Source organism: Dyella sp. NPDC103356 (genome assembly GCF_055584465.1).
In genome coordinates, this window is record NZ_JBVJLZ010000008.1 from 57,672 (window position 1) to 113,016 (window position 55,345).

The window sequence follows — 55,345 nt, forward strand, 5'->3', positions numbered from 1 at the left end:
GAGAAGCTGGTCAACAAGTCCAGTACGACCTGGCGCAATCTGCTGCCGCAACGCAAGAACCCGGGCAGCGATCCGGAGTGGACCTTGCTGTTGAAGGAGTATCCGGCACTGATCCGCCGCCCGGTAGTGGTGCAGGCCGATGGTGCGGTGAGCGTCGGTTTCAGCGATAACGGCTTCAAGAAGTTGTTTGGCCGCGGATGATTTTCCGGCTGACCAGGATCCTGGTGATCGCGGCGTTGGCGTTGCAGATCAGCCTTGTCGCCTTCGGCAACATCACCGATTACGGCACCAACCTGGCGTTTGTGCAGCATGTGTTGGCGATGGATACGATCTTTCCCGATGTGACCATTCACTACCGCGCCATTACCTCGGTGCCGCTGCAGCATGCGGCGTATATTTTGATTATCGCGTTCGAGACATTTGCCGCGATCCTGTGCTGGTCGGGTGTATGGCGCATGTGGCGTAGTCGTCGCGCATCGGTCGCTCAGTTCCAGCGCGCCAAGGGATTGGCCGCGGCAGGTTTGAGTGTGGGTCTGTTGATCTGGCTCGTGGGCTTTATGGGGATCGGCGGTGAATGGTTCGGCATGTGGATGTCCGATCATTGGAACGGCATCCAATCCGCGTTTCGCCTGGCGATCCTGTTGCTTGCCGCGCTGATTTACCTGGAACAGCGCGACGCCGAATTGGAATAAAACTGCTATGTCCGACGTTTTTGACCTGACTTGCGATTTGATACGCCGCCGCTCCGTCACGCCGGAGGATGCGGGTTGTCTGTCGCTGATTGCCGCTCGCCTGGAGAAACAGGGTTTCCGAATCGAAAACCTGCGTTATGGCGACGTCGACAATCTATGGGCCGTGCACGGACAGAGCGGTCCGCTGCTGATGTTTCTGGGGCATACCGATGTCGTGCCCACGGGGCCGGAAGCCGACTGGGAGAGTCCGCCGTTCGAGCCGACCGTGCGGGATGGCTATCTCTACGGCCGTGGCGCGGCAGACATGAAAGGCTCGGTAGCGGCGATGGTCGTCGCGCTCGAAGCCTTTGTTACTGCCCGGCCAGAGCATGCGGGTCGTGTCGGGTTGCTGTTGACCAGCGACGAAGAAGGTGTGGCGTTGCATGGCGTGCGTGAGGTGGTGGAGCATTTCCGCGCGACCGGTGAAACCATCGACTGGTGTGTCGTAGGTGAGCCCTCGGCGAAAGCGAAACTGGGCGATCTCATTCGCGTCGGTCGTCGCGGCTCGTTGTCGGGCACGCTGACCGTGCGCGGCGTGCAAGGGCATGTGGCGTATCCCGAAAAGGCACTCAATCCGATTCATGCAGCTGCGCCCGCCCTGGCCGAATTGGCGGCGCAGGTATGGGATCAGGGCAATGCGGATTTCCCGCCGACGTCCTTCCAGATATCCAATCTCAATGCCGGTACCGGTGCCAACAACGTTATCCCCGGTGCGCTGACGGCGCTGTTCAATTTTCGCTTCAGTACCGCCAGTCGTGCCGAAGACCTGCGTGAGCGCGTCGAAACATTACTCGGCAAGCACGGCCTGGACTGGCATATCGATTGGCATCTATCGGGCGAGCCGTTCCTGACCCCGCCGGGCGGCAGGGTGCGTGATGTCGTGGTGTTGGTGTGTCGGGATCTGTGCGGTGTCGAGCCTGAGCAGAGCACGGGCGGCGGGACATCGGATGGTCGCTTTATTGCGCCGCTTGGCGCCGAGGTCGTGGAACTGGGGCCGGTGAACGCGACGATTCACAAGGTCGACGAGTGCGTGGCCATTGCCGACTTGGAGCGTTTGCCTTCGCTGTACAAGGCCATCTGCGAGCGCATGCTCGCCTAAGGGCGCACCGCGGCAGCCTGCGCTATCGGTGGTGCCTGCTCGTGAACGGGGCGTACGGTGTATCCCACCGGTGTCCATTGGTTGCCGTTGCGCATCAGCGAAACGGTTTCCAGCAGCGGTGCATTGGCATAGGTCGCGCTGTAGATCACATTGAGATATTCGCCGGGCGGCAAGCCGCTGGGATCGCTGATATGCGCGACCTGTAGCCATTCGCGGCCTTTCAATGCGCCCCATTGCCGATGCAGGCCGGTGAGATATTTTTTCCACGCACTCTTGCTGACGCTCTTTTGCAGGACGCCATCGCTGTTTTGCCACATGACGTCGGCTTGATCGGCATCAGCTTGCGCGAGCCAGCTGTTGGCGGTGGCCATGGCGTTATCGAGTGTCTGCGTATCCTGGGCATGCGCGCCAATGGCGACCACCGAGAGCGTCATGCTCAATGTGACCACCAAGTAGTGGGCACGCCTTGGCGCGCGCCGAAGAACGACACGATGAATCTGGCTCATGCTCGCTTGCCTCCTTGTAAGACGTGCTTTCCCCAAAGCGCATCGTCGGTAAAGCAAAAGCAGTTACGTCGCCGTGCCGCCGACCTCCCCGATCAGCGCACCGTAAGCATGAATCTCCTCCTGCCAACGATGGCAGTCAAGCGCGATTAATGTGCCGGGCGGAGCGTCAAGGTGTAGTGATCCGGCCCCGGCAGCAAGGGCGTCGGGCGGCCGTTCACCCAGTCCTCGTGGCCAGCACCATAGAACGGCGACAGTGGGTTGTCGCTCTGGCCCCCGGGCATATGCAGGATGCTTTGAGCTTCGTGCCCAGGACTGACATCGAGACGTTCCGATGCCCCAAACGCGGGCCCGGCGATGCGCGGCATATTGGTATCGCCCGCGAGCGCGTCCTGAGGCATGTTCAGCAGTCGTGCAAGCGGGCTCGGCAGGACACGCGCCAGCGGTTGATCGATGGCGGCGCGATTGGCCTCGCCCCAGGTACGTGCCGACAGGCCGCCCGGCTGTTTACCAAGATCGTTGGCGACTTCGCGCGCCGCATCCACCAGCAGGCTATCCCAGTCGTTGTACTTGGGGTCGAGCAGGTTCATTGGTTTGTCGCGAACCATCGCCCACACGGCACCCTCGGAGCTGCTCAGGTTTGGCCAGGTGAAATCGCTGTAGCGGGCCTTGAGGCGCTCGACGAAAGGTGCGAGCGCATCTTTGAAAACCTGCTCGCGGAATGCGCGCACCAGGCGATAGTCGACGCTGTCGACTGCGGCACGGTTCGTCCATTGCGCAGTGAGCTGGCGCAACTGGACCAAGGCGGGTTCCTGTGTGCTGGCCAGCGTGTCCTGCAACAAGCGCTGCCAACGCCCGAGGAACACGGCGCGGTTATCCAGCTGCACATCCAGCAGATTGCCAGGCGAGAAACTGTTGCGTGCACGCAAGTCGTCGCGGATCTGCTGGGCGCGGGCGCCAAGATCGTGGCCGCCGTTGCCGAGGAGGGCAAGCTCGGGACCGTCGACCGTGCGGTTGTTGGCGGTCCACAAGCGGCCATCGGCCGGATCTTCGATGCGCGGATATTGTGCGGCCGGCAGCCAGCCCACCCAGCCGTGCTCGGCTTGGGAGCCATCAACCGCATGCTGCGGATCGATATTCGAGCGAAGCGGAATGCTGTTGGCGGCGAGGGTCCAGCCGATATGTCCGGCGTTATCGGCGACCAGCAGATTCTGCGGGGGCATCCCCAAGGTGGGGGCCAGATCGAGTGCGGCGTGCGTGCTGTTCATGCGTTCCAGCGACGCGAAGCCCAGGTTGTAACCGTGGGCCATGCCACCGATCCAGGCCAACGCAAGCGGCGCACCGTCGGCATCGGCGGCCATGATCGGCCCCCAGCGTGTGTTTTCCACCGCGAGGGTGCGTGAGGCCGCTCCCCTGATGTGAATGACTTCGTCATGCGCCTCGATCGTGGCCCAACCTTCAGGCACCTTGTAGCGCGACTTGTCGCTGGGATCGCGTTGTACGCGGAACCAGTCCTGCCAGTCGCCGTAGCTGTTGGTGAAGCCCCATGCAATCTGGCCATTGCTTCCCACCACCATGGCGGGCGTACCGGGCAGGGTGACGCCGTTGACCTCACGCGTGCCGTTGGGTGCGGTGCTGTCGGTATATCGGAAGCGTGCACGGAACCAGATATTGGGCACGCGCAAGCCCAGGTGCATATCGTTGGCGAGGATGGCCGCGCCTGTTTCGGAGAGGTTGCCGGCGATGGCGAAGCTGTTGCTGCCGGGTCGCGCATCGTCGAGCGCGGGCGCGATCGCCGAGGCAAGCACGCTTGCATCGCTGCTCGAAGCGGCAGGCGTAGTTTTGCGCAGGTCGAAAACATCCGGGCCAGGAATCACTGGCGGTCGCGAGAGATCGCCCCTCAGCGGCGCTTCCCAATCCGGATTGGGTGCGAGCAGGAAGTCCACCAGCGCATCGGGCAGTTCGGAGCGCATTCGGATGATGCGTAATTCGCGTTGGTTACGGCCGTCTTCGTTGAGGTCCAGGTACATCGCCGCGACGATCAGGAAAGTGTCTTCCGGGCGCCACGCCTTGGGGTGTGTCTGCAACAACAGATATTCCCACGGGCGTGTTTGCAGGTCGGCCAGGCCGGCGTTGACCCCTGCTGCGTAGCGGACCAGTTGCTGCTGCTGTTCCGGTGGGAGCTGTGCGTATGCGGCTTCGGCGACGGCGCGCAGGCGATGGCGGCGGTGGTTGAGGTCGGTGTCGAGCGCGGCCGGCCCGACGAGTTCGGCCAGTTCGCCGGCAGCCAGGCGGCGCATCAGGTCCATCGAAAAATAGCGCTCCTGGGCGTGCACATAACCAAGTGCGTAGTCGATGTCGGCGCGATTTTTTGCTTGCAACGTGACGGTGCCCTGTGCGTCGCGGGTTACGGCCACCGCGTCGGCGAGACCGGTGAGGGTTCGTTCGCCGCTCAGTTGCGGACGGCTGCCGTATATCAGCGCCCAGCCGGTAAGCAGTGCGGCGAGGACGACGATGACGATGAGCGAAACAAGGAAGCGCAGCCAGCGGATACGGCCACGCTGTGTCCTGCGCGGCTTAGTCGTCATTGGCGAAAACAGCGAAGATGCCGGCATAGGGTTTGACCATGAACGTGGGTGCGCCGGCATAACCGGCACCATCGAGGTAGAACTGCGAGATGGTGCCATCCAGGTACAGCGCGTTGCGGCAGCCGATCTGGTCGCGGAACAGGCGGGCGAAGGTATGGAAATTCACCGGCGCCGTGCTGACGGCAAACACCACCTCGTGCGGTGTACGTGCGCAAACGCCGCTTCGCCATTTCATGCTGGACGAGTCGTCGACGAATTGATTGTTGAGCTGCCCGTCGATCACCAGCATCGGCCCGGACTGGGTTGCCCATTGCGCGGGCTTGCCGTCGGCTTTGAAGTCGGCGCTGCTGCGTACTGCCGCGCGACCATCGGGGTAGATCGCAAACACGCCGTTCGGCTGCAATGAAAAATTACCGGATGCCGGATTGCCGCGCGTGAGGTTCAACGGCACCTGCGCCTTGCCATTTTCGACGTAAAGACCCAACGGTGAGAACTGGCGGTCGTAGATGCCGGCATTGGCCGCGAACAACAATTTCCGGTTCTTGGCCATGCCCCATTGCCGCAGCGTTTCGATCGTACCGAACGGCTCGCCGCTGTCGGGGTTTTTCCAGAACAGGGCTAACGGTTCGCGTGCGATATCGACGGTGACGACTTTGAAACTCTGGCTATCGAACACGATGTCATTGCTGTCGACGGCCTGTGCCTGGCGCGTGCAGCCGGCCAGGAAGCCGAGGATGGCCAGTGGCAACAAATAAAACGGGATACGTCGGGTGGGCGCGTACATAGCGCTGATGGTCGCCGGGGTGATACGACGGATGCAAGTCCATTACGCTTGGGGCGATTCGGCTGCAGCTCGGGTGTTGGCGCGCTAAACTGTTGTTTTTACGCGCAGCCGACGTTATGCCCTACACCCCTATTGTCGCTACCCTCGGCTACGTGCTGTCCGCGGACCGTCGTCGGGTGCTCATGATTCACCGCAATTCCCGTCCCGACGACATTCATCTGGGCAAGTACAACGGCCTGGGTGGCAAGATGGAGCCGGGCGAAGACATCGCCGCCTGCATGCGTCGCGAGATCCTCGAAGAAGCCGGCATCGAGTGCCAGTCGATGCGTCTACGCGGCACCTTGAACTGGCCGGGGTTCGGCAAGCATGGCGAGGACTGGCTGGGTTTTATTTTTCTGATCGACGCCTTCAGTGGCGAGCCGTTCGAGCGTAATCCTGAGGGGGCGCTGGAATGGGTAGAGCGGGATCGCCTGATGGAGCTGCCGATGTGGGAGGGCGATCGCCACTTCCTGCCGTTGGTGTTTGACGAGGATGCGCGGCCGTTTCATGGGGTGATGCCGTATCGGGATGGGAAGATGCAGTCGTGGGGGTTTACACGGTTGTGATGGGGTTTGCCTTGGCACCACATTCTCGTCGTTCTGCAGGGTTCGCCTCATTCTCCAACCTCGTCATCCCCGCGTAGGCGGGGATCCAGTGGCTTCGGTGTTGGGTTGTCGCGAGAGCGTGCATCGCTCTGGTTTGGCGTTCGTGCGAGGAAGTCGCCTACGGCGTGTTTCGCCGACCTACCGGTCGCCGAGTTACTTTCTTTGCTTGTCCACGCACGCAGTGCGAACGGCGCTAGCCGGCCCGAAGGGCGGAGGGCCATAGGCCCGGAGTAAAGAAAGATAACCAAAGAAACGACACCCCTAGTCCGCCGTCCTTCGGACCGTGAGGTCTGGCCGGGCTTTTCGACAGAGCCTGTCCCGGACTTGATCCGGGAACGTCCCTGTCCTGTCGAAAAGGACTCGGCGTCCCTGCCGAGTCCCCCTTCGGGGCCTGATCGTCCAAGCCTCACTCGGCTCCCGAGGGGGCCCGAAGAGCTGACTGCTCGCTGCGCATCGCTTGCCAAGAGCACAGATCGACCTCCAACCTCGCTCTAATCTCCCCTATTCGTCATTCCGGCGCAGGCCGGAATCCATGCCTCAGCGTTTCCGCTTGCGACACGTTGCCTAACGAGCGAGAGCCTGAGGTGTAGATTCCGGCCTGCGCCGGAATGACGAGAGGGGTAGGCGAGAGTGAAGGAACACCTTAAGTCCTCATCTCCAGGACGCCTCGCACACAGATTCGGCGCACCTCAGAAGCGCTTGAGGTGTCCCCACTCGGTTCGAGTAGACGGTCCGAACGGTCTTATCCCTCAATGCTGCTCAGAGCCCTTGATCCTCAGGCCATTTCTCTTGGGTTACTTTCTCTTTACTCCGGACCTAAAGGTCCTCCGCCCTCCGGGCCGGCTTCGCCGTTCGCATGCGCTACGCGCAAGCGTGGGCCAGCAAAGAGAAAGTGACTCGCTCGCCGGCAGGCGAGTGAAACGCCCGCTGCGTAAGCGGCCAGGTCGCCAAAGCACACAGGCAAGAACCAGGCACTGACGCCACTGGATTCCGGCCTACGCCGGAATGACGAAATAGGAAAGGCGCCGCAAGGCGTCAAAAAACCTAAGTCCACTTCCTCAACGCCACCACCGCATTCAACCCCCCAAACGCAAACGAATTGCTTACAGCAGCAGAAACAGCCATCTCGCGCGCAACATTAGGCACATAGTCCAGGTCGCAAGCCGGATCCGCCTCCAGATAATTCAGCGTAGGCGGCACAATCCCCTCGCGCAGCGCCCCTATCACGGCAATCAGCTCCAACGCCCCGGCAGCCCCCAGCGCATGCCCATGCATCGGCTTGGTCGAGGACACGGCAAGCTTGCGAGCATGCTCGCCAAAGACCTGATGAATGGCACGCGTCTCGGTGCTGTCGTTCGCCTGGGTCCCGGTGCCATGCGCACTGATGTAATCAACCTCATCGGGCGACATCTCTCCGTCACGCAATGCGGCCCTCATAGCTGCCGCAGCACCCACATCCGAGGGCGCCGCGATATCGCCGGCATCGGAACTCATGCCCGCACCGGCCAGTTCGGCAAGGATGGTGGCGCCGCGCTGTTGTGCATGTTCCAGGGTTTCCAGCACGAACATGCCCGCGCCTTCGCCCAGCACGATGCCGCGGCGGCCGGCGCTGAAGGGGCGGCATTCGGGAGCGAGTACGCGCATCGCTTCCCATGCGCGCAGCGTGCCCAAGGTGATGCAGGCTTCGGTGCCACCGGCTACGGCGGCGTCGACCAGACCGGAGCGGATCATCATTGCCGCTTGTGCAAACGCATGGTTGGACGAGGCGCAGGCACTGGCCACCACGAAGGTCGGGCCGGTGATGCCATGGGCCATGCTGATGTGGCTGGCCGAGGCGTTGATCATCATCTTGACGATGCCCAACGGGTGCAGCCGTGGTGCATTGTCGGCGTACAAGCGCCGGTACTGATCGTCGCGGGTGGCTTCGCCGGACGCGCCCGTGCCGACGACGACCGCGGTACGTGAGGCATTCTCGCCTTCGAAACGGATGCCCGACTGCGCAATCGCCTCATCGGCCGCGACCAGTGCGTATTGGCCGGCCAGGTCCATCATCGCTGCCCGCTGCTCGGCGATGCGTGAGGTGGGATCGAAGCCTTTGATTTCCGCGACCACGCCGCCGGCGCGCAACTGAGCGGCCGGGACGCGTTCGATGACACCGATGCCGCTGCGTGCCTGGGTCATGGCTTTCCAGGTGGAAGCGGCGTCATTCCCGAGAGCGCAGATCGCCCCCATGCCTGTAATCACTATTCGGCGCATGGGTTATCCGGCGTTCTTGGCCGCGAGCTGCCGATCGATCGCTTCGACCAACTGGCCGACGGTGCCATTGTCGAAGTCGGTATCTTCGTTAGGCAAGGTGACGTCGAAATGTTCTTCCAGGTCGAAGATCACTTCGATGGCGTCGAGGGAGGCGATGCCCAGGTCTTTCAGGGTCGACTCGACCTTGATGGTGTCGATATCGATCTTGGCCTGTTTGGCGATGATCTCGAACGTTTCCTGCTGTGTACTCATTTTCGCTGTCCTCTTATCCAAAAAGGAGGTTTTGGACGCGATGCGCCCGCCGCTTTCGCAAGCCTGACGAACTCGTTGGGCATTGTCCAGCTAGGGTCGATGGGGACGTTGATCCTCGAACCTTTCGCCGGGCTTTTCGAACCTGGAGGCTTGCGGTCGTATGCTATGCATCGGTTTGCGGTGGAATCCTGACGCGTGCGGTACCTGAATCAGCTCGAGCCCGACGCCCTGGTGGCGAAGTTCGCCGAGCATCCTCCTGTCGATTTTCGTGTGCTGGATGCGGCGGGTACGCCGGCCTTCGCCGCGGCCTTCGATCTGTTGACGACTGCCGACGCCCCGGTGCGCAAGCGTATGCTGGCTGCGCCGGGATACCGTTGGTGGGGACGCCTGTTGCGCTGGCGCACGACCTTTGTCGGCACCACGGTTTCCGAATATGCCCTGTTCCCCCGCGATGCGAACGCCGATACGTTGCCCGGTGCCCTGCGCCGGGCCATCGGCAGGCAGCAGCGGCTCTCGGTCGTCAAGGACATCCCTTCGGTGTCGCCTTTGCTCGACGATGCCAGCAATCACTGGAACCAGGCATTTGCAGACGCTTGCGCGAACGAGGGCTTCATTTTGCTCGAAGGCCAGGCATTGGCCTATGTGCCCATCGACTTTGCGAACGAGGACGAATACCTCGCCCGTCTTTCCTCGGGACGCCGAAAGGATATACGCCGCAAGTTGCGCAAGCGCGAACAGGTCGCGGTGGAGGTCGTGCACTGTGGGGATGCGTGCTTCGCCGCTGATGCGCTGGTGGACCAGTTCTATGCTTTATATGAAAACGTCTATGCACAGAGCGAAATCCATTTCGATCGGCTGAGCCGCGACTTCTTCGCTGCCGTGTTGCGCGATGCAGCGGTGAACGGTGTGATTTTCGTCTACCGCCATGAAGAGGCGATGATCGGTTGGAACATCTGCTTTGTCGTCGACGGCAAACTGATCGATAAATACGTTGGCTTTGTCTATCCCGCCGCACGCGAGCACAACCTGTACTTCACCAGCTGGTTTCACAACCTGGCCTGGGCGCGCGAACGTGGCCTGACCCACTATGTCGCCGGCTGGACCGACCCTGAGATCAAATCCTATCTCGGTGCAAAATTTACCCTGACCCGGCACGCGATCTATTTACGCAATCCGTTATTGCGCGCACTCGCGCGGCGGCTTGGCCGATTCTTTGAAAGCGACAGCCAATGGGCGACGCATGAGCAAGCGTGATCCGCTGATTCTTGATTTCGACAGTTCCATTGGTGAGCTGCCCGGTGCGACGGTCATTGCCTTGAACGACTGGCAGGAAGCGATTCGCTTCGGCTGCACGCTGCGTACGTTCAGTACCCTGCGCAAGCATCTCGATGCACACATGCCGACTGATTACGGCACCGTGCTGATGGGTTCGGGCGATTATCACCACCTGACCTGGCCGCTGGTGGAGCGTCAACGCGGCAAGGGTCCGTTTCAATTGGTGGTGTTCGACAACCACCCGGACAATATGCGTTTTCCCTGGGGCATCCACTGCGGTTCATGGGTGCGCAAGGTAGCGATGCTTCCTTATGTGAGTCACGTGCATGTGGTCGGCATCACGTCAGGCGACATCGGCGCCAAGCATGCGTGGGAGAACTACTTGCAGCCGTTGCGTGCTGGCAAGTTGAGCTATTGGTGTATGGACGTAGACGTTGCCTGGGCGACGAAGCTTGGTATTGGCGATGCCTTCCGGCGTTACGACGATCCCGATGCCTTGACGGCCGCCTTCGTGGCGCAGCTGCGCAGCGCGCCGCAGGCGACCTATCTCTCGATCGACAAGGATGCCTTCAGTATCGATACCGCACGCACCAATTGGGACCAGGGGCGTATTGAAGAACATCACGCCATGGAGATCATCGAGGCGTTGCGCGGGCGCATCATTGCTAGCGACATCAATGGCGAGGTATCCGCGTATAGCTATCGCACCTGGTGGAAGCGCTGGCTGAGCGGCATGGACGGCCAGACGCCGGTACCGCAAAGTGAACTCGATGCCTGGCAGGCGCAGCAGCGTGCGTTGAACTCACGTCTGTTGACAGCGATCGCGGCCAGCAGCCTCTAGCCCGAAGCAGTGCGTTCCAGCACGTCGCAGATGCGCGCGAATTCGCTATCGCGCAGCCACAGGCTGTTGCTGATGGTCAGTGAACGTGCGGCGAAGTCGCGCGCTCGCGGCAATGCGGTCGGTGCGACGATGTCGCGCAGATACCCATAGTCGGGCAGGGCGTGGATAAACAGCCGGCTGACGCCGAGGCCTGCGGTCCAGAGTTCTTTCAGTGCCGCGTCGCGTGCTGCTTCGCTGGGCATCAACAGCAAGAGGAATGGCCACACACCTTCATCGCCGGCGGCATCGTCGAATGCGACGATGCCGGGGACGCGGCGCAACCGTTCAAGTCGCCGTTGTGCCTGCTTGCGTGTCTCCTGCAAAAAACCATGCAGTCGCGGCAGCGCGCGTGCGCCGACGGCCTGTCGCCAGCGGCTGACGGTATGCAAGGGAATATCGGGGCCGAAATCGTCGCCGACAGCGGCCACAGGATCGTTCGCGGCCAGCGCCTTGCGCAACGGATTGCCATAGACCAGCGACAGCAGCGAGGGACGGTACATCAAAGCGTAGCCTGTCAGTTCCAGCGCGCGTTGCCGGTCCATGCGCGGGTCGGCGTGAATGATGTCGTTGTGGCTGGCCATAAGCGCATCGCGCATGGCCGAATCGCGTGCCGTCAGCAGGCCTCCCTCGAACAGGGTCAGCCCTTTGCCGACCGCCAGACTGAAGAAGCCTGCATCGCCTAGCAGGCCGACGCTGCGACCATCCTGGCGCGCACCGGTAGCTTGTGCGGCGTCCTCGATGACGAAGGCACCGGCGCGTCGCGCGATCGTGTTGGCGGTATGCACGTCGGCGATGCGACCGGCGATATGCGTGGGTACGATCGCCAGCGTGTCGGGACCTGTGACAGCCGCCAGTTGTTCGGCATCCATGTCGTAGTGATCCGGTGCAAGATCGCAAAGGCGCGGTATCAAGCCGGCGCGATGAATGGCCAGTGCGACGAGCGGGCAGGTCCAGGCCGGTACGACCACTTCATGTCGGTCCGGCTTGAGCTTGCGCATGGCATGCAGCGTGACGACCAGCGCCGCTGTTCCCGAGCACTCCAATTGCAACGGCGGCGTGCCGAGCCATGCGGTGGCTTGCGCGGCGAAATCCGCGCTGCCCGGGCGCAGGTCGGCGACGTTGAGCGGAAGTCCGGCAGTCGGCGGAAGTTCGCGCATGGCCGCGTCTCAGTCGCCGGCAGCTACGCCCAGCGCCCCTTTGGCTTCGGTCGGCGCGTCGTTTTCCGGATGCGCGCCGGTTTCGGCAAACGCCAGGCAGACGATACCGGCCACAATAACCGCCGCACCCAGTACGCGCGGCCAGGTCAGCGGCTCGTGGAAAAGGTAGGCCGAGAACAGCATCACGCTGACCACTTCCAGATGGGTGACGGCAAAGGCCGGCCCGATCGGCGCATGCTTGAGCAGGGTCATCCAGGTAAAAAAGTTGCCGACGTAGCCGACTACCGCAAAGTAGATCCACGGATGGCCAAAAACACGCACGATCCACGCCCAGTTCGCTTCGGGCGGAAACGCATGGTTGCCGGCATATTTGAAACTCAGCTGCACGATGGTGTCGAACAGCACCAGCACGGTGAAGCCGATCAGGTAGAAACGCTTCATCGGCTCAGCCCCCCGCCACGCCGACGATGGCCACGCCGAGCGTCACCAGCAGGATGCCGGTCACGCGCAGCGGCGTGAGCTTTTCGCGGAAAAGAATGCGTCCGGCAATCATGATCACCACAATGTTGATCGAACCCAGCAATACGCCTTCGGACAGATCGACCAGCGAAAGGAACGCGATCCACACCAGAAATTCGGCCACATAGGACACGATGCCGATCCAGATCCATGGCCGCGATGCCATATAGCGCCAGCGCGCCAGGCCATCGCCGGCATTGGGATCGCCGGCCGCCGCCTTGAACGCGAGTTGGCCGACCGTGTCGAGGGTGACGTTAAGCAGCCAGAGCACTACAACCAGAGGCGTCACGCGCGCGCCCTCAGGCCGCTGCGCGCGCGGCGGGCTTATATGTATCGGCAACGCGACCGAAGAACTCCGCGGAACGTTCGGTAAGCAGGCGACGCTCGCGATCGATCGTGATCATGTGGTAGCTGTCTTTGAGCATCAGCATTTCCACCGGACCGGAGACGCCTTCCTCGACCAGACGCGCATTGGCGACGCTGGCGATGTCGTCTTCGAGCGCATGCGCCACCAGACACGGCGCCTGTACGCGCGGCAGATCGCGGCGCACCACCTTGGCCATGTTGTACATCTCCGCCAGCGAGGGCCAGGGATTGCCGGGCAGCCCGGCGGCGGCGCTGTTGCCGCCGAGCATCAGGCCGGCTACCTGCGCGCGCAGGCGTTCGTCGCGAATACCGTAAGGCTCGTTTTCATGCACCATCCGGTGCTTGCCGATGCCGAACTTGCCGATCAGCGGCAGCATGAACGACAGTCGGTTGTACCAGGGCGTGGCCCAGCCGTCGTAACGGAACGTTGCACCGTAGACACCGACGCCCTTGATCCACTCGGGACGTTCGGCGGCGAGCTTGAGCGACAGCACGGCGCCCATCGACAAGCCGGCGACAAACAGGTGGTCGACTTCATGGCGAAACTTCTCCGCCGCGGCCTCGACACTGGCATACCAGTCCTGCCAACCGGTTTTCAGCAGATCTTCGACGCTGCCGCAATGCCCGGCCAGCTGCATGCCGTACACGGAAAAGCCAGCGCGGCTCAGGCCCTTGCCGACCAGGCGCATTTCCGCCGGCGTGCCGGTCAGGCCATGAATCAGCAGCACGCCGGCGCGTCCGCCTTCGAAGCGGAATTCGACGTTTTCGATCATGAACGGACCGCCTTAGGCGCGACGACGTGGGACAAGACGGCAGGGAGCATGGGTACCGGGAAGGGCTGAGATTGAGCTTCCAGTGTGGGGCTGGACTCTTTCTGAGAACTTTCCGGGGGGATCAGGCCGGGTTCAATGCCCGTGGAACTGCCCTACGCCGATCGACACGCTGACCCCGCCGGTCGGGTGGTCGCAGCTGCCGGTGCGTTTGGTGAAGTTGACGTCGCCGGTCTGGTAGCTACCGCCGAAGTGACTGCCGCTGACCACGCCCATACCCACGCTGCCGTGGACCTGGGTGTTGTTGTAGGTGGCGTCGTCGCAATCCTGGCGGGCCGCGGCCACGCGGTCCTCGTCCTCGTGGTAGGTGCGTCCGCTGGTGTCGCCGTAGTACACGCCAGGCGCATCCTTCGGCTTGGTGCTGTTGCTGTCGCTGGAGGTCGTAGCGCTGGCATTGGGTTTGGCAGCCGCCGTGCTGCTGGACGCGGGCGCCATGGCCGGCGGCATGTCGTTGGGCAGCTTCAGATTCAACGGTGGGCTGGCGTTTTGCGCCTGCGCGCCCAACGCCGTCAGGCAGACTGCGATTGCGATCAGGGCTCGGTTCATCGTGTTCTGCCTCTTGGATTCAGTGCATTCAACGCATCACGGGTCGATGCGTGCACCGTAGCGCCTTGGACGTTCGGCGGCGTTAAGAAGTTCCGGGCATGAGCCAGTGAGGGAGGGTGCCTCAACGGGTTAGGCAGTCATTTATGAACTGTTGCCCATCCAAAAAACCTTGTTTAGCTGACAACTCGATGTGTCAAAAGTCACGTTGCCGGTGTTCTTGGTTTGAGAGGCTTACCGGCGGTTAATTGACGAAGGAGTCGTCATGTTCAAGAAGAGAGTCGTAGCAGCCATGGTGCTAGCGACGGGAATGTCCTCGATCGCGGTCCATGCCCAGGACCATCCAGACAGGACAGAAGGGCAACAAAGCGAAGCGAGGTTGTTGAGGTCGACAGATCCGGAGGCATCGCGCTTTCGCGCTGTCGGTCAATTGGTTGCGGGCAGCCATTGCACGGCAACATTAATTGCCGGTTCTGCAGAACCGGCTCCCGATCGTCGCGCACTGATTCTTACGGCAGGTCATTGCGTCAAGGACACGATGACGACAAACGAGGTCATTACCGATCAGACCGCGCCCCAGTCCTGGACCTATACGCCGGCGTTCTTCATCGATACCCAGGCCGAGCATCAGTCTTTTCCGGTTGCCCGAGTGCTTTATGCAAGCATGAAAAACAGGGATCTTGCTGTCCTGGAGCTCGACGCCACTTATGCTGACCTGAGTCGATTGAACGTCGCGCCGATGCGCCTGCAGACACGGCCATCCTACGATGGCATGCCGATCGAGCTGGTACAGATTCCTGTGGTTGGCGTCCCGCAGGATGAAAAGTTCATGCGTTATGCATCCTGTTCGGCCCATCGTCCAACGGACATCTACGAAAATTACTCGCCGTGGTTCTGGAAAGATGCCGTAGCCAACGATTGCGCAGGCATTTCCGGTGGCACGTCAGGTTCTCCCGTGATGGCCGAGGGAGTAGACCGGGTAGTAGGCGTACTCAATACCACGGTCGACCGTGGCTATACCGGATGCGGTCCCGGTCGCCCGTGTGAGGTCGCCGGATCGGGGCAGGTAGCCCGTGAAGGCGCAAGCTACTACATCCCTGTAGACACGGTGGCGTTGGCGCTCACGCCGCAGGGCGAGCTCGATACACGCAAGCTCGATCCGGGCGATGGCATCCCATTGGAGCGGCTGCGTCCTGGATGGGACAGCCAATCCTGCGTTCCGGATGACGCCGGCGCTTGCCAGGCTCCGCGCTGGGATCTGGCTATCGATCCGCAGTTCGAGTTGATTCGTTACAAGGAGGGTCTTGCCACGGAGACGATCTGCGCCGACGAATGGGGTTATGGCCTGCCGTTGTCAGTGGTGACGCAGCCGTTGGAAACATTGGCGATGAAACCGATCGAGGGTATCCAGATGCTGTGCGCCGTGGGCAAACGGGCCGGTAGCGACACCTGGCAATCGGTGGCGAACGCGACAATGCAATTGCGCAAGATCGACGATACGCCGCCTGCCCAGGCGCCTGTCATCGATGTCCCGTTCGACGAAGAGGATAGCTGGCGGGTAACGGCACGTGAGGCTTATCACGATACCCAGGTGGCGGTGATCAAGTTCGGGCCGTTGGACAAGACGGATTGCCAGCGCATGGACGGATATCGATGGCAGCGTCGGGGCATGCTGACGACACTTGCCAAGTCGGGTGCGCCATGGCGGTTCTGCGCCTACGGACTGGACTCCGCGGGCAATGCCTCGCCTATCGGTTTTCGCGACTTCCGCTAGCTGTGTCAACGGCTGCGCGATGCTCCGTGCGCTTGGCACGGAGCATCGTATGGGTGTCAACCTGTGGTCTGGATGCTCTCGACGCGTCGCAGGCCGCGTGGCAAGACGCCACCGCGTGTGGCTCGGTTACCACCGAATTCGACCAGGTCCGACCAGCGCAGGGTGAGCTTGCGCTGTCCGGCATAGAGCGTGACTTCGCCCTTGCCCTCGGTGACCACGGCCACGCCGGCAACGCGCTCGTCGCCCGAGCTCAGCTTGGTCTTGGGGATTTCGATCAACTTGTTGCCCTTGCCCTTGTCGAGCTCCGGCAACTCGGCCACGGAGAACATCAGCAGATGGCCTTCGGTCGTCACCACCACGATGCGGTCGCGGGCCGGATCACTACTGATCTGCGGCTGCAGCACCTTGGAGCCGTCGCTCAGGCTGATGATCTGCTTGCCGGCCTTGTTGCGGCCGGTCAGCGCCTCGAAACGGGTGACGAAGCCATAGCCGAAATTGGTCGCCAGGATCAGACGCGTGTCGTTGTCGCCCGCGACCAGCGCATCGAAGCTGGCACCCGATGGCGGCGTGAAGCGGCCGGTCAGCGGGTCGCCGTTGCCGCGTGCCGAAGGCAGCGTATGCGCGGGAGTGGAGTAGCTGCGGCCGGTGGAGTCGATCACGGCTATTTGTTGCGTGGTACGGGCCTTCACCGCGGCAAGCAGGCTGTCGCCTTCGCGATAAGACAGGCCGTCGGCATCGATATCGTGCCCCTTGGCCGCACGGATCCAGCCCTTCTGGCTGAGCACCACGGTCACCGGCTCGCTGGCCACCAGGGCGCTTTCGTCCAGTGCCTGCGCCACTTCGCGTTCGACCAGCGGCGAGCGACGGTCGTCGCCGTACTTGGCGGCGTCGGCGCGGAGTTCTTCCTTGATCAGGCTCTTGAGCTTGGCCGGCGACTTCAGCAGCACGTTGATGCGTGCGCGTTCTTCTTCGAGCTGGTCGCGCTCGGCGTTGATCTTCATCTCTTCCAGGCGGGCCAACTGGCGCAGCTTGGTTTCGAGGATGTAGTCGGTCTGCTCGTCGGACAGCTTGAAGCGCGCCATCAGCACCGGCTTGGGTTCTTCCTCGGTGCGAACGATGCGGATCACTTCGTCCAGATTGAGGTAGGCGATGCGCAAGCCTTCCAACAGGTGCAGTCGGCGCTCGACCTTGGCCAGGCGATGGCTGAGTCGACGCGTGACCGTGTCGGTACGGAACGCCAGCCACTCGGAAAGGATCCGCTTGAGATCCTTCACCTGCGGGCGGCCGTCCAGGCCGATCATGTTGAGGTTGATGCGGAAGCTCTTTTCCAGGTCCGTGGTAGCGAACAGGTGCTGCATCATCTCGTCCGCGTCGACGCGGTTCGAGCGCGGCACGATCACCAGGCGAATCGGATTTTCGTGATCGGACTCGTCGCGCAGGTCTTCGATCATCGGCAGCTTTTTCGCACGCATCTGCGCGGCGATCTGCTCGAGGATCTTCGATGGGCTGACCTGATGCGGCAGCGCGGTGATGACGGTGTTGCCGTCTTCGCGCTGATACACGGCGCGTGCGCGTACCGATCCGTTGCCGGACTTGTACATCGCCAGTATTTCGTTGCGCGGCGTGATGATTTCCGCCGCGGTCGGGTAGTCCGGGCCGCGCACGTGTTCGCACAGGTCGGCGATGGTGGCGTCCGGGTCGTCCAGCAGGCGAATGCACGCGCTGGCGATTTCGCGCAGGTTATGCGGCGGGATATCCGTGGCCATGCCCACGGCAATGCCCATCGAGCCGTTGAGCAGCACATGCGGCAGACGCGAGGGCAGCCAGCTAGGCTCTTCCATGGTGCCGTCGAAATTGGCGACCCAGTCCACCGTGCCCTGGCCCAGCTCGCCGAGCAACACGTCGGCGATCGGGTTGAGCTTGGATTCGGTATAACGCATCGCCGCGAAGCTCTTCGGGTCATCGGGCGAACCGAAGTTGCCCTGGCCGTCGATCAGCGGATAGCGATAAGAGAACGGCTGCGCCATCAGCACCATCGCTTCGTAGCAGGCGCTGTCGCCATGCGGATGGAACTTACCGATCACGTCGCCGACGGTGCGGGCGGATTTCTTCGGCTTGGCCCCCGAGGCCAGGCCCAGCTCGCTCATCGCGTAGATGATGCGGCGCTGGACGGGTTTCAGGCCGTCGCCAACAAAGGGCAGGGCGCGGTCGAGCACCACGTACATCGAATAATCGAGGTAGGCGCGCTCGGCGTATTCCTTGAGCGGGATCTGTTCGTAATTGGCTTGCAGATTCATGAAGTTACGTCAGCTATAGGGTTGCCGCGGGGCGGCCTTAACCGGGAGATGGTGCCAGATCGAAGGAATTTTGGCTTGCCTGGGTCTCACAGGATGCGCCTGGCTGAGGTAGTCACAGGGTTCCCTCGATCCCCAACATCGTCATTCCGGCGCAGGCCGGAATCCAGTGGCTTCAAGATCGAGTGATTGCGGTGCAGTCAGGACAAGTGCTCTTGAGGCTGGGCTAGAAAATCAGCCCCGACGCCACTGGATTCCGGCCTGCGCCGGAATGACGGCGTTGAGAGACTGAGGTGATAAGGGATCACAGAATCCCATTCACTCCTTCACCACCGTAAACCCCATCCCCTCCAACTGCTTCTGCAAGCTGTCGGGACCGGCCAGATGCCCGGCACCCACCGCGATGATGCTGGTACCGCCGGCCGGATCGCGCAGACGCTTGGCGATGGTCTGCGCCCAGGCCTTGTTGCGATCGACGATCAGCTGTTTGTAGAGCTCGGGGCTTTCCTGCTGAAGCTCGGTGCTTTCCAGCCTGGCGATGACCTGGGTGTCGCCGTTCTTCCAGGCATCGATCAGCTCACGCAGTTTCTTCGGGCCTTCTTCGATTTCGCGGAAGGTCTGGCGCAGCATGTCCAACTGCAGCGGCTCGGGCATGCCGGCCAGGATGCGCAGCTGCTGATCGGCCGTTTCGAGGCCGTCGACCGGCTTGCCATCCTTCGTCATGCGCGCTTTCAGTTGCTTGTCGACACCTTGGCTCGGATCCATGCCCGCTTGCACCAGCGGCGTCACCGTAAGCACCAGGGCCGCCAGCCAGGGCCGCATCGGTTCGAGCGACTGTTCGCCGCGGGGAAGCTTCGCTTCGACCGCGGCCAGCTTGAGCTTCTCCCGGTCGGCGGCAGGGAGCTTCTGCGATAGCGGATGCGCAGGGTCCAGGCCGTATTTCATCACCAGCAACTGCATGGTGACCGGATCGTCATCGATCAGCTCGATGCTCAAGCGCTGGCTGCGATGGAGCGCATCGTCGAGCTTGGTCGACATCCAGTCGGTATCGGATGGCAGCAGATGCACGGTGCCGAACAGATAGATCGTGGTGTTGCCCTGCTTGACCGACCACAGCAGCGGCTTGGCCGACGTTGTGGTGACCAGCAGGAACGACAGCGTGATAACAGCGAGAAAGCGATAAAACCTTTGCACTTGAACCTCGGGTCAGTCGTGTTGCTCGACGTTCTTCAAAAAGCCGATCAGGCCGTTGAAGTAGGTTTGCTGGTCGTCATACATCGCCATATGGCTGCCTTTGGGGCAGAGCAGAAACTGTCCCTTGGGCAGGCGCTTGGCCATCTGTGCCATGTAGGCGGGATCCATCGTGTCGTATTGCGCAGCGATCACCAGTGTCGGCACATCGATGCGATGCAGATCCTTGCTGCGGTCCCAGTTGAGCAAGCGCCCGCTGGCGCCCAGTTCGCTGGGTCCCTGCATCAGCTGATAGAGGTGCTCGTTGAGATGGGCGAAGGCGCGGTTCACCGGGTCGGGCCACTGATCGTGCGGCATGCGCAGCAGATGCTGCTCATAGTGCATCGGAATCAGGATATCCATGTAACGTGGATCGTCGGTCTTGTGTTCGGCCTCGAGCTTTTTCACTTCGGCCAGCTTGGCCTGGTCCATCTTCGGCATAAGGACCTTGGTGGCGTATTCGTTATAGGCCGGGATCGAATCGACCATGTCGGAAATGACCAGGCACTTGAGGTGCTGCTGGTATTTCAGCGCGTATTCGATCGCCAACACGCCACCCCAGGAATGACCGAGCAGGCAGAAGTTGTCGCGGTCCAGGTGCAGCGCCTGGCGTACCTGTTCTACTTCTTCGACAAAGCGATCGGTGGTCCACAACGCGTCGTCCTTGGGTTGGTCGCTATAGGCCGAGCCGAGCTGGTCGTAGTAGTAATACTCGATGCCGGCACCGGGGAAATAGCTGTCGAACGCTTCGAAGTATTCGTGCGTGGCGCCCGGGCCGCCGTGCAGCAGTAGCACCTTGAGCTTGGGATTGTTGCCGACCCGTTTGGTCCAGACGTGAAACTTGCCCTTGGGCGTGGTGATCTCGATCATCTTCACGCCGCCGGAGAGCACGTCGTCGCGACCGGTCTGATCGAAATAGCTGCCTGGTTTAGGCGAGCTCTCCACGGCCTGTGTAGCAAGGCTGAAACAGGCGCCCAGCAAGGCGACCAAGGCAACGACATAGCGCTTCATGGATTTCCCCTTATCGACCATGCCGGGACTATATCGTGGAGCGGCCGGTTGTCGCGACAAGCCTTACGATTCGTCCAGCGACAACGGCGCGGCAATGTCTTCCAGCGCGCGCCGCTCGGCGGCCACACCCCAGAGCCAGACCACCAGTGCCGCGATCAGCATCAGCGCGGCCCCGCCGAGGTAGCCCCAGACAATGGCGATACGCTGGCCGCTGCCGATCAGTACGCCGAACAGCCAAGGCCCGATCACGCCGCCGATGGCCGTGCCCAGCGCATAGAACAAGGCGATGGCGAGGGCGCGCAATTCCAGCGGGAAACTTTCGCTGGCGGTCAGGTACGCCGAGCTGGCAGCGGCGGAGGCGAAGAAAAACACCACGCTCCACGCAAGCGTCTGGGTCTGCGCGGTAAGCACGCCTTGGCCGAACAGCCATGCGGTCAACGCGAGCAACACCCCCGACATCGCATACGTGATCGCGATCATCGGACGGCGTCCGATCGTGTCGAACCAGCGGCCGAGCAACAGCGGCCCGAGGAAATTGCCGGCCGCAAAGGGCAGCAGGAACCAGCCCATGCGATCGTCGGCGATACCGTAGAAACGGCTTAGGACCAGCGCATAGGTAAAGAAGATCGCGTTGTAGAAAAACGCCTGACAAGCCATCAGCACCAGCGTGACCAGGGTGCGTTGCGGGTAGTCGCGAAACAGCGTGCGTGCGACATCGGGCAGGCGCAGTTCGCGCGGACGCAGGCGCAGTGTCGGTAGCGGTTCATCCGGCAGCGTCACGCCAAGCCGCGCCTCGATGCCGGTCATGATGCGCTCGGCTTCATCGACGCGACCGTGCAGCATCAACCAGCGTGGACTTTCCGGTATGTAGCGTCGCAACAGCAGGATAACCAGGCCGAGCGCGGAGCCCAGGCCGAACGCGAGTCGCCAGCCCAATTCGGCCGGCAGCCAGTGCGAGTCGAGCAATATCACTGCACCCAGCGCGCCAAGCGCGGCACCGATCCAGAAGCTTCCGTTGATTACAAGATCGGTGTGGCCGCGATAGCGCGCGGGAATCAGTTCCTGGATTGCCGAATTGATCGCTGCGTACTCACCGCCGATGCCGGCACCGGTCAGTGCGCGAAACAGCACAAAGGCCCAGAAATTCCAACTGAAGGCGGTCAAGGCGGTCGCGGTCAGATACAGCCCGAGCGTGATGTTGAAAAGCTTCTTGCGGCCGAGTTTGTCGGTAAGCCAGCCGAAGCCGAATGCTCCACCCACCGCGCCGATCAAATAGCAGCTGGCGGCGAGACCGACCTGTTCGTCGGTCAGATGAAGCACGGGGCTGGATTTCAGCGCGCCGGCGATCGAGCCGGTAACCGTGACTTCGAGCCCGTCGAGTATCCAGGTGATACCGAGCGCGACGACGACCAGGCTATGAAAACGGCCCCAGCGCAGTCGGTCGAGCCGCGCAGGTACGTCGGTGATGACGATGTCCGCTTGTGGATGGGACATCTTTCGAGGCTAACCGGACGGGTCGGGCACGTCTACCCTTGTTCACGAAGCGCTGTCAGCGCGGTACGCGATAACCATCGGGCACGCCATGTGGACTTAGCGTGAGTTGCCACAATTGATCGCGGCGGCTGCGAAATACTGCCGCGGAAACGCCCAGATAGAAGTGCCACATGCGCCTGAAGCGATCATCGTAGTTTGCCGACAGCGCCGGCCATGCGGCATCGAAGTTCTGCCGCCATGCGGTGAGCGTGCGATCGTAATCCGCGCCGAAATTGTGCCAGTCCTCCACCACGAAAAGATTCTGCAGCGCCTCGGTCACCTGGCTTGCCGCCGGAATCATCGAATTGGGAAAAATGTACTTCTCGATCCACGGATCGGGGCGCGAGGGCGAGCCGTTGCTGCCGATCGAATGCAGCAGGAACAAACCATCTTCTTTCAGCGCTCGTCGTGCCACTTCGAAATAGGTGCGGTAGTTGAGTGCGCCGACATGTTCGAACATGCCGATCGAGAAGACCGCGTCGAAGGGCTCGTCGAGCTCGCGATAATCCTGCAGGCGGATCTCTATGGGCAGGCCCTTGCACAACTCGCGCGCAAATTCAGCCTGCTCTTGCGAGACCGTTACACCGACACCTTCGATGCCGTAGCGCTCCGCCGCGAACTTCAGCGCTTCGCCCCAACCGCAGCCGATGTCGAGCACACGTTGGCCGGGTTTGAGCTGCAGTTTGCGGCAGATCAGGTCGAGTTTGGCCGCTTGTGCGTCATCGAGCGTGGTCGCCTCGGCCCAATAGCCGCAGGAATAGACCAGGCGCTTGCCGAGCATGGCGTGAAACAGGTCGTTGCCCAGGTCGTAGTGGACCCGGCCGATCTCGAAAGCATGCGGCCCGCGCTGCAGATTGATAAACCGCGCCTTGAAGTGCGCGAGCAAGGTGTCGAGTGTCTTGAGCTCTTCGTCGATATGCGAGGCAAGCAGGCGGGTAAACATTCCCGAGAGATCGTCCACATCCCACCATCCATCCATATACGCCTCACCCAGGCCTAAGGAGCCGTGAGCGAAGACGCGTGCATATAACCGATCGTCATGTACCTGCATGTCGGTCGGCGCAGGGCCGTCGACCGTGATGCCGGCGATTTCAAGCAGGGCTGCCGCGCGTTGCTTGAGGGAGTCCTTACGCATGCTTGCCTCATATCGAAAGATCGCTTCGGGCCGGCGCAGCGTTATCTGCGTCACTCACTTCAACGAGGCGAACTCTACCGGGGCAAAAGCAAAGATGGCGTCGACGCCGTGCTGTGCTCCTCAAGCACGCAGAAACATCCTTACCAGGGCAATGCCTGCGATGGTGAGTGTGATCGAGCCGATCAGGTGTATGGCGACGTGACCGGCGAACCAAAGGTACTGTTGACGTAGCAGTAGCGACGTTGATTCGGCGGAGAACGTCGAAAACGTGGTGAGGCCGCCAAGAAAGCCGGTGGCGACGAATAGCCTGAGTTCCAGTGGCAAGGTCTGGAAGTGATCGAAGATGCCCAGCACGCAACCCATCAACAGGCCGCCGATCAGGTTGGCGGCGAGTGTGCCAAGGGGGATCGTCGGAAACAGGGGGTTCAACAGGATGGCCAGTATCCAGCGCAACCAGCATCCCAGGACGCCGCCGATGCCTACTGCTAAAAAGCCGCTATAACTCACGTCACATGTCTCCTGGCAAGGTCTGCGGACTTCCATGGAAACAGGCACACGCCTGCGCTCCCGGAAAGCCCGGTCGTGCAGGCATCATCAACCCTTGGGGGTGGTTTGCTTCTGGCGAAGCGGGAGGCATGCCATCTCCCTGAGCGCATGCTAGCCGATGTTCCGGGCTTTTTTCAGCCCCCGTCGGCGGCGAGCATGGCGGCGAGCTTGCGCCCCACGTCGGCCGGGGTCAGGTCATAGCCGTAGACGATATGGTTGCGTCCGCCGTACGGCCCCCATTCCTCCGCGCTGGTGGTGTTGAAGATACCCAGCGTGGGTGTGCGCGATGCGCAGGACAGATGCATGATGCCGCAGTCGGCGCTGGTATAGGCGTCGAGCGCAGAAAGTACGCTGGCCAGCTTGCGCAGATCGTTGGAAAAGTAGGCCGGATAGCGCGAATCCAACAGGGAGCGCCCGAACGCCGGGATGATCTCCACGCATTGATATGCCGGCGCGGCGGCTTCGAAGGCTTCCAGGAACGGTGTCCACCAGTCTTTGCGCAACAGCTTCGGGCCGGTGGCGTTGGCGAACACGCCGATGATGCGCTTGCCGTTGCCTTTGGTACCCAGGACGCGTTGCAGCGCTTCACGACCTTGAGCGCGTTCCTCGTCGCTGAGGCGAATATCCGGAACGGGGTAGGGCGCGTCGAGCGGTTTGCCCAGTGCCGCGCGCAGCAGAAATACCGGGCGTTTGCCTTTGCTGGTCGGTGCATCGGCGACCGGTACCGCATGGGTGACGTTACCGCTTTTTTTCGGGCTGTCGAAACCCAGCTTGTACGTGCCTTGTGCACGCAGCAGCAACAGGCGCCCGGTCTGCGATTGCGGATCGGGGTCGATCACCAGGTCGTAGTGGTTCTTGCGAATGGCGCGCCATTGGCGCATCAGCGTGCGTGGATGGCGTGCGCTGTGCGAAGGCAGCTTGAACAGCCGATCCACCGAGAAATAACGCCCGTAGATGGCCTCGGCGATCTGGCTGCGCGTGGCGATATCGATCGTCGCGCCCGGGTAGGTGGCTTCGAGTTCCTGGATCAGTGGCGTCAGCAGCAGGGCGTTGCCCAGCGTATGGCTGTAATGGCATACAAGGATCTTGTAGATGCCAGTCGTCGGTAGAGGCTCGTTGCTCTGCGTCACCGGTTTGCCGAAGAACAGACGCATCAGGCTCTGCGCGGCACGGCGGCGCTGGTCGTTGACGCGAGTGGAGGAGCGCAGGAGTTTGAGCACGTCGGAGCCTGAAGTGGTGCGGTTAGCTGCGCAATCGTGGCATGGGTGCGGGTTGGGGTAAATGAGCGGCTAGGTCGCAGGCGCCGGGGATGCCTCGCCGCCGGGGAAAAGCAACGATCCATCCACGCCGATCAGCCCACGCTCAATCAGCCACTGCCGGGCATTCTCCGCGTCCCCTTCGAACCACGCCCGCGTCGACCCCAGCCGGAACGAGTACCCCCAGCTATCCATATCCGCCATGATCCGCGCCGACCCGACCCCAGGCAGCACGTCGCCCATCACCACTTGCAGATAACAGGTCGCGTCTTCCTCTTCGATCGAGTCGGTGGCATCGGTATGCACCGCACCGCGTCGTTCCGCCGGCAGCACGAGCAAGTGCCCCGCTTCATGCAGCAGCGAATGCACCGGTGTGTCGGCACGTGCATAAACGGTGTGGCCAATGATGCCGGCTTCGTCGTCGCCCCAGAAACTGCCGGGAATCGGCTCGCCGTCGGCGATGGACACGAGTGTCAGGCCGAAGCGGGACAACAGGGAGCCCGCCGGTGAAAAGCCCAGCTCGCCCAGGCGCATGACATCGGGTACGGGCGATGGGTCGGTCATCGTGGTGCAAGGTATCGCCGGGTGTTGCGCACCCGGCGTTGAACATCAACCGGCTGGCTTGGCCTCGACCTTGCCATCGGGCAGGGCGACGGACAATTCCAGGATTTCGTGGCCGCTGTCGCGCTCGACATTGATGTTGATGGCTTCGAGATCGACATGGACATATTTCTTGATGACTTCCAGCAGCTCGTTGCGTAGCAGCGGCAGGTAGTCGGGAGCGCCGCGGGTGGAACGTTCCTGCGCGACGATGATGCGCAGGCGTTCCTTTGCCACCGTGGCGGTCGGCTCCTGCTTGCGCTTGAGAAAATCAAGAATACCCATCGCGATCAACCTCCGAATACCCGCTGGAGAAAGCCCTTCTTCTGCACGTCGATGAAACGCAGCGGACGTTCTTCGCCGAGCACGCGCGCGACGGTGTCGCTATAGGCCTGGCCGGCGAACGAATCGTTGTTGAGGATGACCGGCACGCCCGAGTTGGAGGCGGCCAGCACGTTTTCCGATTCGGGAATCACGCCGACGACACTGATGCCGAGGATTTCTTCCACGTCCTTGACGCTGAGCATTTCGCCGGCAGCGACACGGGTCGGGTTGTAGCGGGTCAACAGCAGGTTCTGCTTGATCGGGCCGTCACCGCGTTCGGCACGGCGGGTCTTGCTGGCGAGCAGGCCCAGAATGCGGTCCGAGTCGCGCACCGAGGAAACCTCGGGGTTGACCACGACCACGGCCTGGTCGGCAAAGTACATCGCCAGATGCGCGCCTTTTTCGATGCCGGCGGGCGAATCGCAGACGACGTATTCGAAACCTTCTTCGGACAGGCCGTCGAGCACCTTTTCCACCCCTTCCTGGGTCAATGCATCCTTGTCGCGCGTCTGGCTGGCGGCGAGCACGTACAGGGTTTCGTAGCGCTTGTCCTTGATCAGCGCCTGCTTGAGCGTGGCTTCGCCCTGCACGACGTTGACGAAGTCATACACCACACGGCGTTCGCAACCCATGATCAGGTCCAGGTTGCGCAGGCCGACGTCGAAATCGATCACCGCGACTTTCTTGCCGGCCATGGCCAGGCCAGTGGCAAGGGAGGCGCTGGTGGTGGTCTTGCCGACGCCGCCTTTGCCTGAAGTGACAACGATAATCTCAGCAGTCAAGGGTCATCTCCGCTTATATTTCTTGTAGTAGTTGAATACGTAATGGGTTGAAGAACGTCAAAGCTTGGCGATCAGCAGTTTTTCACCATCGAGCCAGCATTGCACGGCCTTGCCCTCAAGGTCCTTCGGGATCTGTTCAAATACGCGATAGTGACCGGCAATGGCCACCAGCTCCGCATGAAAGTTGGAAACGAAGATGCGTGCCTTCTCGTCGCCTTGCGCGCCAGCCATCGCGCGACCGCGCAGACCGCCGTAGATATGGATGCTGCCGTCGGCGATCACTTCGGCGCCGTTGGCGATCGCGCCGGTCACGACCAGATCGCGGTCGCGTGCATAGATCTGCTGGCCTGAGCGCACGGCGCCATCATGGCTCTGCGCCCCAAGCACGGGGCCGGCAGATTCCACCGCCTGTGGCTGCTGTGGCGCAGGTGCTGCAACGGACGTAGCGGCCGGTTCGGCCGCCGGATGGGCGATGCTGCCGCCATTGGCCGGCTCGTAGGCCGCGCGGAACTTGGCGATCAGCGGCAGGCCCATGCGCTTGGACAGCGCCTCGGTTTCGCTGGTCCCATAGGCCAGGCCCACGGGCAGCATGCCGGCGCTGCGCACGGCTTCGAGCAGGGCGTCGACCGTGCCGTCGTCGGGCAGGTCGAGCAGATGGCTGAGGTCCAGCACTACCGCGGCGCGGGAAAACAGCTGCGGGGCGGAGCGAACACGGCGTTCCAGCTCGTCGCAAAGTGCGGCGGCATCGACACGCTTGACGCGTACACAGGCAATACCGACCTGGCCGAAGCGCAGATCACAGGCGTCTGAAGTTGTTTGATCCATTCTTGCATTCATTGGCGCCGCTCTCCGGCGAGGCGGCGCTGGTTGGAGTCGGGAGAGTGAAAGGGCGTGCGTTCGGCAAGCCACGGCACGTTGGGCAGACCGCCGTGCTCCAGGTAAGTGTCGCGCACATACGCGTAACTGGGCAGGTCCTTGGCCAGCAGGCTGACTTGCGGGCCGTCTTCGCCCATGCGCTGCTGGCCGACTTCCTGGAAGCCATAGGTGCCGTGGAACAGCACCACCACGTCGTCGCGGGGCTCCAGGAATACTTCGCAGGTCAGCAACGGCACGCGCACTTCGGCGTAGCTGTTGACGTCGCAATAGAAAATACGCCCCAGGCCATGACGTCGATAGGCATTGGCGATCACGATGCGGTCGATATACACGAATTGCTGATAGTGCTCGCCAAACCACACGTAATTGGGACTGTCGTACGAACGGCCCTCGCGCATGGCGATCAGGAAGCCTGCCAGGTGTCCGTCGATCTCGGCCACACGGAAATAGTCCGCATGCTCGAAGAAGAAGCGCAGCCTTGTGGCGTCCAGGGCGAGGATGGAGCGGCCGGCGGCGTTGTTGAGCGCCAGTACGGCATCCAGGTCGTGCTCGCGCACGTCGCGGATGGCTAGGGCCATTCGTTGCTCCGCAATCTAGGGTGATCCAGGACGAGCCCGTTTGGGCAGCCCGCGTGTTGAGCCATTATGACACGGTGCGCACAGCGACACATATCACGATGCACCATGTAAAACGTTTGTAAAGTGCCGGACTGCAGGGCCATTTGCCCCCTTTGGGCAATGACTTCTCGCGCATTGCACCACGCCGTACTGTGCCTATGATGCCGGTATGCCATGGCACTCATTCAATCATCAGCGCGTACTGCGCTACATCGGGCTGTTCACCTACCTGTGCGTAGGGGTGCCGCTGCTGCAGAGCACCTGGGGCCTGGCCCTGGTCAACGCTTCGTGGAGCAAGAGCCCGATCATCCTGGGCTGGGTCATCAGCTATCTGGTGTTCGGCGCCAACTACCTGCTGCTGACCAGCCGACTCGATTCGGGCATCCGCCTGACCAAGGTGGTCGGCCTGGTCTTGCTGACCGGCTCGGCGATCGCGGTGGGCTGGTTCAGCCAGAGCGGCCTGTCGGCGATGCTGATGACGGTGATTGCCATGGTGCTGCCCTGGCAGCTCCCGATGGTCTCGGGCCTGGCCTGGATGCTGGCCCAGCACCTGCTGCTGATTCCGATCATCGCCTACTACCCGACCTGGACCTGGACCGGTGCGGTGCTGCAGGTCTGCGTTTACATGGGTATGTCGGTATTGGCTTTCTTCACCTCGGCCATCGCCAGCCAGCTGGTCGAGGAGCGCGAGGTGCAGCGGCGGCTCAATTCCGAACTGAGGGCCACCCGCGCGCTGTTGGCCGAGTCGACCCGTATCGCCGAGCGCATGCGCATCGCGCGCGAGCTGCATGATCTGATCGGCCACCACCTCACCGCATTGACCCTCAATCTCGAGGTGGCCAGCCATTTGAGCAACACGGAGGCTTCCGAACACGTACGCAAGGCGCAGGCGACGGCCAAGCACCTGTTGTCGGATGTGCGCGAGGCGGTCAGCGAATTGCGCCAGGACGATGCGATCGACCTGACTCATGCCTTGCGCAGCCTGGTCGAAGGGGTGCCGGGACTCAAGGTCCATCTCGAGACGCCGCCTCGCTTCAGCGTCGAGGATCCGCGTCGCGCCCAGGTGCTGCTGCGCTGCGCGCAGGAGATCATCACCAATACTGCCAAGCATGCGGATGCGCGCAATCTCTGGCTGAATTTCGCTTACGCCGAGGACAACCTGCTAGGGCTGTACGCGCGTGACGACGGCCGTGGCGCGGCACAGTTCGAGCCGGGCAATGGCATGTCGGGCATGCGCGAGCGCCTGGCGGAGTTCGGCGGCAGCGTCACCGTGGACGCCACCGGCATGACCCGTGGTTTTGCCCTCAATATCCGCCTGCCGCTGGGCGAAGAGTCGTCGCTGGCGCATGCTCCGGCCCGCTTCGAGCCACCGGCGCTATCGGTGCCCCAGGGGTGGGTCCCGTGAGGGGATCGCTAGAAATTGCCGTGTCGTGTCAGAATGTGCGACCCGGATGCAGCATCGTTCTCCCCGTCGTCCATGATCGTGTGGGCTACTTACGTTTCGAGGATTCGCGATGATTTCCGTTTGTCTCGTTGACGACCAGAACCTTGTCCGCCAGGGCGTCCGTTCCCTGCTTGATCTGGCCGAAGATATTCGGGTGGTAGCCGAATGCGCCGATGGTGCGCAGGCGGTGCAGGACATCCCTCGGGTCAAACCCGACGTGGTATTGCTCGATCTGCGCATGCCCAATATGAGCGGGCTTGAAGTGCTGCAGGCGTTATCGGCACGCAACGAATTGCCGCCGACCATCATTCTCACCACCTTCGACGACGACCAGCTCGTGCTGCAAGGCCTCAAGGCCGGTGCACGCGGTTATCTGCTCAAGGACGTGTCGCTGGAGCAACTGGTCGAGGCAGTGCGTACCGTTTCCGCCGGCGGCTCGTTGGTGGCGCCGATGGTCACCCAGCGCCTTCTGGCCGGGGTGGGGCGCATGCAGAACCAGTTCACCAGCCTGGAACAGCCCGACCCGTTGACCGAGCGCGAGACGGAGATTCTGCGTCTGTTGTCCGGCGGCTACAGCAACAAGGAAATCGCCAACTCGCTGAAGGTGGCGGAGGGCACGGTAAAAAATCACGTGTCCAACATTCTCTCCAAGCTCGGCGTACGCGACCGTACGCGCGCGGTGCTCAAGGCACTCGAATTAGGCATCGTCTGATGCCTTGATTGCGCCATGGCGGCCTTCGCGGCCCGCCATGGCGCAGCCGATCCCTCGTCATGCACCAGAATGGCGCGACGCAGCACAGAAATGGGGCGTCATCTCGTGCCTACGTCCCAATAGCGTTCCCGCCCGCAAGCAAGTACCATCGAGGGCTTAGGCGCTGGCCGACCCCCGTCACGACGCGATTTTTTGGGGATTAAACCGTGGCGGATCAGGTCTCCGGCGACGTCCTTGTGCCGCCTAGAGAGATGTTCGGAGAACCCTGGAATGATGCGTGTTCTAGAATTTATTGTTGCCCTAATCATCGTCGCCATCGTTGGCGTCGTGGTGGGCTTTGTGATGCCTGGCAGTGGCCACGTGGAAAGGTCGCTGGTAGTCGGCAAGGACATGCGTCAAGTGTATGACGTGCTGAACAATTTCCGTCGCTTCCCCGATTTCTCGGTCCAGCGTCAGTACGACCGCAACACCAAATACGATTTCAGCGGCAAGGCCTATGGCCCGGGCGCCGAGATGAGCTGGTCCAGTGACGACGACAAGGTCGGCACGGGCAAGATGACCATCGCCAGCAACGATCCGAGCTTCGACAAGCTCGATACGCAGACCAAGTCCGCCAAGATCGTCTGGAACCTGGACAGCAGCTGGCGCGGCAACGACAAGCATTTCACCCTGCAGCTCGACCGCCAGGGCAGCCGCAATCAGCTGACCAAGGTCACCTGGTCCTATGACGTCGATTACGGCTTCAACCTGATCAACCGTTATTCCAATCTGTACATTCATGGCGACCCGGATGCCTTCATCCAGTTCAGCCTGAACAACTTGCAGAACGTGTTGGCCCAGGTGCCGAACATCGACTACAGCAAGCTGATCCCGTACGTCGAACAGACCCAGCCGACGGCTGTGCTGCTGGTCTCGACCTCGATCGAGCGCAAGGGCGGCCTGGACGCGTTGAACGACGCGGTCGACAAGGCCACCGGCGAGATCCAGGCTGCGGCCAAGAAGCTCAACGTCAACATCACTGGCCCGCGCATTCTGTTCACCACGAACTATGGCGACCAGACCTACAACTTCGATGTGGCCCTGCCGATCAGCGCAACCAGCCTGAACGTCGGTGGCCAGAGCCACGACCTGACCGCACCGAAGCCGCCGCAGCTCGCCGACGGCGCAGCTCCGGCAAGCGACAGCACCGCGGCCGCTCCTGCCGATTCGGCTACGCCGGGCAGCACCGACCGTTATGGCCGTCTGATCGTCGATAACAATGTGCGCGGCATGCTCGCTTTCGGCGGCCCGGCATTGAAGGGCGAGTGGAACGGCACCTTCGCCGGCGTGCCGCAGACCCGCGACATGCTCAAGGCCTACTCGCAGACGCACGGCTACAAGTTCGACGACGTCACCAACCCGTCGTACGACATCCTGGCCAAGCCGGAAGAGAAGAAGGGCGACGAAGTCACCAGCTACGCTCGTTACGACGTCTATCTGCCGGTCACCAATGCACCGGAGCAGACCCCGGAGCAGGAAGCCGGTATCAAGCCGCCGACACTGGATGACGCACCGGCTTCGTCCGGTACCTCGCCGGCCCCGGCTAGCACGGCTGCCCAGCCGGCCAAGTAAGCCACCACCCGGCACTGCAATACCCGAAAGCCCCTCCTAGCGAGGGGCTTTCTTTTGAGTTGAGAGAACTTTCGCCCGCTCTTGGGGTACATTGCAGTGTGGTTGCGAGCCCTCGCGCCGTCACGCTTTTGGCTTTCCGTACGGACATGATCGAGACCGACAACCTCACCCGACGCTACGGCAACCTTACTGCGGTCGATGCACTCAGCATTCGTGCCGAACCCGGTCAGGTGCTGGGCCTGCTCGGCCCCAACGGCGCAGGCAAGACCACCGTGATGCGCATGGTCGCCGGCTTTCTCACGCCTAGTGGCGGTACCGCGCGCGTATGCGGGCATGACGTCGTCAAGGAGCCGGTCAAGGCCAAGCGTGCCCTGGGCTATCTGCCTGAAGGCGCGCCGAGCTATGGCGAAATGACCGTGCGCGAGTTCCTCGTCTTCATCATGCGCGTACGTGGCATGGGCGCGGACCAGGGATACCGTCGTTTCGACGAAGTGGTCGGCCGGCTGCAATTGGAAAGCGTGCTCGACACCTGCATCGATACCTTGTCCAAGGGTTTGCGTCGCCGCGTCGGCCTGGCTCAGGCGATTATTCACGATCCGCCGGTATTGATGCTGGATGAACCTACCGACGGCCTCGACCCCAACCAGAAACACACCGTACGTCAGTTGATCGACGCGATGGCACGCGAGCGCACGATTCTCATCTCAACGCACCTGCTCGAAGAAGTGCACGCGCTGTGCAATCGCGTGGTGATCATTGCCGACGGCCGATTGCTGGCCGATGCGACGCCCGCCGAGCTCGAAGAACGTTCGCGCTATCACGGCGCCGTCTCGTTCAGCGCCCCAGGCAGCGGTGTATCGCAGGAAATGCTCGGACGTCTGCCGCAGGTCGCCTCCATCGAGGTCGATCCGCTCGATGGGCGCATCACGGTGTTTCCGCGAGCCGGCGAGCGCATTCTCGAGCCGGTCGAAAGCCTGCTACGCCAGCAGGGTCTGGAAGTATCGGAAATACAACTCGAGCGTGGACGTCTCGATGAAGTGTTTCGGCAGATCACGACCGGCACTCACCAGGGGGCGCGCCAGTGACCGCGATCGGCGCCATCGCGCGGCGTGAGCTGCGCAGCTACTTCGTTACCCCGATGGCCTATGTATTCCTGGTCATTTTTCTGGTGCTGTCGGGCATTCTGACTTTCTATAGTGGCGATTTCTACGAGCGCGGGCAGGCGGACCTGCAACCGTTCTTTGCCATGCATCCTTGGCTGTACCTGATCCTGGTCCCCGCACTATCGATGCGCATGTGGGCGGAGGAGGCCAAGGGCGGCACGCTCGAACTGCTCCTGACGCTACCGGTCACGCTGGTGCAGGCGATGCTGGCCAAGTTCTTCGCCGCGTGGCTTTTTATCGGCCTGGCGCTGTTGCTGACGTTTCCCATCTGGATCACCGTCAACTATCTCGGCTCACCGGACAACGGCGTCATCGTTGCCGGCTACTTCGGTAGCTGGCTGATGGCGGGCGCCTTGCTGGCCGTCGGCGCCTGTCTGTCTGCCTTGACGCGCAGTCAGGTCGTCGCCTTCATTCTTACGGTCGTGGTGTGTTTTCTATTGATTCTTGCCGGGCAGCCGCAGGTACTGGATTTCCTGCAGGGGACGTTACCGCGCAAGCTGATCAACGGGGTGGCGCATCTGAGCATGCTGCGGCATTTCGAAGCGATCGCGCGGGGCGTGCTCGACGTGCGCGACATCTTCTATTTCGTACTCAGCATTGCCGCCTGGTTGACGGCCGGCGTGCTGGTGCTCGACCTCAAGCGGACGTCGTAGCGCGATGGTGATTTATCGTTTCAGTCGCCGCGCCAGGCTGACCGCCGCACTCGTGCTGCTGGTGATCGTTTTCATACTGCTGGCGCTGGTGGGCAGTCGCTGGATGCGCGCCGATCGCATCGACCTGACCTCCGACAAGCTCTACACGCTGACTGGCGGCACCGAACAGATCGTCGATTCGTTGCGTGCACCGCTCAAGCTGACGCTGTATTTCTCCGATCACGCCACCGCCGATTCGGCGCAGCTGCGCAGTTACGAACAACGCGTGCGGGAGATGCTGCAGGAAATGGTTGCGCGCTCGCATGGCCGGATCCGGCTGCAGATCGTCGATCCGGTACCGTATTCGGACGAGGAGGCCAGCGCGGAAGGCTATGGCCTGAGCCCGGTCAATGTCGGCAACAATGGCGAGCGCGTTTTCTTCGGTCTGGTCGGTAGCACGCTGGCGCCGGGTGCCGATAACGAAGCGGATGGCGACACGCGTCCGGGCGGCAAGACCTTGTCGATTCCGGTATTCGACCCGTCGCGCGAAGCCTTCCTCGAGTACGACATCGCCAAGCTGTTGTACGAGCTCAATCAGCCGTCCAAACCGCATATCGGCGTGATCAGCAGCCTGCCGGTGCAGGGCAATCCGCTGATCGGCGAAGAGCCCTGGACGGTGATGCGCCAGATTGGCCAGCTGTTCGATCTCAAGACGATCGATCCGTCCAAGTTGCAGCGCATTGGCGATGACATCCAGGTGTTGCTGCTGATCCATCCCAAGCACCTGCCTGACGATGCGCAATATGCCATCGACCAGTACGTGCTGCGCGGCGGTCGCCTGGTGGTGTTCGTCGATCCCGACGCCGAGCTGGACAACACGCCCTTCGTCGACAGCAACGGCGTGATGGATGACCACAACTCCGACTTGCCGCGGTTGTTCAAGGCCTGGGGCGTGCAGTACGACCCGCAGAAGGTCGTGCTGGATCGCTCACGCGCATTGCGCATCGAACTGGCCGATAGCAGTGCGCTCAATCACCCGGCGATGCTGGGCCTGACCGGGCAGGAGCTGAACCACGATGACGTGGTGACCGCCAGCTTGCAACGCGTCAATGTCGCCAGCGTCGGCTATTTCGATCTGGCTGCCGATGCGCATGCGCGCCTGGTGCCGTTGCTGCAGAGTACGAGCGACGCCGAAGTGGTGCCGGCGCAGCGCGTGCGCGAATCGAGCCGCGATCCGGCGACCCTGCTGGATGACTACAAGGGCGACAACCAGCATTACGTGATAGCCGCCCGCCTCTATGGCGGGTTCCCCAGCGCGTTTCCCGAGCGCTCCAAGGCGCCGGGACATCTGGCCCGTTCCGGCGACAACGCCGAGGTGATCCTGGTCGCCGACACCGATCTGCTGACCGACCGGCTATGGGTGTCCTACGCGCAGAACCTGCTGGGCCAGACGCAGCTGAGCGCGATCGCCAACAATGGCGACTTCATTACCAACATTGCCGACAACCTGAGCGGCTCGTCGGCGCTGTTGTCGATTCATGGACACTCCACGTCGCAGCGGCCATTCACACGCGTGCAGGCGTTGCAAAGCGCGGCCGATCAGAAATTTCTTGCGAAGAAGCAGGAGCTGCAGCGTGAGCTCGCCGAAACACGCAGCCGTCTGTCCGAACTGCAACCGGCAAAGTCGGGCCGTGCCGAGGCCGGCACGGCCGAGCAGAAGGCCGAGGTCGAACAGTTCCTGCAACGGCAGCTGGAAATCAACAAGGAGCTGCGTAACGTGCAGCATCAGCTCAATGCCGAAATCGATGCGCTGGGGCTGCGCCTGAAGTTCATCAATATCGTGCTGGCCCCGGCCTTGATCGCCATCTTCGGGCTGCTCTATGGCTGGCGACGTTCGCGTCGCAACCGCCGTCGCGCCACGTAAGCGCGGCGGCAATGTGTCGCAGTAGGGTAAGGTCATGCGAACGACTATGCTGCGCTATTGCCCGGCCCTGGCCTGATCATCGATGACGTCCAGCCTGCTCAAATGGATCGTGCCCTGGGAATTCTCCTGGGTCTTTCTGCTGACTTTTCTGATCGCCTGCGTACTTTATGTACGTGGTTGCCGGCGGCTCGAGGTCAGCCTCGGGCGTCGTCTCGCCTTCTGGATCGGCATGGCGATCGTGTATCTGTCGCTGCATACCTATCTGGATTACTTCGCGGAGCATGAATTCTTCATGCATCGCATCCAGCAGGTGTTGCTGCACCACCTCGCGCCATTGCTGATCATTGCGTCCTACCCCGGTTCGGTATTACGAGCAGGCATGCCGTTGCGCTGGCGCATTCGTATGCTGCGCCCGGTGCTGCGCTCCTGGCCATGGCGTTTTTTCAGCGCGGTGTTTCTCAATCCCGCGGTGGCGACGATATTGTTTGTCGCCTTCATCATCGTATGGCTGATCCCATCGATGCAGACGCTGGCGATGCTCGACTGGCGCATCTACCGCTTCATGAACTGGTCGATGATCGTCAGCGGCTTTATCTATTGGTGGCTGGTACTCGATCACCGCCCGCATCCGCCGGGGCGCATGATCGCGGGCATACGTGTGTTGTCGCCGGGCCTCACGATGAGCCCGCAAATTCTCGCCGGAGCCATCGTTACCTTTTCCAAGTCGGACCTTTATCCGATCTTCGAAATCTGCGGGCGCGCGTTTACTTTCAATGTGCTGACCGGGCAGCTCGCGGGCGGCGTGATCATGTGGGTGCCGGCGGCGATCATCGAATCGATCGGTGGATTGCTGGCGATGCGGCAATGGGTGCGGTTGTCGCGCAGTGGGCGGATTCGGCGTAAGCCGCGTGTGGTGACGCGGCGGGCGAGAGTTGGGAGCCAGGTGTGATTGCGAAGAGGCGGTAACGAGCGGAGGGGGCTGCGTCACTCCTTGCCTATTCCTATCTATCCGTCATTCCGGCGGAGGCCGGAATCCATGCCTCAGCGTAGTTGCTTGCGAAAGGTTGTCTGACAAGCGAAGGCTGAGGAATAGATTCCGGCCTCCGCCGGAATGACGAAGTAGGGGAGTCTGCCTCTCGCACAACAGCGAAAGACATCACCCACCATTCACCGCATTCGCCGGCCGAACAACAAACCCCACTTCCGACGAACTGCCATCCCCGAACACCAGCGTCACGACGACCTTGTCGCCCACCGCCAACGGCTTGGGCGCATCCATCAACATCAGGTGATAACCACCCGGCGACAGTTCCGCCTTGCCATGCGCGGGGACGGCGAGGCTATCGACCATCTCCATGCGACCCATGCCACCGTCCGTGCTGCTCTTGTGCAGCATGACGCTAGCGTAAGCGGTACTGCTGGCACTGCGCAGCGTAACGGCCTGGTCACTGTCGTTCTGCAACGTAACAAAACCACCCGCAGGAAGGTTGGCAGGCAGCAAACGAATCCAGGCGCCACTAGCCTTGACGTGCTGAGCCTCGGTAGCGCCGGCAAGCGCAGGCATCAATAAAGCGACAAACAACAGCGTCCGCAGCTTCATGGTGTGGTTCCCGGTTCGATCAACAGATGCAGGTCATGCACCATATCGCTTTGCGGATTGTTGGGCGTGGACAACAAACGTGCCTTGCCTTCCCGGTCGAACACATAGATCGCCGAGCTGTGGCTGACCTCGTAGTTGCCGTCGCCCTTGTCGGGCTCGCGCGTGAAGGCCGAGCGATAACGTTTGCTCAACGCCTCGATATCGCCAGCCGAACCGGTCAGGCCAATGGCGCGCGGATCGAAGGCATTGACATAGGCGTGCATGATCTCGGGCGTGTCGCGTGCCGGATCGACGCTGACGAAAAGGATGCGTACGTTATCGGCCAGAGGGCCGAGACGTTGCATCACCACATGCAGTTGCGCGAGCGTCAACGGGCACACGTCAGGGCAGTGGGTATAGCCGAAATAGAGCAGCACCACCTTGCCGCGATAGTCTTTGCCGCTGACCGGTTTGCCCTGGTCATCGGTCAGGTGGAAATCGAGATCCGGCATATGGCCGGCCACCTGGACCAGTCGCCAGACCGCATCGTCCTGCTGATGGCAGGCAGCCAGACCGAGGCTGGCCAGCGCGAGCGGTATCAGCAGGGCGAGGCGCGCGAAAGGGAGCTTCATGCGAACATCAATCATGAGAACATCGGCAGCGGTCGTGATACGTGAGCATACGACACGCGACTGGTCGCCGCGTCATTCCCAAGAGATTTCCTGTCATGCGACAAACTGTCTCATCTTCCATCGATAGCGCATGGGCAGCCTGGCTATTGGGCCTGGCCGGTGCCAGTGCAGTACTTCTTGGAGCGTTCGGCGCGCATGCGTTGCGAGATGTGCTCGATGCACGCGGTAGCGAGCTTTGGCATACCGCGGTGCAATATCACTTCTGGCACGCCCTGGCCCTGGGCCTTGCCGTTTTCCTCGGCGGTCGCGGCGCACGTTGGGCGGTAATTGCCTTTGCGATCGGTATCGTGCTTTTCAGCGGGAGCCTGTATGCGCTTGCGCTGGGTGCGCCGCGTTGGTGCGGTGCGATCACGCCGCTGGGCGGCGTGGCCTTCATTGTCGGCTGGATCGCGTTGGGTCTTGCGGTACGCCGTCGGACCTGACCGCTCAGGCGCGCTCCACTCGCGCGGCGTAGCAACCCGGGCGTGCCATGTGAATGTGCAGATAGTCGATCGACGGGTTTTCCAATAACCGTTCGATCAGCGACTCGAGTTGCTTGCCTTCGATCACGTCCGCGTCATGCATCATGCCTTGATGATCGAAGCCGCGTACCGACAACAGGCGGCGACGCAATTGTTCCGGAATACTGTCGATGGCGTCGTATTGCTGTTCGCCGGCGCGAACAAAAATCGCATGCGTGGAGCGAAACGGCGAGTCGGCCGGCTGATGTTCGTAGTTGACCAGAATGACCTCCTGGCCGATCTCGGCATCGGTCAGGCTGATCCGGCAGGGAAAGCCATGCGAATCGGCGATGAAGCGCCGCGCCTTGCGTGCGACCAGCTCGCTATCCGACAGCGCGAACAGATCCTGGAACGGTTCGGCCGGCAGGCCGGTGATGCGAAAGGACATGGGAGGGCTCCTGGGTATCGGATGTAGCTAGTTTCCGCCCGATGCCCCGGACCGACCATCCGCTTCTTGCTCGGATCAGCCCATCAGCAAGGGCAACAGCACATGCAGCACAAGGTCGGCGGAAAAGTGCGCGACCATCGCGTGTTCCAGCCCGTATTTCCAATACACGCCCCCGAAGAAAATGCCGATGACGGCATTGAGACCGATGACGCGCGTTACGGCGAATGCGGTCGGATGTACGCCGCTGGCGATCATGGCGGGCAGGTGCCCCGCACCAAAGAGCACGGCGGCAAGGACGATCGCCACGATATACATCCAGCGAGAGGCCTGCCGATGATTGAGCAGCGCCAGCAACCAGACGAACAGGCCGACCAGGAACAACCGGCACAGCGTCTCCTCGACGATGCCACCATAGAACGAGGCCAGCGCGCCGCGCCAGGCCATGCCGGTTCCGGCGTTGCCGGCATGATGAGCGACAGCCCCTGCTCCGGCGTGCGTCAACGCGATCACGATCAATGCGCCAATCACACCCAGGCCGATCGCCAACAGCCAATGTCCTTGCCTGGCGAAACGGCGGTGCTCGATCCACGCCTGCAGCCAGGGTGCGCCAAGACCGTGACGTGCGCCAAGGATCAGACCCGCCCAGCCCAACAGGAAACACATGACGCCCGATTGCAGCGCCTGCAAGGCCATGACCTGCCACAACGGCAGCGTCACCCGCGCGTATGCGTGCGGCATCAAGGCCATCTGATACGGTTGCACCAGCAGGTTCGCCACGATGGCGGCGAGGCCCAGATACAAGGCAAGCCGAAGGTGAGCACGCCGTTGCGGGAGTGCGGGAGGAAGCGTATTCATGGAAGTAACTCCGATCAGCTATCGGTATCGTTGCTTTCGTCGATTGCGTCGTCTATGACCGGTGTGATGCCGCCGGGTTTGAGCCTGTCGTGCTTGCGCAGGGCATCGCGCAACACGAATTCGATCTGGGCGTTGACGCTGCGCAGGTCGTCGTCGGCCCAACGCTGCATGGCGTCGAGCACGGTGGCGCTGATGCGCAGCGGATAGGCTTTTTTATCGGCTGCCATTCGTCAGCTGTAGATGGTGCCGGTGTTGACTACCGGTTGCGTCGAACGATCGCCGCACAGCACGACCAGCAGGTTGCTGACCATGGCGGCCTTGCGCTCTTCGTCCAGTTCCACCACGCCTTGCTGACGCAGTTTTTCCAGCGCCATGGCGACCATGCCGACTGCGCCTTCGACGATGCGTTCGCGTGCCGCCACGATCGCGTTCGCCTGCTGCCGTTGCAGCATCGCCTGGGCAATTTCCTGTGCGTAGGCAAGGTGGCTGATGCGTGCTTCGATGACGCTGACGCCGGCTTTTTCAAGACGCGCCTGAATCTCGTCGCGCAGGTGATTGTTGATCACCTCGCCGTGACTGCGCAGCGATGGTTTGCCATCGTCATGCGCATCGTAAGGATAGTTTTGCGCCATCTGGCGCAGCGCCGATTCGCTCTGGATATGCACGAAGTTTTCGTAATCGTCCACACAGAACACGGCCTCGGCCGTATCCACAACCTGCCAGACCACGATGGCGGCGATCTCGATCGGGTTGCCGTCTGCGTCGTTGACTTTCAACTTGCTACTTTCGAAATTGCGCACCCGCAACGAGAGACGGCGACGGCTGTAGAACGGGTTGGTCCAGCGTAGACCTTCCAGGCGTACCGTACCGGAGTACTTGCCGAACAGCTGCAGTACCTGCCCCTCGTTCGGCGCGACCTGGAAGAAACCCTTGGCCAGGAAAGCGGCGAGGATATGGAACGGTACGCCCAGCAATACCGCGCGCGCATCGTGGTCGGCATTCAGGTAAAAAGCCGCGCCGACGATCGCCAGCACGATGCAGAACAGCACCATCGGAATACCGGCGACGGAAAACCCTTCACGCTCGTTCATGACTACCCTCCCTTAGGTGGGAGAAGTAGATATCAAAAAGATATCATATTGCAAGTGCTGCCGGATTCAGATCGACGGCCCGGCCGGTGGCGGGGACGAGAACAGCTCCCAATAAGCACTCGCATCCTCGATGTGCAGGGTGGCGAACACGTTGCTGGCATTGAAGAAATGCCAGGGATCGCCGTCGCCCGAATCGATCGCGATATGGGTGGTATCGAAACGGCGCAGGGCCGCGTCGTAGCTCTGCCAGCGCCCATTGACCCAGGCTTGCACCCAGGCGTGGGGAAGGAAGACGCGCGAGCTTCCGGCGTAGCGATCGGCATAGACCATGCCCGTGACCATGCGTGCCGGGATGCCCTGCGCGCGGGCCAGCGCGGTCAGCAGGATCGCGTATTCGGTGCAGTCGCCCTGGTGGCTGCCCACCACCTCCAGCGCCGAGGCATAGCCCACATCCAGGCCGTGCTCGGTAATGTAGTTACTGACGAAGACGCGCATCCGGCGCATTTTTTCCTGGTCGCTGCTGGCACTGCCCACGGCCACGGCAGCCAGCTCCCGGATGGCCGGTGCATCCGATTGCACCCAGAGATTGGCCTTGCGATCGGCGTCGGTTGGCGGCGGCTGCCCACCAGGGTGCGACACGCCGACATCGACTTGCCAATCGCCGCTAGGCAGGCGCAATACGCGTTGTTCGTCGGTATTGATCACCGGTTGCGGGGAATCGCCGCTGACGCGAATGCGATAGCGCAGGAAGGCATCGCGCATATACACCGGCAGCGGGCGCGGCGAGTCGATCATGGCCGCACGAAACATGTCCAGGTCCTGCTCCGGCGCCAGCGCACAGCTGCGGTCGCAGGCCAGCATTTCCAGCTGGCGTCCCATCATCGTCAAGACGCCCTTGCGAACCTGCCCATCGCGGTCGAGCCACAGGTCGATGGTCTGCAGGCCCCTGGATGTCTGCAAGGTTTGCCGTTGGTGATTGAGCATTTCCGTGCTGCCCGGCAGCTCCACCGGTTCGTAACCCAATACGTCGACCTGGATCGGCACCGCCTGCTGGGTGGCCTGATCGAACACGCGTACCTGGTAACGCTGACCGGTGTGGCCGGCCTGGGCCAGCATCGTTCGGCGCAGGCCTTCGGCCATCAGCGAGCCCTGCGGCCAGTCGATACTCGATAGCTGTTCCATGCCGCCGACATTGCTCACGACCTTGTACGAACCATCCGCCTGGCGGCTGCCATTGACAGTGCTGTCGATGGCCGACATCGAAGTGCGAGAGGCGAAAGCCAGTGGTTCCCCGCCCAGCGTTTCCACGCTGCGGGTCATATTGCTCATCGGGATGCTCTTGCCATTGCGGTTGAGCAGGATCGTCAGCGACTGGGTAGTGACGATCCGGTCGCTGTCGCGCTCATGCTCGATCAGCAGATGGCCGATCTTGCGCCCGGCCAGGCGCACACTCATCCAGGTTTCGTCGGATGTGCCGACATTGGCCTGGGCTGGCAGCCAGGCGGGTACGCACCATAACAGCACCAGCAAGAGCAGGGCGGTCGTACGGCTACGCATGATGAGTGTCCTGGGGTGGGACAGCTACAGTGAACGCCTGGAAAAGCCCGGCGTCAATCTGCCATGCAGCGTAATCTGATGGATAGGCGTTTCCATGGCCAATTGCGCTCCACTTACAATAGCCAATTGGACCACCGGAGATCCCAATGAAGCCTTTCGGCACCCCGCATTCCGACCATGCCCTGCGCGTCCTGCTGCTCGGCTCCGGCGAGCTTGGCAAGGAAGTGGCCATCGAGCTGCAGCGTTATGCCGTCGAGGTCATTGCCGTCGATCGCTACGCACACGCACCGGCCATGCAGGTGGCGCATCGCAGCCACGTGATCGACATGCTCGATGGGGCTGCTTTGCGCGCGCTGATCGAGCAGGAAAAGCCCGATCTGGTTGTGCCAGAAATCGAGGCCATCCACACACCGACCCTGGTCGAACTGGAAAAGACCGGTCTGAAGGTGATCCCGACCGCGCGTGCCGCACTGCTCACCATGGACCGCGAAGGCATTCGCCGCCTAGCCGCCGAAGAGTTGAAGTTGCCGACTTCACCGTACCGCTTCTGCGACAGCGTGGGCGAATACCGCGAGGCTGCCGCCACGCTCGGCCTGCCGTTCGTGATCAAGCCGGTGATGAGCTCCTCCGGCAAGGGCCAGAGCGTGGTCAAGCGCGAGGACCAGCTCGATGCCGCCTGGGACTATGCCCAATCCGGCGGCCGTGCCGGCAAGGGGCGGGTGATCGTCGAGGGGTTTATCGACTTCGATTACGAAATCACCCTGTTGACCGTGCGCCACAAGGACGGGGTCAGTTTCTGCGCGCCGATCGGGCATCGCCAGGAAGATGGCGACTACCGCGAGTCCTGGCAACCGCAGCCGATGAGCGAGCTGGCCTTGGCCGACGCGCAGCGCCAGGCGGAGGCGATCACCGGCGCACTGGGTGGCTGGGGTGTCTTTGGCGTGGAGTTTTTCGTCAAGGGCGACGCGGTGATTTTCTCGGAGGTCAGCCCGCGTCCGCACGACACCGGCCTGGTGACCCTGGTATCGCAGGAGCTATCCGAATTCGCCTTGCACGCGCGCGCCATCCTCGGCCTGCCAATTCCAGTGATTCGTCAGCTCGGCCCCTCGGCGTCCTGCGCGGTGCTGGTGGAAGGCGAGGGTGAGGCGCCGCGTTACCAGGGGGTGGCCGAAGCGCTGGTCGAGGCGGACACGCAGCTGCGCATCTTCGGTAAGCCGACGGTAAAAGGCCGCCGCCGCATGGCGGTCACCCTGGCCCGCGACGAGGACATCGAGGCGGCCAAGGCCAAGGCGATTCGCGCCGCCAGGAAATTACGCGTAGAAATCTAAAGCCTCTCCTATCCGTCATCCCGGCGAAGGCCGGGATCCATTCCTCAGCGCAGAGGCTTGCCACACCTTATCTGACGGGCGAAAACTGAGGAATGGGTCCTGGCCTTCGCCGGGACGACGGCAGAAGGCGAGGCTTTTCGAGACTCCCTTTCATCGCCTCGAAAGCATCAAGCATGCAGTCGGGTATACGCTAGCCCGATTCGAATCACCGCAACGGAGCGCAGTATGGGATTTGCACATTGGTTGATCGTGGTTGTCGAGACTTTCGCGGCCCTGTTCATTCTGCTGTTGGTGATCCTGGTGGCGGTCATCGCCGTGGTCTGGATGGTCGACCGCAATCAGGAGGCCAATTCGGTCTTGCGCAACTTCCCGGTGATCGGCCACTTCCGTTACTGGTTTTTGCACCTGGGCGAGTTCTTCCGCCAGTACCTGTATTCCAGCGACCGCGAAGAAATGCCGTTCAATCGCGCGCAGCGCACCTGGGTTTATCGCGCCGCCAAGAACGTCGACAACACTAACGCCTTCGGCTCCAGTCGCGACCTGCGCGGCGAAGGCGTGCCGTTCTTCGTCAATGCACCATTTCCGGCGCTGGGCGAGCAGGCGGTCGAGCCCAAGCCAGTGACGATCGGGCCGTACGCACGCGAGCCATACAGCCATTCGGCGTTCTTCAATATCTCCGCGATGAGCTTCGGCGCCCTGTCGGCACCGGCGGTGCGCGCGCTATCGCATGGTGCGGCGAAGGCCGGCATCTGGATGGATACGGGTGAGGGCGGTCTGGCGCCGTATCACCTCGAAGGCGGTTGCGACATCGTGTTCGAGATCGGCACGGCCAAGTACGGTGTACGCACAGCGGATGGCAAACTCGACGACGACAAGTTGAAGGCGATCTGCGCGCACAAGCAGGTCAAGATGGTCAGCATCAAGCTCGGTCAGGGCGCCAAGCCCGGCATGGGCGGCTTGTTGCCGGGCGCGAAGGTGACGCCGGAAATCGCCGCCATCCGTGGCATTGCGGTGGGCGAGGATTCGCAGAGCCCGAATCGCCATACCGACATCGGCAACATCTACGAGCTGCTCGACAAGGTCGCGCACATCCGCGACCTGACCGGCAAGCCGACCGGCTTCAAGGCGGTCTTTGGCGGAGTCGAATGGATCGTCGAGCTGTGCGATGAAATCCATCGCCGCGGCATTGAAAGCGCGCCTGATTTCATCATCATCGACGGTTCCGAAGGTGGCACCGGTGCGGCGCCGCAAACCTTGATGGAAGGTGTCGGCCTGCCGCTTCACGAAGCGCTGCCGGCGGTGATCAACGTGCTGATCGAAAAGGGCCTGCGCGATCGCGTCAAGGTGATCTGCTCGGGCAAGTGCATCACGGCCTACGATGTGGCCTGGGCCATCTCGATCGGCGCCGACTTCGTCAATTCGGCACGCGGCTTCATGCTTGCGCTCGGGTGCATCCAGTCGCTGCAGTGCAATCGCAATACCTGTCCTACCGGCATCACCACGCAAAATTCCAAGTTGCAGCGTGGCCTGGTCGTCACCGACAAGAGCGAGCGCGTATTCCACTACGCACGTAACGTGATGCAGGAAGTGGGCATCATTGCGCACAGCTGTGGCGTGGACGAGCCGCGTCAGCTCGATCGTACGCACTGCCGTGTCGTTGGCGACGATGGCCTGTCGGTGCCGTTGATCAAACTGTTTCCGTATCCGAAGCTGCCGGCCAATGCGCAGGCGGAGAAAGCCGCGGAAATCCAGTAAGGCGAATCAGGGCGCTTGCCGCGAACGCATGCCGCGGTAAGCGTCCAGCCAGACGGACACCTCGTCCGCCGGCATCGGATAGGCCACGTGAAAGCCCTGCGCTTCATCGCAGGCCATGCCGAGCACGCTGTCGTAGATGTGCTCGGTTTCGACGCCTTCCACGACCACGCGAAAATCCATGCTGCGCGCCAGCTCCGCCACCGAGCGCACGATCGCTTCGTCGTGGCGGCTGGTCGTCATGCCGCGTACAAAGGATTGATCGATCTTGAGGCTGGTCGCCGGCATCTGCCGCAAGGCGGCCAGGTTGCTGTAGCCGGTGCCGAAATCGTCGATGGCAATGCCGGTACCCAGTCGGCGAATCGCGCTGAGATAGCGGCGCGTGGTGATGCTGTGTTCCATCAAGGTACTTTCGGTGAACTCCAGTTCGAGCGTGGCCAGATCGACCGAGTGACGTTCGGCAGCCTGGCGAAGACGATCGACCAGGCCGGTACTCAGATCGGTGTTGGAGACATTGATCGACAGATGGATCTGATGTCCCTGGTTTCGCCACACGGCCAGTTGCGCGAGGCTGCGATCGAGTACCCACTGGGTCAGCGAATGCATCAGTCCGGCGCGTTCGGCCAGACCGATGAACTGGGTTGGCGGGATCGGGCCGAGTGTTGGATGTTTCCAGCGGGCGAGGGCTTCGACGCCGACGCAGCGGCCGCTATCGAGATCGACGCGCGGCTGATAGTGCAGATCCAGCTCGGTGTGATCGGCGAGCGCCGCGGCAAGTTCGGTAACCAGGAAAAACTCCTGGCGCTGCTGTTCATCCTGCGCGTGGTCGTAGACGGCCCAGCCGCGTGCACTCGATTGCGCCGCATACGAGGCGCTCATCACCAGGCGCAGCGGATCGCCGCCGCGCAATTCGCTGGCTTGGATCTTCAGCAGGCCCACGCCAGGCTGGATGGTCAGCGGTATGCCCAGGCAGTCGAAAGGGCGGCGAAGCAGCGCCACCAGCGCGTCCAGGCGCGCCGGATCGATCAGCATGTTGCGATCGGGAAGCAGCGCCGCAAAACGGGTTACCCCGACCTGGTACAGGTGGACATCGGTAGACATCCAGCTCTGCGTGCGCTGCGCCACCAGCCGGATCAGCTCGTCGGCGTAGGTGTGCCCCATGGCGCGAATGAAAGCATTGAAACGTTGCACCGGTGCCACGTCGATGGCAATCACCCAGGCATGCGGCACGTCGCGCATGTGGGCGCGCATATCCTCGAAGAACGCATTGCGATGCGGCAGTTGCGTGACCGGATCGGTGCGGCCCAGGTAGCTGCGCAACACCACGCCTGCGCCGGCGAGTGCGGCGGCATCGCGTAATGCGCTGCGTTCGCTTTCGCTCAAGTTCGCACGCGGATGGATGTCCATCGCGCACAGTGCGCCGATGTGTTGGCCGGTCAGCGTAAAAACCGGTTCGCTGGCGAAAAAGCGGATCGGCTCAGGCGTCGCTGCGAAGCCAAGATCGGTATCGCCGAAGCGTTCGTCCAGGCGCGTATCCAGAATCAATTGTCCGGCCTGATGCCGCGCCGCTTCGTTATAAAACGGATGCAGCGCTTGCGGACTGTGGATAGGCGTGGTGCCGCCGCTCGTATACCAATAGGTTTCACCGCTGCTGAGCACCAGCGACACCAGCGGTACGCCGAGCGAGTGTGAAGCCAGACGCACGACAGCGTCGAATCCGGGCACGGCAAAACCTTCCGCAGCGGTGTTGCCTGCAGACAAGGGAGTGGCTGCGGACGGAGAATCCTGAAGCCCGGCCGCGTGCAACCCCGGGGCGGTGCCCGTGGTCGTATGCATCGCGAATACCCCCTGACAAAAACGCGTAACGTCCTCTGGACGAGACTACTGCGCTGATGCCTTCGGGGGCAATCTCAAAGTGTTATTGAGAAAGTATTTGCGATGCTGCGGAGGTGTTGGCTATTCCATCGCCGCCCAGCCGGCTGTCCCGCGGACCTGCAGCGGGCGGAACCGTCGCTTGTAATCCATCTTCGGATGCCCCTCGATCCAGAAGCCGAGATAGACCCAGGGCAAACCACGTCGCCTGGCCAGGGCAACCTGTTGCAGGATCGCGAACGTCCCTAGGCTGCGTGCATGTTCGTCGGGATCGAAGAACGTATAGACGGCCGAGAGGCCGTTGGTGCACACGTCGGTGACCGCGACACCGACAAGGCGTTTGGCCAGACGCATTTCGAGAAACAGCGTCGGGCTCCACGGCGCGGTGAGAAACCGGCGAAAATCGCTGGCATCGGCTTCGTCCATGCCGCCGCCGGGATGACGCTGGCGCAGATAGCGCTCGTACAAGGTGTGGCGCTCGGCGTTGTAACCGGCCATCGATTCGCTGATCACGATATCGGCGTTGCGTTTCGTGCAGCGCTTTTGCGCACGATCGGGCGCGAAATGTTCCACGTCGATGCGGCAAGGCGTGCACGCGCGACACTGACCGCAATGGGGTAGATACAGGTGCCCGCCGGCACGACGAAAACCACGTTCCAGCGCCGCGCCGTACAACTGGTCCAGCTGCGGCGCAGCCGGATCGATCACCAGATTCTGTGCCGTGCGCTCGGCAAAATAGCCGCAACTGTGCGGCAGGGTCTGGAACAGGCGGACGTTATCGGAGCGCATGGCCCGATTCTATGCCTGCTTTGGGGCGCTTTGGCTAGTCGATTTGCGCCCGTAGAAACTTACAGGGACGGCGCTTTGCCGGCCATTCAGATCACGCCCATGTAGCGGAGCATGGTAATGACGAAGGCCCCGGCGACCGCCAGCAGGACGATCCGGCGAATGCGGGTGGCCACATCGCGGCGTTTCGCCTCCGGTGCCGGGTTACGTGCGGCAGCCAGTTCCTCGCCATGGCGGATCACCGGCTCGATACCGACCTCACGCAGCGCGCTGCGGGCACGCGTGTAGTCATCGGCGTGGTTGACCCAGACCTGGGGCCAGCTGTCGCGGTTTTCCCGGCGCTGGGAATAGCTGAAGCGCTCGTAGTTGGGCTTGTTCCAATTGGAACGATTGTTCACCGTGGTCTCGATGCCCTGTTCCTTGAGCAATTCGACGACTTTATCGATGTTTTCCGGGCGGGGAGAGGTATAGATCTGGCGCATGGTGCTGAGTTTACCCGCAGGTGCGTGGCAAGGTTATTCCCGCAGCCGAATCAGCCCTTCCTGCGCGCTCGAGGCGATCAGGCGGCCGTCACGGCTGAAGATCTGGCCACGGGCCAGACCGCGGGCGCCCTGGGCGGTGGGGCTGTCGAAGGAGTAGAGCAGCCAGTCGTCCATGCGGAACGGGCGGTGGAACCACAGCGCGTGGTCCAGGCTCGCCATCTGCACGTTGTGCGTGTAGTAGGAGATGCCGTGCGGCAGCGTCGCCGTGCCGATCAGGTTGAAATCCGAGGCATAGGCGAGCAGGGCGCGGTGCAGGGCAGGCGAGTCGCCTACGGGAGCCGCGGCACGAAACCAGATGTGCTGGATCGGCGGGCGCTTGACCGGCTTGAGCTTGTCCTGCGGCCAGACATGGCGGAACTCGATCGGGGCATCGACGCCGAGCCAGCGCTGGATCTTTTCCGGCAGCTTGGCCATCTGCTCGGGCGACAGCGGCTGCATCGGCTCGATGTCCTCGGGCATGGGCACCTCGGGCATCGACGATTGATGCTCGAAGCCGCCTTCCTCGATCTGGAACGAGATCGAGCCATTCAAGATCGGCTGGCCGTGCTGGATCGCCACCACTCGCCGGGACGAGAACGTACCGCCGTCGCGCGTGCGTTCCACGCTGTAGACGATCGGCGCGTCGATATCGCCGGCACGCAGGAAATACGCATGCAGCGAATGGGCGGTACGTGACGCATCGACCGTCTGCTGCGCCGCCGAGAGGGCCTGGCCGAGCACCTGGCCGCCGAAGACGAATTGCGTGCCGATATCGCGGCTTTGGCCGCGAAACAGGTTGTCTTCCAGACGTTCCAGATCGAGCAGGTCGACCAGCTCGCTGACGTGCGCTTGTTTCATGACGATTCGGCCCTTGCCGGTTGTTGCAAAACGGGAAGTATAGCGGTGTGGCCCCTGTTCCCAGCTGTCACGGGCGATGGCTGATCCGTTCCAGCCCGCTGTCCTTCAGTACGGCGTCCCAAGGGAACTGCGGGCCCGGATCCAGCTTGCGCGGTACCTCTTTGGACGAGTCGTCGCTGGCGGGCATCCGCGCCAGATCCAGGTCCTCGTGGCCGGCAATCTGCCGAAGCTCGGGGAAATCCTGCCGGAGCTGGGCCAGCAGCGCGCGCAGGGCGGCGATCTGGGCGGCGGTATAGGGCTCGGTCATGGTCTGGTGATGCGAGTCCCACCAGTTCGGGTAGCGGCCCAGGTTGACCAGCTCGATGCCGATCGAGTGAGGATTTTGCCCACGCACATGGTTGGCCACGCGGGTACCCGGCACGTAACGATAGATCGAGCCGTCGCGGTCGACGTAGTAATGGCCGCTCGCCCCGGTGCCGTTGTCGTAGAGCACGCGCTCGCCGTATTCGCGTGCGGTCGCCAGATCCGGCAGCTCGGTGCAGTGAATCACCACCAGCGTCACCGCCGAGGCGGGGCGTTCGGGCAGCTTTTCGACATAGGGCAGCGGTTGATCGTGAATGGTCAGCATGGCCCATAGCGTATCCGAGGCAGGTAGGGCGCGTGTTGCCGGTATCATGGCGGGGATACCCGAAAAGCTTATGGAGACCGCGATGCGCGGCCAGATCATCCTTTCCCACGGTTCGGACTCCAGTCCGGACGCCACCAAGGTCAGCGCGCTGGCAGCGCTTGCCGAATCGCTCGGCTGGCAGACCCAGCGCCCCGATTACCGCGAAGACGACGCACTCGGCCATGTCGGCTCGGTGGCGCCGCGTATCGCCCGGCTGCGCGCGGCCGTCCAGGCCCAGTCCACGCCACCGATCCTGGTGGGTTCGAGCATGGGCGCCTTCGTGTCCGGGCTGGTCTCGCGCGATGTGCCGGTCGCCGGTCTGTTTCTGCTGGCGACGCCGCCAGAGATTCCGGGCTTTGCCGAAGGCTTCGATATGCGTCGTGATGTGCCGACGGAGCTGATCCACGGCTGGCGCGACGACATCTGCCCGCTCGAGCCGATCTTCCGTTTTGCCGGCGAGCGCCGCGTGCCGCTGCTGGTGCTGGACGACGACCATCGACTCAGCGACTGCATCGATACGATCGCATCGCAGTTTCAGCTGTTCCTCGACCGCGTGGCGAAAGCATCGTGAGCGCTTATTTCGCTACCTGCCCCAAGGGCCTGGAATACCTGCTGCGCGACGAGCTGATTGCGCTGGGTGCGTCCGATGTGCGTGAGGCATTGGCCGGCGTGTATTTTGCCGGCGAGCTGGAAATCGCCTATCGCGCCTGCCTGTGGTCGCGGCTGGCCAGTCGCATCCTGCTGCCATTGGCGGAGTTCGACGCGGCCGATGGCGATGCGTTGTATGCCGGCGTGCAATCGATCGACTGGTCCGAGCATCTTGCCTCGCATGCCACTCTGGCGATCGACGCGGTGACCGGACAAAGCAAGCTGACGCATAGCCAGTTCATCGCCTTGAAGGCGAAAGACGCCATCGTCGACCAGTTTCGCCAGCGCGATGGCACGCGTCCGGATGTCGACACCGACGAGCCGGACGTACGCATCAATCTGCGCTTGCGCCGTGATCGCGCGACGATCTCGATCGACCTTGCCGGCTCGCCGCTGCATCGCCGTGGCTGGCGCGAGCTGCAGGGCGAAGCGCCACTGAAGGAAAACCTCGCCGCCGCGATGTTGCTGCGCGCGCGCTGGCCGGAGATGTACAAGGAAGGCGGCGCCTTGCTCGATCCGATGTGCGGTTCGGGTACCTTGCTGATCGAAGGCGCTTTGATGGCCGCCGATGTCGCACCGGGTCTTCGCCGCGATTACTTCGGTTTTCTCGGCTGGCACAAGCACGATATCGCGCTGTGGCGCCGCCTGCTCGACGAAGCACGCGAGCGTGCCGACAACGGCCTGCGCGCCTTGCGCAGCTGCTTCTTCGGTTCCGACTCCGATGCACGCATGGTGCAGACCGCCAAGCGCAACGCGCAGGAAGCTGGCGTCGCCGGCTTCTTTACGCTGGACAAGCACGATGCCTTGCATGTCTCGCCGCCGCCGGGCGTCGAGCGTGGTCTGGTCATCACCAATCCGCCCTATGGCGAGCGCCTGGGCGAACGTGGCCAGATGCCGGCGTTGTATCGCGCACTCGGTGAAATGCTGCGTGCTCGTTTTGCGGGCTGGCGCGCTGCCGTACTCGCGGGCGATGAGGAACTCGGTCGTGCCATGCCGCTGCGCGCCGAAAAACGCTATGCGCTTTACAACGGCGCATTGGAAACGGTGCTGTTGTTGTTCGAACTGCATGCGCGCGACGAGACACCGCGCGAAGCGAAGCCGCTATCGGCTGGCGCGCAGATGCTGAAGAACCGGCTGGAGAAAAACCTGCGCCATCTGCGCAAGCAACTTGAGCGCGAAGGCATTCATTGTTGGCGCGCTTACGATCAGGACCTGCCCGAGTACGCCGCCGCGATCGACGTGTATGGCGACGCCGAAGGCAACCAGTGGTTACACGTGCAGGAATATCGCGCGCCGGCGGAAATACCGGTGGAAACCACGCGTCAGCGATTGCGCGAGATAGTCCGTGTCGCCGGTGAAGTATTCGGCGTATCGCGCGAACGTATCGCGTTGAAGACGCGCGAACGCGGCAAGGGCGGCTCCAAGTACGGCCAGTTCGACCAGCGCGGCGAATTTGTCGAAGTGGAAGAAGGTGGGCTGAATTTCCTGATCAATCTGACCGACTATCTCGATACCGGTCTGTTTCTGGATCACCGCTGGGTGCGTGGGCGTCTGCGCGAACTGGCTGAAGGGCGCCGGTTCCTGAATCTGTTTGCCTATACCGCCACGGCCAGCGTCTATGCGGCGGCCGGTGGAGCGCGCGATACCACCAGCGTGGACCTGTCCGGGACCTACCTGGAGTGGGCGTCGCGCAATCTTGCGCTTAACGGATTCACCGGCGCGCGCCACCGTCTGATCCAGGCGGATACGCTGGAATTCCTGCAGCGCGAGCGCGACCATTTCGGTCTCATCTACGTTGATCCGCCGACGTTTTCCAACTCCAAACGGGCCGACGATTTCGACGTACAACGCGATCACGTCAAGCTGCTGGAAGCATGCGGCGACCGCCTGGGTCGCGACGGCGTCATCGTTTTTTCAAATAATTTCAGGAAGTTCAAGCTGGATCGTGAGGCGCTGGAGCAACGTTTCATCATCGAGGATGTCAGCCAGGTCAGTATCCCGTTCGACTTTGCGCGCCGCAACGATATTCACGGTTGCTGGCTGTTGCGTTCACGCCAAGCTGACGCGTCGATTAACCCCTGGGACACCGCTCGGATCAAAAAGTAAACCCTTCAGTTCACATTAATCCCGCGGGATTAGCATAGGCATCGTATTCACGGAGGTGTGTCATGACCAAGCGTTTCAGTGGTGCAAAGATCCTTGCCGTTAGCCTTGCCTTGGCGGGAATGGTGGCAGCACCGCTCACCGCATCGGCGCACGGCTGGGGCGGTTATCGTGGCGGTTACGGTTACCACGGCGGCTATCACGGTGGTTACTACGGCGGTTATCACCGCGGTGGTGGTTACTGGAGTGGCGGTCGCTGGGTGGCAGGTGCAATCCTGACCGGTGTTGCCGCAGGTGTGGTTGCAGACGCGCTGCGCCCGGATCCGTACTATGCCCCGCGCGTGGTCTACACGCAGCCGACGGTGGTGTATGAGGACGCGCCTGTTGTGACCCGTCGCGTGGTTGAAACCCGCACGGTTTACGAAGACCCGGGTTACACCCGTTATGTTCGCGACGACGGTTATTGATCGCGAGCGTTGAATAGAAAGCAAAAAAAGCCCGGCATCGGCCGGGCTTTTTTTGTCCGATCGGAACGTGCCTAGGGCTTGTTTCCGCTCGGTTCGGCACCATTACCGTGGCGAGTCGCTTTCGCGCTCAGCTTGTCGAACGTCGGCTTGTCGATGATTCGAACGGAGTGGAGCGCGCAAGGCGGTTGATCGCGTGAGCGTACCGATTCCCCGGCTTCGCCGCAGATGCGGCCGAGCGAGTTGAGCTGGTTCGCTTCGTTGGCGCGGAAGATCAAGCCTTGACGGCCGACGCCGAGGCGAGGGCAATCGTTTTGAAGTTTCACGACATAGCGTTGAGGTCCGGTACGAACGATCGCCGTGCGCGCGTCGACGATATGCCATTCGTCGATGCGATCAGTGCGGATGCACGAACTGACAGGCCGCAAGGGTTTGAACAGCGGAGCGGGCGTGTCGGCGGCATGAGCGGCCGCGGTAACGGCAACGAGAAGCAGGGAGAGCAGGGTGGGTTTCAAGGCGTTCATCGAATCACCTCATGGATAGGGATACCCGGGGCCGGGCGAGCCGGCCCGGTCAGCTACTGCAGGCCACACTGTAAACCATCCGCCATCGGTGCATCACAAGATATAAACGGGGCCTCGGGCATGGTGATAGGCATGTCTTTTTACAGCGATGACGGTCTGGCAGGGACGGACGGCAGGGAGCGATCGAGCCGCTGTCAGCGTCCCTCGGGGAGAACCTCATGAGCCCGGCCTCCATACAGGTAGCTACCGAGCTGTCCGAGCGTTACACCCGCGTGCGCGGGTGCAGCATCGCGCTTACCGCGGGCCTCAGTGCCGAAGATATGCAGATCCAGTCCATGCCCGATGCAAGCCCGGGCAAATGGAACCTGGCGCATACCACCTGGTTCTTCGAACAATTCGTGTTGGGGCAGGACAGTCGCTATCGGCCTTACAACACGGATTGGCATTATCTGTTCAACTCCTACTATCAATCGGTCGGGCCGATGCACGCGCGACCGCAGCGTGGCCTGCTGTCGCGCCCAGCGTTGGCCGATGTGCTGGCCTATCGGCGATATGTCGATGACGCGCTGCAAGAGCTGTTGAGCGGTGATGTTCCCGCTGCAGTGCTGGCGACTATCGAGCTTGGCCTGCACCACGAGCAGCAGCATCAAGAGCTGTTGCTTACCGATATCCAGCACGCACTTTCGTGCAATCCGCTGAAGCCGGCTTACAGCGCCGCTATCGACACGCCGTCGACAACCTCGGTTCCTATGACGTTTATACCGGGCCACGAAGGCCTGGTTCATATCGGGCATGCCGGCGATGACTTTGCCTTCGACAACGAAGGCCCGCGTCATCGCGTGTGGCTCGAGCCTCACGCACTCGCCAACCGTCCGGTGAGCAATGCCGAGTACGCGTCGTTTATTCACGATGGTGGTTATCGCGAGCCGACGCTGTGGCTTTCCGAAGGCTGGGCGACGGTACAGCGCGAACAGTGGCAGCGTCCGATGTATTGGCAGGACGATCTTGCCAGCGCGTTTACGCTGCATGGCGTGCGTCCGCTCGATCCGCATGCACCGGTGTGCCATCTGAGCTACTACGAGGCCGATGCATTCGCTCGCTGGGCGGGTGCACGCCTGCCGACAGAAGCGGAATGGGAACATGCCGCCGAGCATGTGCCGATCGATGGCAATCTGCTCGATCGCGCGCCACGGCTGCCGCGCGCCGCAAGTGGCGACGGCCTGTTGCATATGTATGGCGATGTCTGGGAATGGACCTCGTCGGCGTACG

The 55,345-nt window shown here is 62.2% G+C and carries 56 protein-coding genes and 1 riboswitch (2 of these 57 only partly in view); of the genes, 21 read left to right on the forward strand and 35 right to left on the reverse strand.

All coding sequences use genetic code 11. The features are described 5' to 3' along the window. The 3 genes in view from ACZ6WW_RS17890 to dapE are tightly spaced (at most 7 nt apart) and all read left to right on the forward strand, a layout consistent with a single transcriptional unit that may run on beyond the window. On the forward strand, positions 1–201 hold the 3' portion of the coding sequence (locus ACZ6WW_RS17890; RefSeq protein WP_465275388.1) for a Spx/MgsR family RNA polymerase-binding regulatory protein. 162 nt of this gene lie to the left of the window's left edge; only the last 201 of its 363 coding nucleotides appear in the window; the start codon falls outside the window, past its left edge; its stop codon occupies positions 199–201. Next, the gene (locus tag ACZ6WW_RS17895; RefSeq protein WP_465275389.1) at positions 198–692 is read left to right on the forward strand and encodes a DUF2165 family protein; all 495 of its coding nucleotides are present in this window, start codon (positions 198–200) and stop codon (positions 690–692) included. Before ACZ6WW_RS17890 ends, ACZ6WW_RS17895 begins: the two co-directional genes overlap by 4 nt. Positions 693–699: 7 nt before the next feature. Then, positions 700–1,830, forward strand: a complete 1,131-nt coding sequence (gene dapE / locus ACZ6WW_RS17900; protein ID WP_465275390.1) for a succinyl-diaminopimelate desuccinylase — start codon at positions 700–702, stop codon at positions 1,828–1,830. On the opposite strand, the gene ACZ6WW_RS17905 is transcribed toward dapE, so the two are convergent. The 3 genes from ACZ6WW_RS17905 to ACZ6WW_RS17915 all read right to left on the reverse strand — a co-directional run bounded on the left by ACZ6WW_RS17905 (position 1,827) and on the right by ACZ6WW_RS17915 (position 5,705). After that, positions 1,827–2,336, reverse strand: coding sequence for a DUF4019 domain-containing protein (locus ACZ6WW_RS17905; RefSeq protein ID WP_465275391.1), 510 nt, complete (start codon positions 2,334–2,336; stop codon positions 1,827–1,829). The two genes, dapE and ACZ6WW_RS17905, sit on opposite strands and share 4 nt — an antisense overlap. A gap of 146 nt (positions 2,337–2,482) precedes the next feature. After that, positions 2,483–4,921, reverse strand: a complete 2,439-nt coding sequence (locus tag ACZ6WW_RS17910) for a penicillin acylase family protein (RefSeq protein WP_465275392.1) — start codon at positions 4,919–4,921, stop codon at positions 2,483–2,485. Further along, positions 4,911–5,705: a phosphodiester glycosidase family protein gene (locus ACZ6WW_RS17915; RefSeq protein ID WP_465275393.1), complete on the reverse strand. Its 795-nt coding sequence runs from the start codon at positions 5,703–5,705 to the stop codon at positions 4,911–4,913. The genes ACZ6WW_RS17910 and ACZ6WW_RS17915 overlap by 11 nt, the downstream gene beginning before the upstream one ends. A 116-nt stretch (positions 5,706–5,821) precedes the next feature. Between ACZ6WW_RS17915 and ACZ6WW_RS17920 the strand changes: the two genes are divergently transcribed. Continuing rightward, positions 5,822–6,310, forward strand: a complete 489-nt coding sequence (locus tag ACZ6WW_RS17920) for an NUDIX hydrolase (RefSeq protein ID WP_465275394.1) — start codon at positions 5,822–5,824, stop codon at positions 6,308–6,310. A gap of 1,083 nt (positions 6,311–7,393) precedes the next feature. Here ACZ6WW_RS17920 and ACZ6WW_RS17925 read toward each other — a convergent pair. Both ACZ6WW_RS17925 and ACZ6WW_RS17930 read right to left on the reverse strand, forming a co-directional pair. After that, positions 7,394–8,605 (reverse strand): beta-ketoacyl-[acyl-carrier-protein] synthase family protein, encoded by a 1,212-nt coding sequence (locus tag ACZ6WW_RS17925; RefSeq protein WP_465275395.1) that lies wholly within the window; start codon positions 8,603–8,605, stop codon positions 7,394–7,396. 3 nt (positions 8,606–8,608) lie between these two features. After that, positions 8,609–8,857 carry an acyl carrier protein gene (locus ACZ6WW_RS17930; RefSeq protein ID WP_465275396.1) on the reverse strand — a complete coding sequence of 83 codons (249 nt, stop codon included), beginning with the start codon at positions 8,855–8,857 and terminating at the stop codon, positions 8,609–8,611. A gap of 195 nt (positions 8,858–9,052) precedes the next feature. Here ACZ6WW_RS17930 and ACZ6WW_RS17935 point away from each other — a divergent pair, with 195 nt between their 5' ends. Both ACZ6WW_RS17935 and ACZ6WW_RS17940 read left to right on the forward strand, forming a co-directional pair. After that, the gene (locus ACZ6WW_RS17935; protein ID WP_465275397.1) at positions 9,053–10,111 is read left to right on the forward strand and encodes a GNAT family N-acetyltransferase; all 1,059 of its coding nucleotides are present in this window, start codon (positions 9,053–9,055) and stop codon (positions 10,109–10,111) included. Then, positions 10,098–10,973 carry a hypothetical protein gene (locus ACZ6WW_RS17940; RefSeq protein WP_465275398.1) on the forward strand — a complete coding sequence of 292 codons (876 nt, stop codon included), beginning with the start codon at positions 10,098–10,100 and terminating at the stop codon, positions 10,971–10,973. Before ACZ6WW_RS17935 ends, ACZ6WW_RS17940 begins: the two co-directional genes overlap by 14 nt. Here the strand turns inward: ACZ6WW_RS17940 and ACZ6WW_RS17945 are convergent. From ACZ6WW_RS17945 to ACZ6WW_RS17965, 5 genes are all read right to left on the reverse strand, one after another. After that, positions 10,970–12,169: a DegT/DnrJ/EryC1/StrS family aminotransferase gene (locus ACZ6WW_RS17945; RefSeq protein ID WP_465275399.1), complete on the reverse strand. Its 1,200-nt coding sequence runs from the start codon at positions 12,167–12,169 to the stop codon at positions 10,970–10,972. The two genes, ACZ6WW_RS17940 and ACZ6WW_RS17945, sit on opposite strands and share 4 nt — an antisense overlap. A gap of 9 nt (positions 12,170–12,178) precedes the next feature. Continuing rightward, positions 12,179–12,610, reverse strand: a complete 432-nt coding sequence (locus ACZ6WW_RS17950) for a DMT family transporter (RefSeq protein WP_281849776.1) — start codon at positions 12,608–12,610, stop codon at positions 12,179–12,181. A gap of 4 nt (positions 12,611–12,614) precedes the next feature. Further along, a complete protein-coding gene (locus ACZ6WW_RS17955) occupies positions 12,615–12,977 on the reverse strand; it encodes an EamA family transporter (RefSeq protein ID WP_281849775.1) in 363 nt (120 codons plus the stop codon). Positions 12,978–12,987: 10 nt separating this feature from the next. Continuing rightward, positions 12,988–13,827: an alpha/beta hydrolase gene (locus ACZ6WW_RS17960; protein WP_465275400.1), complete on the reverse strand. Its 840-nt coding sequence runs from the start codon at positions 13,825–13,827 to the stop codon at positions 12,988–12,990. A 132-nt stretch (positions 13,828–13,959) separates the two neighbouring features. Beyond that, the gene (locus ACZ6WW_RS17965; protein ID WP_465275401.1) at positions 13,960–14,430 is read right to left on the reverse strand and encodes a hypothetical protein; all 471 of its coding nucleotides are present in this window, start codon (positions 14,428–14,430) and stop codon (positions 13,960–13,962) included. A gap of 307 nt (positions 14,431–14,737) precedes the next feature. On the opposite strand from ACZ6WW_RS17965, the gene ACZ6WW_RS17970 reads away from it, so the two are divergent. Next, a complete protein-coding gene (locus ACZ6WW_RS17970; RefSeq protein WP_465275525.1) occupies positions 14,738–16,201 on the forward strand; it encodes a trypsin-like serine peptidase in 1,464 nt (487 codons plus the stop codon). Between the two features lie 56 nt (positions 16,202–16,257). Here the strand turns inward: ACZ6WW_RS17970 and parC are convergent, their stop codons facing one another. The 12 genes from parC to ACZ6WW_RS18030 form a co-directional block, all read right to left on the reverse strand. After that, positions 16,258–18,498 (reverse strand): DNA topoisomerase IV subunit A, encoded by a 2,241-nt coding sequence (gene parC / locus ACZ6WW_RS17975; protein ID WP_465275402.1) that lies wholly within the window; start codon positions 18,496–18,498, stop codon positions 16,258–16,260. Between the two features lie 315 nt (positions 18,499–18,813). Continuing rightward, positions 18,814–19,689 (reverse strand): TraB/GumN family protein, encoded by an 876-nt coding sequence (locus tag ACZ6WW_RS17980; protein ID WP_465275403.1) that lies wholly within the window; start codon positions 19,687–19,689, stop codon positions 18,814–18,816. Between the two features lie 12 nt (positions 19,690–19,701). Further along, positions 19,702–20,736 (reverse strand): proline iminopeptidase-family hydrolase, encoded by a 1,035-nt coding sequence (locus tag ACZ6WW_RS17985; RefSeq protein WP_465275404.1) that lies wholly within the window; start codon positions 20,734–20,736, stop codon positions 19,702–19,704. A gap of 63 nt (positions 20,737–20,799) precedes the next feature. Then, complete coding sequence (locus ACZ6WW_RS17990) at positions 20,800–22,230, reverse strand: MFS transporter (RefSeq protein ID WP_465275405.1); 1,431 nt, start codon at positions 22,228–22,230, stop codon at positions 20,800–20,802. Between the two features lie 55 nt (positions 22,231–22,285). Then, positions 22,286–23,404 carry a cyclopropane fatty acyl phospholipid synthase gene (cfa, locus tag ACZ6WW_RS17995; RefSeq protein ID WP_465275406.1) on the reverse strand — a complete coding sequence of 373 codons (1,119 nt, stop codon included), beginning with the start codon at positions 23,402–23,404 and terminating at the stop codon, positions 22,286–22,288. 120 nt (positions 23,405–23,524) lie between these two features. Next, complete coding sequence (gene crcB / locus ACZ6WW_RS18000) at positions 23,525–23,947, reverse strand: fluoride efflux transporter CrcB (protein ID WP_465275407.1); 423 nt, start codon at positions 23,945–23,947, stop codon at positions 23,525–23,527. 35 nt (positions 23,948–23,982) lie between these two features. Continuing rightward, positions 23,983–24,059, reverse strand: a riboswitch (Fluoride riboswitch). A 25-nt stretch (positions 24,060–24,084) separates the two neighbouring features. Beyond that, entirely contained in the window at positions 24,085–25,170 is a 1,086-nt protein-coding gene (locus tag ACZ6WW_RS18005; protein WP_465275408.1) for a glycosyltransferase family 9 protein, read from the reverse strand. A gap of 69 nt (positions 25,171–25,239) precedes the next feature. Next, a complete protein-coding gene (locus tag ACZ6WW_RS18010) occupies positions 25,240–25,740 on the reverse strand; it encodes a hypothetical protein (protein WP_465275526.1) in 501 nt (166 codons plus the stop codon). A 75-nt stretch (positions 25,741–25,815) separates the two neighbouring features. Then, positions 25,816–26,091: a cell division topological specificity factor MinE gene (gene minE / locus ACZ6WW_RS18015; RefSeq protein ID WP_281849763.1), complete on the reverse strand. Its 276-nt coding sequence runs from the start codon at positions 26,089–26,091 to the stop codon at positions 25,816–25,818. Between the two features lie 5 nt (positions 26,092–26,096). Beyond that, complete coding sequence (minD, locus tag ACZ6WW_RS18020) at positions 26,097–26,912, reverse strand: septum site-determining protein MinD (protein ID WP_281849762.1); 816 nt, start codon at positions 26,910–26,912, stop codon at positions 26,097–26,099. 57 nt (positions 26,913–26,969) lie between these two features. After that, positions 26,970–27,749 (reverse strand): septum site-determining protein MinC, encoded by a 780-nt coding sequence (gene minC / locus ACZ6WW_RS18025; protein ID WP_465275409.1) that lies wholly within the window; start codon positions 27,747–27,749, stop codon positions 26,970–26,972. Then, a complete protein-coding gene (locus tag ACZ6WW_RS18030; RefSeq protein WP_465275410.1) occupies positions 27,746–28,366 on the reverse strand; it encodes a GNAT family N-acetyltransferase in 621 nt (206 codons plus the stop codon). The genes minC and ACZ6WW_RS18030 overlap by 4 nt, the downstream gene beginning before the upstream one ends. Before the next feature lie 208 nt (positions 28,367–28,574). Between ACZ6WW_RS18030 and ACZ6WW_RS18035 the strand changes: the two genes are divergently transcribed. From ACZ6WW_RS18035 to ACZ6WW_RS18065, 7 genes are all read left to right on the forward strand, one after another. Continuing rightward, positions 28,575–29,810 (forward strand): sensor histidine kinase, encoded by a 1,236-nt coding sequence (locus ACZ6WW_RS18035; RefSeq protein WP_281849759.1) that lies wholly within the window; start codon positions 28,575–28,577, stop codon positions 29,808–29,810. A gap of 109 nt (positions 29,811–29,919) precedes the next feature. Continuing rightward, positions 29,920–30,561: a response regulator gene (locus tag ACZ6WW_RS18040; protein WP_090454427.1), complete on the forward strand. Its 642-nt coding sequence runs from the start codon at positions 29,920–29,922 to the stop codon at positions 30,559–30,561. Between the two features lie 270 nt (positions 30,562–30,831). Next, entirely contained in the window at positions 30,832–32,172 is a 1,341-nt protein-coding gene (locus ACZ6WW_RS18045; RefSeq protein WP_465275411.1) for an SRPBCC family protein, read from the forward strand. Between the two features lie 146 nt (positions 32,173–32,318). Beyond that, positions 32,319–33,257: an ABC transporter ATP-binding protein gene (locus tag ACZ6WW_RS18050; RefSeq protein ID WP_465275412.1), complete on the forward strand. Its 939-nt coding sequence runs from the start codon at positions 32,319–32,321 to the stop codon at positions 33,255–33,257. A gap of 53 nt (positions 33,258–33,310) precedes the next feature. Beyond that, a complete protein-coding gene (locus ACZ6WW_RS18055) occupies positions 33,311–33,988 on the forward strand; it encodes an ABC transporter permease subunit (RefSeq protein ID WP_465275527.1) in 678 nt (225 codons plus the stop codon). Between the two features lie 4 nt (positions 33,989–33,992). Continuing rightward, a complete protein-coding gene (locus ACZ6WW_RS18060; RefSeq protein WP_465275413.1) occupies positions 33,993–35,891 on the forward strand; it encodes a GldG family protein in 1,899 nt (632 codons plus the stop codon). A gap of 82 nt (positions 35,892–35,973) precedes the next feature. Beyond that, entirely contained in the window at positions 35,974–36,840 is an 867-nt protein-coding gene (locus ACZ6WW_RS18065) for a cytochrome c oxidase assembly protein (protein WP_465275414.1), read from the forward strand. A gap of 207 nt (positions 36,841–37,047) precedes the next feature. Here ACZ6WW_RS18065 and ACZ6WW_RS18070 read toward each other — a convergent pair whose 3' ends face one another. Further along, a complete protein-coding gene (locus ACZ6WW_RS18070; protein WP_465275415.1) occupies positions 37,048–37,491 on the reverse strand; it encodes a copper chaperone PCu(A)C in 444 nt (147 codons plus the stop codon). Then, positions 37,488–38,102, reverse strand: coding sequence for an SCO family protein (locus tag ACZ6WW_RS18075; RefSeq protein ID WP_281849750.1), 615 nt, complete (start codon positions 38,100–38,102; stop codon positions 37,488–37,490). Before ACZ6WW_RS18075 ends, ACZ6WW_RS18070 begins: the two co-directional genes overlap by 4 nt. A gap of 95 nt (positions 38,103–38,197) precedes the next feature. Here ACZ6WW_RS18075 and ACZ6WW_RS18080 point away from each other — a divergent pair, with 95 nt between their 5' ends. After that, on the forward strand, positions 38,198–38,584 hold the full coding sequence (locus tag ACZ6WW_RS18080) for a DUF423 domain-containing protein (protein ID WP_465275416.1): 387 nt from the start codon (positions 38,198–38,200) through the stop codon (positions 38,582–38,584). A gap of 4 nt (positions 38,585–38,588) precedes the next feature. On the opposite strand, the gene ACZ6WW_RS18085 is transcribed toward ACZ6WW_RS18080, so the two are convergent. The 5 genes from ACZ6WW_RS18085 to ACZ6WW_RS18105 form a co-directional block, all read right to left on the reverse strand. Beyond that, entirely contained in the window at positions 38,589–39,050 is a 462-nt protein-coding gene (locus tag ACZ6WW_RS18085; protein ID WP_465275417.1) for a DUF1203 domain-containing protein, read from the reverse strand. Positions 39,051–39,125: 75 nt separating this feature from the next. Beyond that, on the reverse strand, positions 39,126–39,905 hold the full coding sequence (locus tag ACZ6WW_RS18090) for a CPBP family glutamic-type intramembrane protease (protein ID WP_465275418.1): 780 nt from the start codon (positions 39,903–39,905) through the stop codon (positions 39,126–39,128). A 14-nt stretch (positions 39,906–39,919) separates the two neighbouring features. After that, on the reverse strand, positions 39,920–40,132 hold the full coding sequence (locus ACZ6WW_RS18095) for a type II toxin-antitoxin system antitoxin (protein WP_465275419.1): 213 nt from the start codon (positions 40,130–40,132) through the stop codon (positions 39,920–39,922). Between the two features lie 3 nt (positions 40,133–40,135). Further along, positions 40,136–40,996, reverse strand: coding sequence for an SPFH domain-containing protein (locus tag ACZ6WW_RS18100; protein ID WP_465275420.1), 861 nt, complete (start codon positions 40,994–40,996; stop codon positions 40,136–40,138). Between the two features lie 66 nt (positions 40,997–41,062). Next, positions 41,063–42,553, reverse strand: a complete 1,491-nt coding sequence (locus tag ACZ6WW_RS18105) for a transglutaminase-like domain-containing protein (protein WP_465275421.1) — start codon at positions 42,551–42,553, stop codon at positions 41,063–41,065. Positions 42,554–42,699: 146 nt separating this feature from the next. Between ACZ6WW_RS18105 and purT the strand changes: the two genes are divergently transcribed. Then, entirely contained in the window at positions 42,700–43,881 is a 1,182-nt protein-coding gene (purT, locus tag ACZ6WW_RS18110) for a formate-dependent phosphoribosylglycinamide formyltransferase (protein ID WP_465275422.1), read from the forward strand. Positions 43,882–44,106: 225 nt separating this feature from the next. Beyond that, positions 44,107–45,636, forward strand: a complete 1,530-nt coding sequence (locus ACZ6WW_RS18115) for an FMN-binding glutamate synthase family protein (RefSeq protein WP_465275423.1) — start codon at positions 44,107–44,109, stop codon at positions 45,634–45,636. Positions 45,637–45,642: 6 nt separating this feature from the next. Here ACZ6WW_RS18115 and ACZ6WW_RS18120 read toward each other — a convergent pair whose 3' ends face one another. From ACZ6WW_RS18120 to ACZ6WW_RS18140, 5 genes are all read right to left on the reverse strand, one after another. Then, positions 45,643–47,469 (reverse strand): putative bifunctional diguanylate cyclase/phosphodiesterase, encoded by a 1,827-nt coding sequence (locus ACZ6WW_RS18120; protein WP_465275424.1) that lies wholly within the window; start codon positions 47,467–47,469, stop codon positions 45,643–45,645. A gap of 120 nt (positions 47,470–47,589) precedes the next feature. Continuing rightward, complete coding sequence (locus tag ACZ6WW_RS18125) at positions 47,590–48,294, reverse strand: arginyltransferase (protein WP_465275425.1); 705 nt, start codon at positions 48,292–48,294, stop codon at positions 47,590–47,592. Between the two features lie 86 nt (positions 48,295–48,380). Next, a complete protein-coding gene (locus ACZ6WW_RS18130) occupies positions 48,381–48,773 on the reverse strand; it encodes a putative signal transducing protein (RefSeq protein WP_281849737.1) in 393 nt (130 codons plus the stop codon). A 33-nt stretch (positions 48,774–48,806) separates the two neighbouring features. Further along, the gene (gene tesB / locus ACZ6WW_RS18135) at positions 48,807–49,670 is read right to left on the reverse strand and encodes an acyl-CoA thioesterase II (protein ID WP_281849735.1); all 864 of its coding nucleotides are present in this window, start codon (positions 49,668–49,670) and stop codon (positions 48,807–48,809) included. Positions 49,671–49,737: 67 nt separating this feature from the next. Beyond that, the gene (locus ACZ6WW_RS18140; RefSeq protein ID WP_465275426.1) at positions 49,738–50,346 is read right to left on the reverse strand and encodes an N-acetylmuramoyl-L-alanine amidase; all 609 of its coding nucleotides are present in this window, start codon (positions 50,344–50,346) and stop codon (positions 49,738–49,740) included. 34 nt (positions 50,347–50,380) lie between these two features. Between ACZ6WW_RS18140 and ACZ6WW_RS18145 the strand changes: the two genes are divergently transcribed. The 3 genes from ACZ6WW_RS18145 (at position 50,381) to ACZ6WW_RS18155 (ending at position 53,555) form a co-directional block, all read left to right on the forward strand. Further along, positions 50,381–50,908 (forward strand): alpha/beta fold hydrolase, encoded by a 528-nt coding sequence (locus ACZ6WW_RS18145; RefSeq protein WP_465275427.1) that lies wholly within the window; start codon positions 50,381–50,383, stop codon positions 50,906–50,908. Further along, the gene (gene rlmKL, locus ACZ6WW_RS18150; protein ID WP_281849731.1) at positions 50,905–53,091 is read left to right on the forward strand and encodes a bifunctional 23S rRNA (guanine(2069)-N(7))-methyltransferase RlmK/23S rRNA (guanine(2445)-N(2))-methyltransferase RlmL; all 2,187 of its coding nucleotides are present in this window, start codon (positions 50,905–50,907) and stop codon (positions 53,089–53,091) included. The genes ACZ6WW_RS18145 and rlmKL overlap by 4 nt, the downstream gene beginning before the upstream one ends. Before the next feature lie 62 nt (positions 53,092–53,153). Beyond that, a complete protein-coding gene (locus tag ACZ6WW_RS18155) occupies positions 53,154–53,555 on the forward strand; it encodes a hypothetical protein (protein ID WP_281849729.1) in 402 nt (133 codons plus the stop codon). 71 nt (positions 53,556–53,626) lie between these two features. Here the strand turns inward: ACZ6WW_RS18155 and ACZ6WW_RS18160 are convergent, their stop codons facing one another. Continuing rightward, a complete protein-coding gene (locus ACZ6WW_RS18160; protein WP_465275428.1) occupies positions 53,627–54,076 on the reverse strand; it encodes a DUF6491 family protein in 450 nt (149 codons plus the stop codon). 218 nt (positions 54,077–54,294) lie between these two features. Between ACZ6WW_RS18160 and egtB the strand changes: the two genes are divergently transcribed. Then, positions 54,295–55,345, forward strand: the 5' portion of a protein-coding gene (egtB, locus tag ACZ6WW_RS18165) for an ergothioneine biosynthesis protein EgtB (protein ID WP_465275429.1). Its footprint extends 194 nt past the window's final position; only the first 1,051 of its 1,245 coding nucleotides appear in the window; it begins with the start codon at positions 54,295–54,297; its stop codon lies off the right edge, out of view.

Excerpts from the sequence above, each read along its gene's own strand:
- ACZ6WW_RS17945 (WP_465275399.1), bottom strand. The coding sequence starts at position 12,169 with ATGCGCGAACTTCCGCCGACTGCCGGACTTCCGCTCAACGTCGCCGAC.
- ACZ6WW_RS18105 (WP_465275421.1), bottom strand. The coding sequence starts at position 42,553 with ATGCGTAGCCGTACGACCGCCCTGCTCTTGCTGGTGCTGTTATGGTGC.
- crcB (WP_465275407.1), bottom strand. The coding sequence starts at position 23,947 with ATGGAAGTCCGCAGACCTTGCCAGGAGACATGTGACGTGAGTTATAGC.
- ACZ6WW_RS18055 (WP_465275527.1), top strand. The coding sequence starts at position 33,311 with ATGGCCTATGTATTCCTGGTCATTTTTCTGGTGCTGTCGGGCATTCTG.
- dapE (WP_465275390.1), top strand. The coding sequence starts at position 700 with ATGTCCGACGTTTTTGACCTGACTTGCGATTTGATACGCCGCCGCTCC.
- minE (WP_281849763.1), bottom strand. The coding sequence starts at position 26,091 with ATGGGTATTCTTGATTTTCTCAAGCGCAAGCAGGAGCCGACCGCCACG.
- ACZ6WW_RS18010 (WP_465275526.1), bottom strand. The coding sequence starts at position 25,740 with ATGCGCCTGGGCGAGCTGGGCTTTTCACCGGCGGGCTCCCTGTTGTCC.
- ACZ6WW_RS18050 (WP_465275412.1), top strand. The coding sequence starts at position 32,319 with ATGATCGAGACCGACAACCTCACCCGACGCTACGGCAACCTTACTGCG.
- ACZ6WW_RS17965 (WP_465275401.1), bottom strand. The coding sequence starts at position 14,430 with ATGAACCGAGCCCTGATCGCAATCGCAGTCTGCCTGACGGCGTTGGGC.
- ACZ6WW_RS18140 (WP_465275426.1), bottom strand. The coding sequence starts at position 50,346 with ATGATACCGGCAACACGCGCCCTACCTGCCTCGGATACGCTATGGGCC.
- cfa (WP_465275406.1), bottom strand. The coding sequence starts at position 23,404 with ATGCGTAAGGACTCCCTCAAGCAACGCGCGGCAGCCCTGCTTGAAATC.
- ACZ6WW_RS18045 (WP_465275411.1), top strand. The coding sequence starts at position 30,832 with ATGATGCGTGTTCTAGAATTTATTGTTGCCCTAATCATCGTCGCCATC.
- ACZ6WW_RS17960 (WP_465275400.1), bottom strand. The coding sequence starts at position 13,827 with ATGATCGAAAACGTCGAATTCCGCTTCGAAGGCGGACGCGCCGGCGTG.
- ACZ6WW_RS18030 (WP_465275410.1), bottom strand. The coding sequence starts at position 28,366 with ATGGCCCTAGCCATCCGCGACGTGCGCGAGCACGACCTGGATGCCGTA.
- ACZ6WW_RS17895 (WP_465275389.1), top strand. The coding sequence starts at position 198 with ATGATTTTCCGGCTGACCAGGATCCTGGTGATCGCGGCGTTGGCGTTG.
- ACZ6WW_RS18090 (WP_465275418.1), bottom strand. The coding sequence starts at position 39,905 with ATGAATACGCTTCCTCCCGCACTCCCGCAACGGCGTGCTCACCTTCGG.
- ACZ6WW_RS18065 (WP_465275414.1), top strand. The coding sequence starts at position 35,974 with ATGACGTCCAGCCTGCTCAAATGGATCGTGCCCTGGGAATTCTCCTGG.
- ACZ6WW_RS17920 (WP_465275394.1), top strand. The coding sequence starts at position 5,822 with ATGCCCTACACCCCTATTGTCGCTACCCTCGGCTACGTGCTGTCCGCG.
- purT (WP_465275422.1), top strand. The coding sequence starts at position 42,700 with ATGAAGCCTTTCGGCACCCCGCATTCCGACCATGCCCTGCGCGTCCTG.
- ACZ6WW_RS17905 (WP_465275391.1), bottom strand. The coding sequence starts at position 2,336 with ATGAGCCAGATTCATCGTGTCGTTCTTCGGCGCGCGCCAAGGCGTGCC.
- ACZ6WW_RS18095 (WP_465275419.1), bottom strand. The coding sequence starts at position 40,132 with ATGGCAGCCGATAAAAAAGCCTATCCGCTGCGCATCAGCGCCACCGTG.
- ACZ6WW_RS18155 (WP_281849729.1), top strand. The coding sequence starts at position 53,154 with ATGACCAAGCGTTTCAGTGGTGCAAAGATCCTTGCCGTTAGCCTTGCC.
- ACZ6WW_RS17915 (WP_465275393.1), bottom strand. The coding sequence starts at position 5,705 with ATGTACGCGCCCACCCGACGTATCCCGTTTTATTTGTTGCCACTGGCC.
- ACZ6WW_RS18060 (WP_465275413.1), top strand. The coding sequence starts at position 33,993 with ATGGTGATTTATCGTTTCAGTCGCCGCGCCAGGCTGACCGCCGCACTC.
- ACZ6WW_RS18100 (WP_465275420.1), bottom strand. The coding sequence starts at position 40,996 with ATGAACGAGCGTGAAGGGTTTTCCGTCGCCGGTATTCCGATGGTGCTG.
- ACZ6WW_RS17940 (WP_465275398.1), top strand. The coding sequence starts at position 10,098 with ATGAGCAAGCGTGATCCGCTGATTCTTGATTTCGACAGTTCCATTGGT.
- ACZ6WW_RS17925 (WP_465275395.1), bottom strand. The coding sequence starts at position 8,605 with ATGCGCCGAATAGTGATTACAGGCATGGGGGCGATCTGCGCTCTCGGG.
- ACZ6WW_RS17910 (WP_465275392.1), bottom strand. The coding sequence starts at position 4,921 with ATGACGACTAAGCCGCGCAGGACACAGCGTGGCCGTATCCGCTGGCTG.
- ACZ6WW_RS18160 (WP_465275428.1), bottom strand. The coding sequence starts at position 54,076 with ATGAACGCCTTGAAACCCACCCTGCTCTCCCTGCTTCTCGTTGCCGTT.
- ACZ6WW_RS18040 (WP_090454427.1), top strand. The coding sequence starts at position 29,920 with ATGATTTCCGTTTGTCTCGTTGACGACCAGAACCTTGTCCGCCAGGGC.
- parC (WP_465275402.1), bottom strand. The coding sequence starts at position 18,498 with ATGAATCTGCAAGCCAATTACGAACAGATCCCGCTCAAGGAATACGCC.
- ACZ6WW_RS17950 (WP_281849776.1), bottom strand. The coding sequence starts at position 12,610 with ATGAAGCGTTTCTACCTGATCGGCTTCACCGTGCTGGTGCTGTTCGAC.
- ACZ6WW_RS18125 (WP_465275425.1), bottom strand. The coding sequence starts at position 48,294 with ATGCGCTCCGATAACGTCCGCCTGTTCCAGACCCTGCCGCACAGTTGC.
- ACZ6WW_RS18130 (WP_281849737.1), bottom strand. The coding sequence starts at position 48,773 with ATGCGCCAGATCTATACCTCTCCCCGCCCGGAAAACATCGATAAAGTC.
- ACZ6WW_RS17990 (WP_465275405.1), bottom strand. The coding sequence starts at position 22,230 with ATGTCCCATCCACAAGCGGACATCGTCATCACCGACGTACCTGCGCGG.
- minC (WP_465275409.1), bottom strand. The coding sequence starts at position 27,749 with ATGAATGCAAGAATGGATCAAACAACTTCAGACGCCTGTGATCTGCGC.
- ACZ6WW_RS18115 (WP_465275423.1), top strand. The coding sequence starts at position 44,107 with ATGGGATTTGCACATTGGTTGATCGTGGTTGTCGAGACTTTCGCGGCC.
- ACZ6WW_RS17970 (WP_465275525.1), top strand. The coding sequence starts at position 14,738 with ATGTCCTCGATCGCGGTCCATGCCCAGGACCATCCAGACAGGACAGAA.
- ACZ6WW_RS17930 (WP_465275396.1), bottom strand. The coding sequence starts at position 8,857 with ATGAGTACACAGCAGGAAACGTTCGAGATCATCGCCAAACAGGCCAAG.
- ACZ6WW_RS17985 (WP_465275404.1), bottom strand. The coding sequence starts at position 20,736 with ATGAAGCGCTATGTCGTTGCCTTGGTCGCCTTGCTGGGCGCCTGTTTC.
- ACZ6WW_RS18035 (WP_281849759.1), top strand. The coding sequence starts at position 28,575 with ATGCCATGGCACTCATTCAATCATCAGCGCGTACTGCGCTACATCGGG.
- ACZ6WW_RS18120 (WP_465275424.1), bottom strand. The coding sequence starts at position 47,469 with ATGCATACGACCACGGGCACCGCCCCGGGGTTGCACGCGGCCGGGCTT.
- ACZ6WW_RS18070 (WP_465275415.1), bottom strand. The coding sequence starts at position 37,491 with ATGAAGCTGCGGACGCTGTTGTTTGTCGCTTTATTGATGCCTGCGCTT.
- tesB (WP_281849735.1), bottom strand. The coding sequence starts at position 49,670 with ATGAAACAAGCGCACGTCAGCGAGCTGGTCGACCTGCTCGATCTGGAA.
- ACZ6WW_RS18085 (WP_465275417.1), bottom strand. The coding sequence starts at position 39,050 with ATGTCCTTTCGCATCACCGGCCTGCCGGCCGAACCGTTCCAGGATCTG.
- ACZ6WW_RS18075 (WP_281849750.1), bottom strand. The coding sequence starts at position 38,102 with ATGAAGCTCCCTTTCGCGCGCCTCGCCCTGCTGATACCGCTCGCGCTG.
- ACZ6WW_RS18145 (WP_465275427.1), top strand. The coding sequence starts at position 50,381 with ATGCGCGGCCAGATCATCCTTTCCCACGGTTCGGACTCCAGTCCGGAC.
- ACZ6WW_RS18080 (WP_465275416.1), top strand. The coding sequence starts at position 38,198 with ATGCGACAAACTGTCTCATCTTCCATCGATAGCGCATGGGCAGCCTGG.